The organism is candidate division WOR-3 bacterium (genome assembly GCA_029858255.1).
GTDB lineage: Bacteria > Hydrothermota > Tepidihabitantia > SM23-42 > SM23-42 > SM23-42.
On the sequence record JAOUFJ010000012.1, the window covers coordinates 1 to 57,671 of the forward strand.

Here is a 57,671-nt window from a genome sequence, read left to right on the forward strand (position 1 = left end):
AATGCTTACCGGGTCAGGTGGAAAAAATAGGCCGTGTTTTGTCAGTTCCTTGCCAAGTTGTTCGGTGACTATGCCGGTTTCCACGACGACCATCATGTTGTCCTTGTCGATTTCCAATATTTTCGTCATCTTCTCGAGCGATAATACGATTCCGCCGTGAGCGGGCACCGCGCCCGCCGATAGACACGTGCCTCCGCCTCGCGGAGTTACCGGAATGAGATTCTCGTGTGCTACCTGCATAACCTGAGACACCTGCTCGGTCGAAGCACATCTGACGACGGCTTCGGGCAATGAACTGTAAAGCGGGGTCTCGTCATGTGAGTAATTTTCGAGCGTATCCGGGTCTGTTAGCACGTTCGCGGAACCAACTATTTGCTTCAATCTAATGATTATTTTCTCGTCGACCTTCGCGTATTGCATTAATTCAATTATAAGCAATTTGCACTATTTTTCAAGAATGCTAGTTGATTGTGTTATGGGGTCAGGTCTTGACTATTGACAAAATCTGAGTATAGCGAAGTTCATATAAGGTGCTCTTTTCAGAAAATCTGATGAGAGTAACAGACCTTGGACACTATTGTCAATAGTCAAAACCTGACCCCAGGTCCGCATTTTCAAGTGTATGGCAGGTGCCTGTAATGGTGTCTTCAGGAAAGTGCTTGAGGTGTGATTATGACTACTTAGAGGAAATCTTGTATTTCTTTATCTTGTATCTCAGAACCCGTTCGGAAATACCGAGCTCAGATGCTGCTCTCGATTGATTGCCCCCGGCGTTGTCCAGGGCGGCTGCGATCATTTCTTTTTCGACCCTGGCTATTCTTTCGTTCAGTTGCCCGGAGATCCCGGGCTTGACGTTCTCGGCCATCGAAATAGGTAGTTCATCCTTCGTTATGTAAGCGCTGCGCGTCAGGACTATCGCCCGTTCGATGATATTCTGCAACTCTCTGATGTTGCCGGGGAAGTTGTATCTCAAGAGAACTTTCATTGCGTCATCGGTTATTCCCTTTATTTCTTTTTTTTCTGCTTCTGCATGAGCCCGTATGAAATGGTCCGTGAGAATGGTGATATCTTCACGGCGTTCACGCAGGGGTGGTATGTGGATCCTTATCACGTTGAGGCGGTAGAAGAGGTCCTGGCGGAAAGAACCTTTCTTGATCTCTTCATCGATGATCTTGTTTGTTGCACATACCAGTCTCACGTCAACCTTTATCTCTTCGTTCGAACCGAGCCTGGTGATGATTCTATCCTGCAGCACTCTTAGTAATTTGACCTGGATGCCGGGTGGTAGATCTCCGATCTCATCGAGAAATAGCGTGCCACCGGACGCGAACTCGAACTTCCCGATCCGACGCCGGTCGGCGCCGGTAAATGCACCTTTCTCGTGCCCGAAGAGCTCGGCTTCGATCAGCGTTTCCGGCAGTGCGGCAAGATGCGCCGTAACGAAGTGTTTATCTTTTCTGGGAGAGAGGTGGTGGATAGCACCAGCAACCAGTTCCTTCCCGGTACCACTCTCTCCGGTGACGATTACATTCGCGTCGCTCTTTGCCGCCCGGAAAGCGAGCGACAGGACTTCTTCCATTTTCCCGGATGCGTATATGATCTTCTCATAGCGATATCTTTCCCTGAGGGTATCCTTCAGTTCCTCGTTCTCTCGTTTCAATGCCAGTGTTTCCAGGGCATTCTTCATGGAGAGCAGGAGTTCTTCGATGTCCACGGGTTTGGTGAGATAGTGGAAAGCGCCATTCTTCATCGCGGTCACTGCATCACGGACGTTGGCGAAAGCGGTGACAATTATGACCGGGATCATTGGATTTATCTTCCTGATTTTTGTGAGAACTTCGATGCCGGGTATGTCGGGCAGACGTTGGTCGAGCAAGACGATGTCAAAACTACCCTGCTCAAACTTGGTAACGGCTTCTTCTCCGCTTTCCGCTTCCTGGACCGTATAGTCTTTTCTTTCGAGCGCTCGTCTCAGGAGTATTCGCTGATTCTTTTCGTCTTCAACGATGAGTATGTTTGTGCGGTTCATCATGCGTTCAATACTATTCTGAAACGTGTACGCTCATCGCTTTCAATTGTGATCCGACCGTCGTGCAGCTCGATGATCCGCTTCGTTAGATATAGACCTATGCCGCTTTGACCTTTTTTCGAGAAGAATGGAGTGAAAATGTCATTTTTTATTGAAGGTTCGATTCCCTTGCCGTCGTCGGTGCATACTAAGTGAATTTCCCGACCCTTCCTATTTGCGGTGACTTCGATCTTCTTTGCCCCGGCCTCAATGCTGTTGTTTATTATATTAGAAATGGCGGTTACCAGCAACGAACGATTGCCGTGACAGATGAGTCGTGGTTCGACATCTGCTATGATTTTCACTGAACTTGTTTTGAGCGCGTGATCGAGCAGGGCGATAGATTCTCTTACCAGTTCGCTCACTTCGATCTCCTCTTTCTTGATCTCCCGTGTTCCAAGCAGGCGTAATGAATCCATTATCGATCTCATTCTTGCTGTCTCGTCCAGTAATACACCTTTATTTTCTTTGTCCATGCCGTCGGCCAGCAATGAGAGGGTGTTTAGTGAGTTTCTGAATTCATGGGCGAAGCCAGTTGACAGTGCGCCGACTTCCTTTAGCCGGTTTATTTCCCGTTCCTTCATCAACCTGAAACGCTCGGATTTCGTGTAACTGATAAGCAGAACAGCCTCCAGTAATATGAAGACGAGCACGGTGAGGAGAAGGAAGATGTTATTGGTTCGTTGTATTCTTGTCAGTGATTCCATGTCGAAACCGGCCACGATTCGGTAATCAGAGTCGAAATCTTCGATCTGAAAGATGTTTCCCTCGGGTGTTCCTATTGTATGATATCCCGGTCCTCTGAGCGGAAGGAAATTCTCATAGAGGGTGCTGAAGAGAACAGGTGTGTTTTCTTTATCTAGGATCGCGAAGTAGCGGAGATTGGATGATGTGATGAGTGAATCAAGTATCTGCTCGATCTCGATCCCGTAGATGCCGCTCGCTTCTGCCAACAGGAGAAAATCCGTGGCGCGATCGGTTGTGTTCACCAGGAAGAACGGTTTGTCGTCGAGGAATATAAGCGTGTTCGCATTCTTGCCTTGCAGATTTCTCCGGTAGAAATTGATGATCTCGCTCTCTGTTCCAGTGAACTCAGTCGCGCCGGTAATGCGTTTTCCTTGTATTATCCAAATGCCCTTGATTTCTTCGTCTCTTTGAGTCTGTAGCAGCTGTGTTTGATCAAATCCTGTTTCGATGATCCTGTCACGCAGGTTCTGAATGACAGTTGTTTCGATCTCCTTCTCCTGTTTGAACAGGTAATCGACCATCGACGAAAGGAGATAGAAGGAATTTGTTGAACTTTCCCGAAAAGTTCGTTCGAGACTGCGATTCGTGAACAGTACGGTCAGCAGGGCAAAAATCAACGCGCAGGCAAAAATGAATATGAGAATCAGATTCCTAACCTTCATTCCTGCCTATTATATACAAGGTTGTCAGAAAATCAATTCAAATATCAGCTCGAGGTCATTCTTCACAAAATCGAAGTCATTGACCGTTGATGAGTTAAACAGAGTGCTTGCCTTTACGTAGAAGACGAGTGTGCTGCTCACAAACTTCGTATATTGCAGCGATACATTTACGCCCTCATCTTCTCTGTCCATTCCTTCCATATCGTAGAAACGCTTGCGGAAGAGATGAGCCCGGGTTTCAATGAAAGCTTGTTGTTTTATGAAGGCTTTTGTGGCGTACAGACCGAGTTCATATTTCTCATTGATATTTTCTTCCTCAAAGAATGGATCGTCTACATACTGGATAGGTGTTATGTACTCGGTGTCGGGATACGAAACTTCGTTAAAGGCGAACCAGACGGCGAGCGAGAGATCTATCGTCAGTGGGAAATAAAGTTGTGCCTCGGCAATATAGAACGGGACGGCTTCTTCGCCGTATATCCTGAATCCGCCCTCGAATTTAGGAGTAAAATATGTGTATGGCAAGGGAATTCTGATTGCGGCTTTCAGGCGCGGTTCGTAGTAACTTCTTATGAGGTCCGAATAGAAATATTTGTACCTCACACGTGCATCGGGTGAGAAGAGGAAATTTCCTAAATACACGTTCAGTGAATCTCCACCAATGATATCGACAAGATTGTATAGGGAGTACGAGGGGGCATAGAAGCTGTACAATCCGGCATATAAAGTCGTCTTGTTGCCTACCCCGCGCAGGAGAAGCTTCTTTGCCAACCCGACGTTGTTTGCCATGTAAAAGTTTGTGGGATCGAAGTCTATTAATGAGAAATCGCCGTTGTAGTTGAGGGTGACGAAATCTTCATTCAAAACATAGGGTCTCAGGCTGGCAATCTGCCCGCCACCGCTCAGATCGAACCCGTTGATGTTGTTGGTGAGATTGTAGGCGAACGAAACACCCTCAATGCTATATGAGTAGATAAAAAGAGGGAGGAGCAATAATATTGCTCCTCCCTTGCTGAGGATCTTACTGTCTTCCCTGACCACGACCTATTTGCTCATCCTGACAGCATGGTCTGCCTTGGTCTTTGTGCATACCCTTCAATTTTCCACACCAATCAGGAAATCCCTGGGCATTCCTCAAGGCGATTTCCAGGTTTGTCCTGAGGTTTCTCATCTCTCGTGCCATGATCATCGTCTCGCCTTTATCTTTGACCGTTGAGCCTCTCACTTCGAGCTCGTCACCCACGCGCACCATGCTTCTGAGATACCATTCTGGCGCTAATCGGACTCTGACAAGTTCTCCGTTCTGTGCTTTTACCATCGCTTCCATTGTTTCGGATGTTTCATCGATATAGAGATCAGTGACGTCGCCTTCGACCGTTTCTTCGGTTCGCGGGTCGTAGAGATGGTTCTCCGCTTGTAGTCTTGTTCTCAACCACAGCGGTTGGTAGTCTACGCTGCGGATCTCAGATGTGACGTTGTTACAGATCATCTCACGGACACGGATTTTACTGGCTTCCAGATATCTGCCGCGTACAGTGACTTCATCCCCTACTTCGACGTCGCTTTCAATATACCATTCCGGTCCCAGCTCCAGCATGATCCGTTCCTGGGTTCTTGTCCGTATCTGAGCCTGCAGGATCGTGTAACCCGCGTCTTCATCTGTAACCTCATCGATGTTTATGACTTCTCCGGTAACTTCGATTTCCTGAGCAAAAAGAAATGTGAGACCTGCGAGAAGCACTATAAGAATTTTCGGAAAGTTCCTCATGCATACCTCCTTCATACCCTATTATATTAGCAATACGTATGCCAGTAAAACTCTCTATATTTAATGACTTTTCTTAAGGATTTACGACAATTGTGTAATGTTCGACAAAATTGTCGGAAAACATCTCACCCAATCTGTCATTGACTTTGTTCAAGGCCACATTACAATGTAAGAGCAGAAGGAGGGAATATGCGCTTTAAGTTCATGATAGCTATTGTCATGACTGTCGTTTCTGTAGTTTTATTCGAAAGCCGTTGCCAGGGCGAGAAAGAATTTGTTGTCAAATATTTTCCGGTAGAAGTCGGCAACTGGTGGGAGCATGAGTACAGGTTCTTGGTTGTTGAGTATGATACGGTCACCAATGATACGTTTGAGAATCTCTTCGTTGAAAGCCGACATGATGAAATCACTGGTACCAATACTGTGGCAGGCTGGTCTTGTTATCGGTTCCATGAGACGTTGCACCATACCACACAATGGTTTGCCCATCCAGATAGCGCTCTGTTATGTATCGCCGCGCTGACCGATAATATCCCCGGGTTTGTCGAGGGGTCATCCAGAGATATAATCTATCTTCTTCACGGTGCGATATTTCGGACGGCAAGTGCATTGGCCTCTTACATGAAAAACATGACTTCGGGCCTATCGCGGAATCTTGATGCCGATACTGTGTATTTGATACCACCGCATAAATACTTTGTTTATCCCATGAGCATAGGCACCAGCTGGGTCATGATGACCGAGCCGTGGTATGAAGAACGGGAGGTGGTTGCTGCCGAATCGGTTACGGTCGGTGCCGGCACTTTTTATACGCTCAAGCTGCGTGTAGTTACTGATTTAGGAAGCGAAGATGAACGGTACATCTGGATCGGTGAAGAAGGGATGATTAAAGACAGCATATATTCACGGGGTGTGGCTACAAATGTAGTCGGTGATACTATCGGTTATTTCGATGTTTATACAATGTATGAGTTGTTGTCGTTAAACCTGGAATGACCTTTATTCAGTCGACATGGATCATGCATTTTTACGTTGAAATCATCGCTGTTTTGTATATCATATATATTAATGTAGATACTCATAAAGGATAAAGATCGCAGGATCGTGGAAGTAGCCTAACGGACCGGCGCAGTCCACGGGCACGAAAGGAGTTATGGTATATGAAAAACCGAGCACCGCACAAATGGTTGCTGGTTACCATGCTATTGTTGGCCGCATTTTGTCATGCCGATTGGACGCGAGATACTGTTGGTATCTATACGAGATACTATGAGGTGAAGGTTGGCGATGGCCGGAACGATAATGTGGAGCGTATTTATTGCTGCTGTTACAACGGGCATGTCGTCGAATGGTCGTTTGAAGGAAACGACTGGGTGATGGTGGATTGTGGTTCTGTACCACCAAGCGCTGATTACCGGCTGATAAGTCTGTGTATTGGAGATGGCAGGCGAGACGGGATCAATCGAATCTACAGTGCTTGCGCTGATGGGTATATTTATGAATTCTCGTACGATAGCGGCATGTGGTTCATGGACCGGCTGAGTCCGGCCGGTGTATTCTATGCGGGGCAGGTTATTGGCCAGCCAAGAAACGATGATACGATTCGTGTTTGTGCTGGTGGTTGGAACACTCCGGTTCGTGAATATACCTGGAACGGTTCAGACTGGGAGTCGCTTGATGTAAGCTCGGGTAATAGGTATGTCTGGCCGCTCGACATTGCGCAAGGTAGAAATGATGGAGTCTACCGTATCTATGCTCCCGATTGGTACCTATACTACCTGAGGGAGTATTCCTGGAATGGCAGTGGGTATGACGAGCTGACCATCAGCGCACCCCAACGATTGGTCAAGGCCGTCGTGGGTCATGGCAGAAACGACGGTATGAACCGCGTGTACGCTTCGGGAATGTTGGGACACGTTCATGAATATACCTACGACGCCAATAACTGGCAGAGCGTCGATATCCATCCTACTGCACCTCTACGGTCGCGCTACGGCCTTTGTTTTGGCCAGACAAAGAGCGATGGTGTATTGAGACTGTACTCGGTCGCCCAAGGTGGTGACATCCGTGAACATGCCTGGGATGGTGCTGCGTGGGTCGATACGATCATCGATGCAATCTCGGGTGCAACAGTTGATATAGCGGTCGGCCGAGGCAGAAATGATGATACGATGAGAGTGTACGTGACGAGCGCGACCGGCATCTTGTATGAGTTTACGAATACCTCACCCTATGTCGGCTTGGAGGATCTGAAACAGGAGCAGATCGGTATTTCGCTTAGCTTTCATCCCAATCCCTTCGCCTATCTCTCCACGATCAAATATAGTATTCCGAGAAGCGGCTGGGTCAGTATCACGGTGCATAATAGTCTGGGTGTTGAAGTTTCCAGACTGTTAGATAAATACGACGATGCGGGTAGTCATATTTTGCATTGTGATATGTATGATAAATACGGTATGAGGCTGCCGGCTGGTGTGTACTTCTGCCGGCTGAAAATGGAGGGTGAAGAAATCGTTGAAAAGATCATACGGGTGAATTGAGGTATACTGTTATGATGGCTTCTTTCATATTAGTGACAGTGTTCTTGTTCAATCAGGGCGATTTTCCGATCTGCCAGGCAGGCGATGTTCAAGCTACGCCAGAGGTCGTTTTTGCCGATAGCCTCTTCTATGTTTTCTGGACCGACTTCAGGTACAGCAGCGTTGACACCTATTCTGTATACGTTGCTCGTATTGCTTTGGACGGGACGGTGCTTGACCCGGATGGAAGGGAAATCTTTGCGAACAAGGCGGAAACACGCCCTGCCGCTGCCTTCGACGGGACGAACCTTCTTGTAGCATTGCAGGACAGCTGCTGAACGAGCGGTAATATCATAGGAGTGGGTCTCACTCCTTCGTGTGACATCATACAGACATTTATTATTTCAAACGCAGAAAACATCCAGGAATTGCCAGATATTTGCTATGGTCTTGGTAACTATGTCGTGGTTTGGACTGATTTCCGGGATGGAGTTGACAGAATGGTCAGGGCAGCGCGTGTTACACCTCAGTGGGTGGTGCTGGATACAGGTTATGTAGTATGGTCGAATTCGATCTATCAAATCACACCGGTGATAGCTTTCGATGGTGCAAGATATCTCACCGTTTGGCAAAATCTTGCCGAGCCGTTTGGTATTCATTGCCGTTTCATTGGTGCGGACGGATCGCCCCAAAACCCGGGTATCACGATTTCATCTGCGCCGAGTGCGACCAACCCCAGGATCTGTTACGACGGTGTGAATTACCTGGTAGTGTGGCAAGAGTACACAACGACAAATAACATTATGGGTCAGTTCGTATCACCCGGCGGTTCGCTGATAGGGGAAGCCTTCGTTATCACTTCTGGTCCTGAGAATCACGTATCGCCCGCTCTGTGCCATGACGGCAATCGATTTCTTGTCATCTGGTCCGAGACACAGATATGGGCACAGTTTTTATCCGGCACGGGTAGTTTGATCGGCGCGGCGTTCCCGATCTCAAGCGCGGTTTACGAGCAAGTTGCTCCTGATGTTTATTTCGGGAGTAGCAAATTCCTGGCGATCTGGAGCGAATTCCGTACTGATTATGACATCTATGGCAATTTAGATGCACAGGTCGGCGTAGATAATTCGAATTACCATGTTCCTGCCGGTCAAAAAATCTATCCTGACAGAACGGTCTTTGTTGACAGAGTTAATGTCATTGGTGGCCGTGGCAAGAAGATATCTATTTTCGACATCCTTGGTAAGAAAGTTGCGGAGACCAGGAATGGTATGTGGGAAGCGAGTTTTTTTTCTTCAGGTGTTTATTTCTTGGCAGTAGATGGACAGGTAATGAGAGTAGTAAAGGTGAAGTGATTTTTTGTGAGTTTTGCAATCCGATCATTTCGTCAATAAATACTAGGGAGGAGATACAATGCAAAGTGTTGTATACTTATCGGCAAGATTGAAGTGTGATGTCAACAAGGCTTTTGAGATGTTCACGGAAAACGACAATCTCCAGTCCTGGCTGACAAATATTGCAGATGTCGAACCAAGAGTGGGTGGCAGGTACGAATTGTTCTGGGATCCTAATAATAGAGAGAATAACAGCACAATTGGGTGCAAGGTAACGCTTTTTGAAGAGAACAAGTTGATTGCCTTCGAGTGGAAGGGACCGCCGCAATTCAAAGATTTCATGAATACCGCGGTTCCACTGACACATGTGGTGGTTTTCTTCATACCCTGTGGTTATGCCGTTGCTGGTGTTTGTACGGAAGTGCACCTTATACATGCAGGTTGGGGAGATTCGCCTGAGTGGCAGAAGGCCAAATCATACTTTGACACAGCATGGTCAATTGCTTTCAAAAATCTCGAAGGATTATTCGCAAATAACAAATAATGAAGGATCCCAGATATCATGATTGGTTGCTCGAGAACGGTGGCCCGGTCATTCGGTATCTTACGGCGCTCGAGCAAGAAGGATTCAAAACAGCAAACACGCTGCGTTTACAGCACGACCTGCTGAAATCCGAACAAGTGAAGTACTGGATGAAAAATATTACCGGCCGCACTGGATTCAATGATATCCACGGCAGCCGTGATGCATGTTTTGAGAATGCCATGGGCAAACTCACCCTCTATGGTCTGCGCAAGGGTATGGGTGATTTTGACTCTAGATGTGCTCCCTATCTTGCCTGGCTTCAGAGAAGTATGAATAAGAATAAACCGAACATCATATTTGTTTTCCATCAGACTGTCGTGGCCGCATGGCTCGCTGTTGGTGGGTTTCTCTCTGAGCAACCCGTCTTAGATTTTGTCCTTCGCAGGCTCGGTGCTATCTACGATTTTGTCAAAGACAAAGATTTTTCCATTTATGTCGATAAATCCAGATTCAAACGTGTTCCAGCAGTGTTCGATAGATATCCTCTTATCAATCCAGACTTGTACACTGATGGGAATTTCTTGTTGCCCTGGATTCACGATATCTTCGCCTTCGGCGCACTTCAAGTATATATGAATGATGACGAGGTCAGCGAACGCATAGATTATGTAATATCCTATTTATTGGATAGGCGCTACCAGCAGTTCCATGAGGGATACGGTATTGTACTCAACGAGAATTGTCATTATAATGTCATGGGGTGGGACGTCTGGTTGCCTTGTTATGATGGTCTGCATAAGAATCCTTTCAACAAAGGATGCCTGGTGCAGAGGCTCGAACTTATGTCCCATTTTAAGACCGGACGGTCGAGCAAGTGGTTTGTGGAGAATCTGAAAATGCTTGAGGATTTCGAGAATCATTCCTGCAGGTATGTAATACCGAAGAACTATATCAGTGAGAAGAAAAATTCATATTTCGTTACGGGCGCTCACATGGGGTTGGGTGAAAACCGCCGCCGGAGAGTAGCATTGGAAATCGAATCTAGTTTCTGGATGTTGGGAATAATGAAAAACAAGGTAGAAAAGGATATGACAAAATGAGAATGAATCCCGGGATCTTATTAGTGACTATCCTCTTCTTCTTTACTTTTACCATGCTGGCGGGTGAGTCTGTTGAATTGACGACGGCGGAGATAGAAGTTCAATATAACCGTATGAGAGACCTATCTATTGATGAGTCTAATGTGATAGAAGTCAACGGTTGCTTGATCAACAAGGATGTTGCAGAGTTTGAGTTGAAATCCGGCCATATCTATTTTTTCGCCCCGGTTTTTGATAATGTTGTTGCGGCCTATTTCGAAGGTTCGGGTAATTTTCGCCTGTCTACTGATGACCCGATCGAAAAGCAGCAAGTCTTGCGTTTTACAGGTAAGGAGCATGTTGACCTGGAATTCGAAGAAGCGCTTTTCTTCTTTACCGATGACACCTACGAAAAAATTCGAAGCCTCCAGAAAGTTACGAGTATGAGTATCCCTGATTCGATTCAGAATATTATACACCTGTTCCGGCAAAAAATTCGTGGGCGGTTTCCATGGAATTTTGATGCACGTGTTATCGCCGAGTTTCTCAATGCACGAGAACGGCATTTTTTCGGCGCCTTCCTTGAAGGTATGGACGGTGACGAGTTCTTATATCTCATTGACCCGATGGATGAGGAGGAAGTGACGCTTTTCCGGTATGAAAAGATCAAATTTTCAAAGCGTGCTCAGGTTGAAACATGGTACAGCTCCAGACCCATAATACCGTTTCCACGGGCGAGGCCTACATTTGATGTTGAACAGCTCCAAATGGATGTCGAAATAGAAGGAAATCAAAGGCTCGTGGTAGATGCAAAAATGCGCTTCACATGTTTGCTTGATCAAGCCCGAATCATGCCAGTATACCTGGATGAAGCGCTGCGTGTCGAAACTGCGATCCTCGGGAATCATGATACATGTCTGGTCATCCAGGAAGAGGAAAAGGAGGATGCTCAGCTGTGGATTGTATTTCCTTTTGACCTGCAAAAAGGTGAACGATACGATCTGACCCTGGCGTATGGCGGCGAAGGATTGATCAATGATATTGGCGGTGATAATTTCAGTATTGGCGGACGCATTGCATGGTTTCCCAGTGTCTATACGAATATCTTCGACCCCAGGCATTTCCTGATCACATTCGCCGTTCCTCAAAAAAGGACATTACTCAGCACCGGCAAACTAGTGCGAACGTGGACAGAAGGGAACCTCGTTTATTCAATGTGGGATAGTGAGATCGAATACATGTTAGCCGGGTTCAATTATGGAAAATTTTCGGCGGTAACCCAGCAAAGCTCGCTTTGTGATATTACCTGCTATACCAACGAGAAATCGTCCGATGCATTACTCATTGTCCGAAGAACCCTCGAAGAGAATCGTGATCTACAGGCAGAGTTGATGTTGATGCCTCAAGAGTTGACCACAGATGGGATTGGTAAGAATGCGGCCATTGAGAGCCGTAACGCCTACGAGGTTTTCCATCATTTTTTCGGCGAAATCCCCATTCGTTCTATAAATATATCCCAGCAGCCGCAAGTTTCTTTTGCCGCCAGTTGGCCTGCATTGATCTTTTTGCCGTTCACCGCATTCTTTGATGAATCGGTAAGGCAGCGGTTGTTTGAGCCGGTTATCGGGCTACGTTGGTACGGGGAATGGGAATCGTACCACGAAGGCGTTGCTTCGCACGAAATGGCGCACCAATGGTGGGCGCATTCCGTAATGACCGCCTCATATCATGATACCTGGCTTAACGAGGGTTTTGCCACCTATTCAGAAGCATTACACCTGCTTATGACGAAGGGTACGGATGCCTTCAAGAAATACATGAGGATTTTGCGGCGTCAGGTATACTCTGACATTGGTGGGGGCAAGAGTCTTTCTGAACTCGGTCCAGTGTGGTTGGGTATTCGGTTGAGTTCATTCGATGCCCCGCAAGGATATTATCTCACATATGTTAAAGGTGCGTACATTTTGCACATGCTGAGGATGATGCTCTTTGACTATGATAAGAAAAATGATGAACGATTCATCAAAATGATGAAAGACTACGTTCGTACCTATACAGGCAAGGTTGTCACGACTCTGGATTTCAAGAATATTGTTGAAAAACACTTTGATAGAAACATGGATTGGTTCTTTGATCAATGGGTATATGGCAGCGATATTCCTGTTTACGAATTCAAATACGAAGTTGAGGAAACTGATGGCGAATACTATGTAACGATCTACGTTCAGCAGAGTGGGGTTTCACCATCCTTCGAAATGCTGGTGCCGTTTCTCGTTAACTTCGAAAAGGAACATGCTGTAGTGAAGGTCATTGCCAAAGGTACAGATGTGGTTGCCAAGAAATTCCACTTGCCGCGAAAACCTGTGTCTATCGAGGCGAATCCGCTTAATGCTGTGTTGTGCGTAATCGTTGAATAGGGTGTGAGAAAGACGGTGCGGAGCACGAGATTGACATATCCGAGAGCATGAATAGAATTTTTGAAGGAAAGCAATGAAGATATTTAAGATCGTCTTGATAATACTCGCTGCGGGTATTGTGTTATTGATGGCGCTGTTCGCCATATACCTCCTGCTTAACAGGCAAGGTGTTGTCGAATCCTATGATGTTGGTGAGCCCGAGACAGGTAACCGCCTGCTGATTGTTAGTCAGGGCAGTGAGTTTAAGAATGCTTTGGTCGAAAGCGTGATCACACACCTCGCCGATGAATCTTTGTATGTGTGCGTGATCGATGTCAGCGGCTTGGAGGAGATCAATGAGGATGAGTGGGATGCAATTTTGATATTACATACTACGGAACAATGGAAGCTACAACCTGACGTGAAAAAATATCTCGACCGTGCGCGGAACCTTGACAGGGTGGTTGTCATAACGACATCGGGCTCAGGTGAGTGGAAAAGCGATGAGTATGCGGTTGATGTTATGACATCTGCGTCTAAAAAAGAAGAGTTACGCGCGTTGACCGATAACATTGTACTCAAGCTCAAGGCAATTCTGAAATGAAAACAGTGCTCAAAGTAGCGAATCTGCTTGCCATCATCGGAACGGCATTGATGGGGGTCGTGATAATATTGATACGCGTTTCTCCTACATTCGTGCGTTTGTTCAGTTCGCGCGGGCCGATGTTGACGGTTTTGGCATTAACCGAATTGGTCTTTGCATTCTCTCTTCTGTTCTTCTTTTCGGTTCTGCATCTCTACAATGCCGACAATGGTAGAAAAATGGTGTCGCTTGGTGCAACAGTGGCTGCTTTAATTAGTACATCCTGGATGTCAGTTGTTGCAGTCTTGCACCGGTTCCCTTTCGTATGGCGCTGGGTGGCAACACGCTGGTCCGGGTTGATTGTCTCCACTACCCAAGTCATATTCACAATTCCGTTGTTGGTTTTCTTTGTTCTTTTCAGCACGGCGAACAACCGCCGTGATACCAGTCTAAGACTACGCGTGGCTTCTATCGTTGCGGTTCTTGGGACTTCTTGGTTGCTGCTCGTCTCTGGCGCGCGCATATCACCTGCAGTATGGATTTGGTTGATCGAAAAAGGTGCTGGAAGGATCATGATAATAACCGAGCCGTTTGTTGCGATTTCGTTTCTGATATTTCTTGCAGCATTTTTTGTTGAACCCGATGGTTAGCAAGTATGAAGACCGGTCCAGATATTGTTTGAATTGAGAGAGGAGTAAGCTTGTGACAAGGACGAAACTGAATTTGCCTGATAGGTTCGATTTCTCTACTGAGATGCCTGTGCGTATCGAAAATATAAATTACGGGGGGCATTTGGGGAATGACTCGTTGCTGTCGCTCATTCACGAGGCACGGTTAAGATTTCTGAAGGCAAATGGATTTACCGAGGCGGATATTGGCGGTGTGGGCATTATCATGGTAGACACGGTCGTCATCTACAAATCGGAGAGTTTCCATGGAGACGTTCTCAGATTCGAAGTTGCTGTCGGCAATATAGGCAATACAGGCTGCGATTTTTTCTTTAGGATAACGAACAGTGCAACTAAAAGGGATGTTGCTCATGCTAAGACCGGTGTTGTATTTTTTGACTACCACACTAGAAAGGTTGCACCTGCACCACGTAAATTCGCAGAACAATTTAGGGAGAAACCGTAGCATAACAGCACCGGTCTCTTTGGTGCATGGTTGGAGGTATGAATGAAGGTAGTCTATGTCAATAGTCTTGCCGCCACATTGGATGCGCTCAACGAAGTATTCGTCATGGGTCGATCACTTTCACGGACCGACCGTGCGAAAGCTATAGAGTGGATAGCCGGCAGGCAGGGATTGAAGGGTGCTTACCGTGGCATGTTTGCACCGACTCAGCTTGATTACCGTAGGGGGATCACGGTCTTCACGGGAGAGAGAGTGGTATCAAGCGCTGCTATCGGTCACATCCTTGGTGAAGAAGCGAGCCGCGCGTTGATCATGCTTGATGGTAGTTCAACGATTGTTCAAGAGGCACTGAAAAGATCCAACAGGGGAATGATCAGGGCATTGATGAGTTGCGAGACGCCTGCTCGTGTGAGGGGTTTCTACTGCTGTGGTATCTGCACGGCGTCTTTGTGGCGCCATCTGGCAGTTGGTGGTCTAAGCAAGTCGAAAAGACGGCTTCACGTTGGGCTGAAAGTCCTCCGTAAGTATCGTGATGGTACTGGTAAATGGCGGCGCTTTCCATTCTACTATACGTTGCTGGCCCTCAGTGAGATCGAGCACAAACTAGCACTGGATGAATTGAGGTATGCCGCGCCACTTTGTGAACGCTACATAAAGCGCTATAAGGCCAAGAATAAGATCGCCACACGCCGGCGTCTGTTGATGCAACGCGTCCTGGCAAAGTGCTGATCATAAAGCGTTATCATGTTTCATAAAATACCAGATCAGGTCAAGACAAGGATGGGCTATCTCGAGGATTTGGATAGACAGCACAGGAGTGAAGGCGCACCTTCCAATATCCGGCTCAGGCAGGTGCCGAGGGAGACCGGTAAGTTCCTTGCGATCATGGCATCGCTGGCGCCTGCGGGAACCTATCTCGAGATCGGCACAAGCGGCGGTTATTCGGCTTTGTGGCTGGCTCTTGCGTGCAGGGAACTTGGAAGAAAGTTGATCACCTTCGAGATATTGCCGCAAAAGGTAGACATTGCGCGCGAGACGTTTCGCGCTGCCGAAGTTGAGGATGTGGTAGAACTCATCCCGGGCGATGCTCGTGAGTATCTGGATAATTGCAGCGATATTTCTTTCTGTTTTCTTGATGCTGAAAAGGAAATGTATAGAGAATGTTATGAGAAAATAATCCCGAATATGGTTGAGCATGGAATCCTCATTGCCGATAATGTGATCAGTCACAAGGATGTGCTGAAGGATATGGTCGAACACGCTTTGAGCGATCGACGCGTTGATACGGTGGTCGTTCCAATCGGCAGCGGGCTTCTTTTATGCGTGAAGAGACGACAATGAGTGAGAAATTTATCAGTGAATTAATTGAACCAGTCAGAGGAACGTTCGATACAAAAGCCATGTCCCGTGGCGAGCCGGGATTGCCTTCAAGATTTTTATGGCGTAAATCAGAGTACATAATCGCCGAAGTCGTCCACAAATGGAAGGAAACATCTCCATGCAGGAGCGGGAGCAAAGAGAAATATGTCCGCAAACACTGGTACGAAATAAGAACCACCAGTGATTTGAACATGAAGATATATTTCGAACGTAGATCAATGCCGAAAGGACAGGCGAAAAAGAGGTGGTGGCTCTATTCGGTATTGGGTCAATAGAGGGAGGATTTGCATGAACGGCATTAAGAGTGTATTGTCTTCGGTGAATATCTTTTGTGTTTGGGTGATTTTGCTGAGCACGGGATCATTGGTAAGGGCTCAGTGGGAAAATCCTGTAGTCGATACGATCACCAATACCCAAATCCGAAAAGAAACAACACTGCAGTCACTGTGTGTTGACGACTCGGATTTCGTACATCTCGTCTGGAAACATCAGGTGACAGGGGGCTGGCGCATATTTTACTGCACGAACAGCCCGGCAGGGATGTGGGGCGAGGTGCAAGTGGTTGGTGATTCGATGGAAGTTGCCTTTGACCCGGCAGTGGCATGGTCATCCGGCGTTGGGGTACCATTTGTAGTTTACGAACAGAACTCGGAGATTTACTCTGCATATCCTTCCGGCGGGGCATGGGATATAGTGCCTATTACCATCAACGTACGGTTCGATCGTTCGCCGACGATCGCCGTCGATGCTTGGTTACCGCATGCGGCATGGATCACTGACGATTCGGTCACCGGCGATTACAAGATCGCGTATGCTTCAAGTTACTTTGCAGGACCCTACCTGGGTTGGTTTGTTGAGACCCTGACGGGCAGCTATCTTGGCCCGTATGGCACCGGTGCTTCACCTTTTATCGCGGTCACCCCGGAGGGCGTTGCGCACGTCGTTTACCGCGGCGGCGACTACGGTAATTACCATATACACCACGCTTGGAAGAGCGCGCCGACCGATACCATCTGGAATTACGAGATTTTGTACAGCGGCAATGCCAATGATTTCTCTGCGGCGATGGTGATCGAAGAAGACGGTGATCTCCACCTGGCAGTGAGCGGCAATGATGGATGGGGATTTCCGGGCCGGGTGTACTATTTCTACAAGCCTTATGGTCAGGCATGGCAGCAGTATGAGCTGGCATCGCTGGCCAGCAGTGCGGCCGAACCCTCTCTCGACGTCGATGAGAACGGAAACCCGCACATTGTTTGGATGGAGACGAGTGGTAATTTCTATACTGGTAATATCTACTATTCGGGTAAAGATTCCACCGGCGCCTGGCAGGTTAGCACGGTCATCGGCGGTGATCATTTTGTTCCTTCGTTTCAGATCGATCAACAGGGATACGGACACGTTGCCTGCCACACAGGAGGTAATACGAGTATCTATGATATCTATCATGTGAAAAGCAGCAGTGTGTTGACGTGCGTCGAGGAATTCGAAGATCCGGCGGGCAAAAGTGCTTCCGGATATATACTAAGTAGTGTTCCGAATCCTGTTCGAACCCGTGCTGAAATATCCTACTGTATCACTGAACCGGGTCATGTGACGATCAAAGTCTACAATAGTATTGGAGAAGAAATCGCTGAGCTGGTGAACGAATCTCGAGCATGTGGCAACCACAGTGTTGTCTGGCATCCGGAGGACCTGAGCGCAGGCATATATTTCTTTCATCTGGTAACCGGCAGATCTGAGCAAACCGGTAAATGTGTTCTGCTTCCTTAATAATCAAAAGGATAAATGGTTCTTATACTAAAGGGGGTGAGAATGATTGAATATCTGAATCATATTATGACGGCCTGCCTTGTTGTTGTATGTATGTTTAGTTTTTGCCGGGCAGATGACGCAAAGATTATGGATCTGCCAAAGCCAAGAACTACAGGTGGGCGGCCACTCATGGAAGTACTGCGAGACAGAAAATCTACTCGAGAATTCAGCAAGAAGGAGATACCGCTTCAGGTGCTTTCGGACATGCTCTGGGCTGCATGGGGAGTGAACAGGCCGGAATCTGGCAAACGTACTGCGCCATCAGCCGTGAACTGGCAGGAGATCGACATATACGTGGCATCGGCAAAAGGTCTTTATATTTATGATGCATCTGCTCATTCACTGACACAGGTGCTTTCCGAAGATATACGCGGCGTGACCGGCACCCAGGCTTTCGTGAAGGAGGCGCCGGTCAATCTCATTTTTGTAGCGGATTATTCACGCATGGGTAAGGGGCCACAGAAGGATAAGGATTTCTACTCGGCTACGGATGCCGCGTTCATAAGCCAGAATGTCTATCTGTTCTGTGCTTCTGAGGGATTGGCAACGGTCGTACGCGGTGCCTTGAACCGCGACCGGTTAGCGAAGAAAATGAAGTTATCTTCCGAGCAGAAGATAATCCTGGCGCAGAGTGTTGGCTATCCGCTTGAATAATAGAATATTCGCGGGAATGATCTTCTTTTGACGAAGCACTACAGGACATTTCTTTTTGACCTGGACGGAACATTGACCGATCCGCAGGTCGGAATAACGAATTCTATTCAGTACGCGTTGGCGCGTTTCGGCATCATGGAAAGGGATAGGAAAGGTCTCATAAAGTTCATCGGTCCACCTTTGTTGGAGTCTTTCCGCAAATGGTATGGCTTCGACGATACACGGGGGAGAAAAGCAATCGCCTTTTATCGGGAATACTACGCCGAACAAGGTATCTACGAGAACACGATGTATGAAGGGATCGATGATTTGTTATCCGAACTACACTCACGAGGATGCATGATCGCTCTAGCAACCTCAAAAGCCACCATATACGCGCAGAAGATACTCGAACACTTCGGAATAGCCCAATACTTTGACCGTGTAGAAGGGAGCAATTTTGATCTGACACGGGCGGCAAAATTCGAGATCATCGCGGATATACTTGCGGAGACATCAGCCCGTGACCGTGATGAGTATCTTATGGTCGGCGATCACGTGGATGATATCAGAGGCGCGCGTGAAAATGGTATTGATTCGGTCGCTGCTACTTATGGTTACGGTCTGGAAAGAGACCTGGTAGAAGCCGGACCGACACACATCGTACATACGGTACAGGAGCTGCGTACTTTGTTGCTCAAATCTTCCCAGGGGTAGGTGTTGATGCGTTTTGCGTCCGCTCAGACTCTGGCTGCAATTAAGCGGTTTTATGGGGTCAGGTCTTGACTATTGACAATAGTTGCTCAGTGCCTGTCATCCTCATCAGATTTCCTGAATATGACACCTTGGGTAAACGCCCGCTACAATCAGATTTTGTCAATAGTCAAGACCTGACCCCACAGCTGCTCCATCCGAATAGCCGGCAAATGTTCTTGACAACCCTCACTCTTCGGTTATAATTATGTATGTCAAAAAGAAAACGTAATAGCATAAAAGGACATAAAAAAATACAGGCCAGGTTCTCGACTGTCATTTACACCTTGTTCGGAGCATTCATCGTCCCGCGCGGTGGACAGGTTCACGTGGCCAGTCTGATAAGACTCGTTTTTCCGCTCGGATTTTCGCCAAACGCGATAAGACTCGGTCTTTCGAGGATGACCAGACACGGTGTGTTCGATGTCAAAAGATCTGGTCGCCGCAGTTACTATTCGTTGAATACGAAAGGCATGAAATGGATGGAGCAGGGCAGGGTGCGCGCGTTCGAGGTAAAGCGAAGGAAATGGGATGGGAAATGGCGGTTAGTCGTCTATAGTATCCCCGAAACAATGCGTGACGCGAGGGACAAGCTTCGATACAAACTACAAAGCTTGGGATTTGCCAATCTGAGTGCCTCCTTCTGGATCTCACCTTACGACTTGCACTCGGAGTTGCTCCGATACATGAAAGAAAGAAATATATTCGATTACGTTGAAACGTTCACTGCCGATTATACGGGCCAGCGAGGGCATAAGGAATTGACAGCTACGATCTGGAACATCGCTGAACTAACCAGGCAATACGGGAATTTTGTCAGGAAATATGAAAAGCTTCTTTCATTTTATGAAAGACCGGCAAGAAGTGGAAAACCAATAGGCCTTGCCGAGTGTTTTGCCCGAAGGTTTTGTATGACCGCGGAATATGTTGCGCTTAGATTGGAAGACCCGATGCTCCCGTCCGAGCTTCTGCCCGAGGATTGGGTTGGAATACGCGCCGAGAGGATCTATGATGATCTCTTGAGTTTGCTCAAACCGCAAGCAGATGCATTTGTAGATTCGGTATTGAGTGAATAATGGAGGTGTAATGAGAGTATTTTTTCTGTTCATTGTATTGCTGCACAGTGTCTCGGCAGGTGCGGGTGATGGAGCATTAAGGTTTGTTGTGCTCGGCGCTCGAACCAGTGAACCAGTGGACGGTGTTTTCAGCGATATTATCGATCAGGCATCACTGCTTAGCCCTGATTTCGTGATAAATGTGGGTAACCTCGTCGAGGCGCAAGGTGACGATACTGCATCGACCAGAGCACGTTGGGATGACGTTACGAGCATTATGAGTGTTCTTAACTGCGAATTCTATTTTGTGCCAGGTAGCAGTGACATAATCGATGAAGAAACCCGTAAGATCTATGAACAAGAAACCGGTTGTAGTAGATACTACTCATTCGACTACGGTAACTGCCATTTCATCGTTCTCGATAATTCGATCACAGGGTGGAATTCACTGCAGGAAGCCGATCCAGAACAGTATAGTTGGTTTGTCAGTGATCTGGAAGAGAACAATGGCGCAGGGCATATATTCGTTCTCTTTCATATTCCATATTATCTAAATGCATTGTCCAGCGGTCAGCCGAGTCCATTTGTGGAACAATGCTTGAAATACAGGGTACGCGCCGTCTTCAACGGTGGATTGGGTAGTTACATGTATCTCAATGAGGACGGCATCGACTATATCATGGTCGGCAGCTCGGGTGCCGTCATGCAAGACAACGATGGGGGTAAGGGAAATTTCTATCATTTTCTCTACGTTACTGTCAAAGGCGATGCATACAATGTTGCCGTGATCAAACACGGGGGCGTTCGCTACCGTAATGTTTTCACCGGCAGTGATTATTACTCTGTTCAAAGGGCACAGCAGGAAGTCGTATCTTTTGCCGGCTCCATGGTCAGGGAAGGTGAGAAAAATGTTTCCAGCCGCTGCCAGATGACGGTAAGCAATACCAGTACAGATTCGGTGACAGGGTCGCTCGTGTGGGAATTTGATCCTGCGCGCTTCGTGGTTAACCCTGAAGCGATACCGCTGGCGCTCGGTCCCGAAGAATCGGAAGTATGTGAGATCGAAGTTCAGATATCGGATGGTTCCCAATTGTATCCGCTGCCAAGATGTGTCCTGGAGTATCCATACACGTTTGGCAAGGTATGTACATTGAATAGTGTATTGAGCATCAGGCGGGTCAAAACGGTTGAGTATGTGGATTCGCCTCCTGATATCGATGGCAACTTGAATGATGCCGCCTGGCGGAAATTGTTGCCGATAACCCATCTTGGAGATGATGGCGGCGACCTCTCTTCGACGGAAAAGACTGAGTTGTACTTGGGGTATGACGAGGATAATGTCTATGTGGCGGTGCGTTGTTCTGAGAGTGATACTAGTAACATCAGAGTGTCAGTTCAGGAACATGACGGCCCGACCTACCGCGACGACAACGTCTGGTTTTTCTTCGATGTGAATCATGACCAAGAAACATACTACCAGTTGATCGTTAATCCCGACGGCATGACGTTTGACCGGGCGTGTAGTTTTACAGATGGAAGGGTCAATTCTGAATTGGAATGGAACGGTCCTTGGGAAATAATATCCGGCCGCGAGCAGAATGCCTGGAATCTCGAAATCAAAATACCTAAAAACGAGTTTGCTGAGTGCAGTGACGAACGATGGGGATTCAATTTCCGCAGGCTGCAGACGAGCACCGTTAGTGCCGCGTACTGGACTTTGCCGTTCGGGCATACACCCGGTAACTTTGGCGTCATCGAATTTGAATAGATGAAAAAGAAAATAACACGTCCTGGTTCATGGCGTTCTCCGATTACGTCCGACATCGTCGCCCGGCAGAGCGTCAGATTTGGTGAAATCGTTGTTGACGGCAAAGACATATACTGGGTTGAGAGCCGTCCTGCGGAAAACGGTCGTAGTGTCATTGTACGTTATGATTCCAGGAAAAGAATTTCAGACGTAATCGCTGCACCGTACAGCGCGCGCAGTCGCGTCCATGAATATGGTGGCGCTGCGTTCACGGTTCATGAGGGGGCAATATTCTTCACGAATTTTGCGGACCAGCGGGTATACCGACAAGGACCCGACCTGATTCCCGTTCCTTTGACTCCGGACATGGACAAGCGCTACGCTGACCTTCAACTAGATGCGCGACGTGGTAGAATGGTCTGCATACAAGAAGACCACACTCGGAAGGGAGAACCTATAAATGCCATTGTTGATATCGATATCAATGGTAGTGGGAAATCGCGAATTCTTGTTTCGGGTAATGATTTCTATGCGTCGCCCCGTCTCAGCCCTGACGGTTCGAGGATCGCCTGGTTGACGTGGAATCATCCGAACATGCCGTGGGATGGCACTGAACTATGGGTTGCCGAAGTTGATAACCAGGGAGCTCTGGTGAATTCCCGAAGAATAGCCGGAGGCGTTTCAGAATCGATCTTTCAGCCCGAGTGGTCTCCTGACGGAATACTTTACTTTGTTTCGGACAGGAACGGCTGGTGGAATATATACAGGTTTATTGATGGAAAGGCCGAATGCGTGACTGAACTGGATGTAGAATTCGGCGTACCTCTGTGGAATTTCGGACTGACAACCTACGGTTTTCTCAGTGAAGATCGGATTGCCTGTACCTATAATCAAAAGGGGATTTGTTATTTGGCGACCGTTGATCTCAGGACGAAAAAACTCAGTCAAATAGAGAGTCAATTCACCGATATCACACATCTGAAAACTACTGGTGATTGTCTTGTGTTCCAGGGAGGTTCACCGACCTCCGCGTTAACGGTTGTCAGGTACTACACAAAAAAACCGGAAGAAACAATAATCAAAGCATCAGTTGATACTCGTGTCGGCCCCGGATACATTTCAGAGCCCGAGGCCATTGAGTTCAAGACTAAGGATGATCTGAAGTCTTATGGTTTTCACTATCCACCAAAGAATCGAGATTGTGTTATTGCATCTGGCGAGTTACCGCCGTTGATTGTTGTTACACATGGCGGACCGACTTCGTGTAGTTACGCTTCACTCGATTTGAGGATTCAATTCTGGACGAGTCGGGGTTTTGCCGTGCTCGACGTGAATTATGGAGGCAGTACCGGTTTTGGCCGGCCTTTTCGTGAACGCCTGAAGGGTCGCTGGGGCATAGTCGACGTCGATGATTGCGTCAACGGTGCCAAGTACCTTGTCGACAAGAGCCTTGTCGACGGCAATCGTGTCATTATCCGCGGTGGCAGCGCTGGTGGTTATACTACACTTTGCGCGCTGACATTCCGCGATTTTTTCAAAGCCGGCGCAAGTTACTACGGCGTGAGTGACCTCGAAGCACTGGCAAGGGACACACATAAATTCGAATCGCGTTACCTGGATAGCCTTGTCGGTCCGTATCCAGAGGCCAGCGAGACATATCGTGAACGGTCACCCTTGTATCATGCTGAGCGTTTATCCGCGCCGGTCATATTCTTTCAAGGATTGGAGGATAAGGTCGTGCCGCCTGACCAGGCGGAAAAGTTGGTGACTGCCCTGCGCGAGAAAGGCATACCGGTCGCATATCTGGCCTTTGAAGGAGAACAACATGGCTTTCGCAGGGCGGAGAATATCAAACGAGCCCTGGAAGCCGAACTTTATTTCTATTCGCGCATATTCGGTTTTGAATTGCGTGAGGACGTAGAACCCATAAACATTGAAAACATATAACCCTGCCGAACAAAAGTAAACAAATCCAACCAGGTTGGTTTTGTCAACTATCACTGCAGTCGTATTTGTTATCTCCGAAATCAATGGGCGTAGCCCAAAAGTGCATGCCTGTTCCCAGGGGTTGCTTGACTTTGCGGCACAAGTGATTAGAATATTACCTGTGTATTTTGCGATGTTGATTCGAGGAGGAAATTCATGAGATATTTTCGTGGCATTTTGATGTTTGCCCTCACTACGGTTATTTTTCTCAGCGGTTGTCAATCAAAAAAGACTCGATTCGTGACGATCGGTACCGGCGGCGTAACCGGATTGTACTACCCCACAGGAGGTGCGATCAGCCGGATGCTGAACAAGAAATTCAAACAGTTCAAGATCAAGGCGACGGTTGAATCGACCAGCGGGTCGGTCTTCAATATCAATGCGGTGATAAAGGGTGACATGGAATTCGGAATCGCTCAATCAGACAGACAGTATCAGGCATACAAGGGCCTTGCGGAGTGGGAAGAAGCAGGTGCTCAAAAAGAACTGAGGTCTGTATTTTCGCTTCATGCCGAACCCATTACCCTGGTTGTCTCAGAGCAAAGCGGCATCAGAAAAATTACGGACCTCGGGGGCAAGAGGATCAACCTGGGCAATCCCGGTTCCGGGCAGCTCCAGAATTCGAAAGACGTGCTGTCGGCCGCGGGTCTTTCTGAACAGGATATACTTGCCGAGTATGTTAAGGCGGTTGAGGCACCCGGTCTTTTGCAGGATGAGCGTCTCGACGGCTTTTTCTATACGGTTGGACACCCGAACGGCAATATTAAAGAGGCAACGTCTGGCCGGATCAGAGTATATTTGGTTGACATCAAAGGTGATAATGTAGATAAGATGGTTGATGACTATCCGTACTACGCAAAGGCAATCATTCCGCACCAATTCTACGAGCGTGCCCTCAACACAGAAGATATCGAGACGGTCGGGGTCAAGGCAACGTTCGTGACCTCGGCAAATGTCGCCGAAGACCTGGTGTATGCCCTGGCAAAAATGGTCTTTGAGAATCTCGAAGAATTCAAAGCACTACATCCGGCATATGCATCGCTTACGCCGGAGAATATGCTTCAGGGACTCACCGCACCAGTACACCATGGTGCCATGAAATACTACAGAGAGGCGGGTCTTGATGGATTTATCAACGAGAAACTAATTCCGGAGCAGGATCTTTAGTGATGTTCTACTGATATGCAGAAGCCGGTTGTTCTAATAACAGGTGGGATTTCATTGCCCACCTGTTTTATCATTTTGTAACCAGCCATGCGTAAGAGTCAGGAATATAAGAGAGCCGAGGAGATCCTGAGAGAAGAGACAGGACGTGTAAGAAACAAGAGGCCGACCGATAGAATTATTGTTTCATCGGTTGCGGTATGCTGGGCTCTTTTTCAACTTGCGCTGCCCCGATTCATCATACTGGACAGCGTGACAATAAGGGCTGTCCATCTGGCATTTGCGGTTGTCCTTGTGTTCCTCACGATTCCGATGTTTAAACGCAAGACCAGAATCAAATCATTGAGCACGACAAAATACATCCCAACAATTGACTTTGTTTTCGCGGCGGTCGCGTGCCTGGCAGTATTGTATATTGTCATCGACTGGACCGGGATAGCGATGCGCGCCGGCGTGCCCAGTTCGAGAGATATTGTGATGAGCATAGGTTTGATCCTCGTTGTTTTCGAGGCTTCAAGGCGGGTCATTGGGCTGCCTCTGGTCGTGATCGCTATTCTGTTCACGCTCTATTCTTTCTTTGCTCCGTACATGCCTTCGGTTTTTGCCTTGCGGGGCGTGTCGCTGGAGAAATATCTGAGTCAGGTTGCCCTGTCAACCGAGGGCATTTACGGGATCCCTCTTGATGTCTCTGCCAATACCGTGTTTCTATTCGTGCTCTTGGGAGCCATGCTCGAACGCGCCGGTGCGGTCCGCTTTTTCAATGATCTTGCGATCTCGCTACTCGGCAAATTCAAAGGCGGTCCGGCAAAGGCCGCGTTCGTGGCGAGCGGGTTCACCGGTTTGGTATCAGGTTCGAGTATCGCCAACGTGGTAACAACCGGCACATTCACGATACCGTTGATGAAAAAGGTTGGGTATCCAGGCAAGATCGCGGCAGCAACCGAAGTCGCCGCAAGCACGAACGGCCAGCTCATGCCGCCGATCATGGGCGCCGCGGCATTCATCATTGCGGAATACCTGAGTGTGCCATATCTTGCGGTCGTAAAGGCGGCGGCAATACCGGCATTCGTATCTTATTTTGCCTTATTCTACTTGACGCATCTGGAGGCTTCGAAACTGGGGATGAAGGGATTGCCGAAATCTGACATCCCGCGTTTTGGCGCGGTAATGAAGAGCGGTTTTTACTATCTGATCCCGTTGTTTCTTTTGATATACGAATTGATGGTTGTGCGCCACACGCCAAAGCTCGCGGCATTCAACGCGATCGTGGTGCTGGTGATCATCATAGTCATACGAGAGGTGAGCAAGGCCCGAATGAAGCGAAGCAATGTAGCACGGTCATTGCTAAAGGCAGTGAAGACAATCGGTAATGGGCTGATTGCCGGCTCGCGTAATATGCTCACGGTCGCTCTGGCCACGGCATGTGCCGGAATAGTCGTAGGTATCGTTACCATGGGTATTGGGAGCATGATCGTGCAGGTTGTCGAAATACTCTCGGCCGGTAATCTTTTCCTGTTACTTGTAATCACTGCTATTGCCAGTTTGCTAATCGGCATGGGCCTGCCGACTACGGCAACCTATATTGTCATGGCATCGATCACAGTACCGGTGATAATAAAGTTGAGCGCACGGGGTGTGGTCGATTTTGTGCCGGCAATGGCGGCTCATTTGTTCTGCTTCTATTTCGGGATACTTGCCGATGACACGCCACCAGTCGGTCTGGCTGCTTACAGCGCCGCGGCCATTGCAAAATCTGACCCGATACAGACCGGCATAAAGGGGTTCATGTATGACCTGAGGACCGCGGTGATACCGTTCATGTTTGTCTTCAATGCCGAACTCATACTCTTTGGAGTCCATAATCTTGCTCAGGCGATGTTGATCTTTGTGATGGCGATTTTTGGCGCATTTGCTTTTGCCAACGCAGTCCAGGGTTGGTTCATCACCAAGAACAGGATATATGAAATGCCGTTATTCCTCGTCGCATCCGTGATATTCTTCTATCCGGCTCTGCTTACGAACCTGTTCAATCTAAGCCATGATTTGAGATACTACATGTATTTTGTGGGGTTTGCGATCTACGGTTTTGCATACTTGATACAGAGATCGAGGAGAAAGGAAGTATGATGTCTGACCTTACGCATTACACAGTCGACCTTAAGGAGGTCCCTCGATTTACCTATGGTAAACTCGGGACACTGAATTTCACAATCAAATCGGAGATTTGAGTGAAATTCGTGGGAGGTATTATATGCCAAAAAAATTAAAGGTGGGGGATAAGGCACCGGAATTCTGTCTGCCGGATGCCAATAATAAAAAAGTCTGTATTGATGAATTTAGAGGCAGGTGGCTCGTCCTTTATTTTTACCCAAGGGACAATACGAGCGGCTGCACCAAGGAAGCGGTTGATTTCACAGCCAATGTCAAGGATTTCAAGAAGATGAACGCAGCCGTTGTTGGTGTTAGCCCGGACTCGGTTACCAGTCACATGAATTTCATTAGTAAACACGATCTTGAGGTAATACTGCTGAGCGATCCCGAACATAAGGTCTTAGAAGAATACGGTGTCTGGCAGAAGAAAAGCATGTACGGCAGGGAATACTACGGTGTGGTCCGCACGACATTTGTCATAGATCCAAAGGGAAAGATAAAACAGAAATGGGAAAAGGTCAAGGTCGCCGGCCATGCCGACGCGGTCAAGGATTTTGTCGGCGTGAGCTGCCAGAGACCCATGAAAAAGTAGCACCACTTTGAGGAGAAGAGTTTGGAAGTAATAGAAAAATCATGGAATGAATTCTGGGCATATTACTGGCGCGTTGAAGACCGCCATCGTATTCCGGGTATCTTTGAATGGGATGAAAAAATCGTCAAATTCATCGAGCATGTTTGTCAGCTGAAACCACCGGCACGTATTCTGGACCTGGCATGTGGTGGTGGTGATCAGGCAAAGGTTTTTGCCCAGAAAGGTTATGAAGTGGTAGGTGTCGATATCGCGCCGTCGCTTATCGAATTTGCACAGCAGCAATTCTCGAAGGATAAACTGAAAGGCGATTTCATTGTCGGCGACATGCGTGATATTGAATACGATGCTGAATTCGATGCCTGTGTCATCCTGAGCGGTTCATTTGGGTTTTTTGGCGATGTTGAGGACCAGAAATTACTGTGTTCGATAAATAAAGCGCTGAAGAAGGGCGGTAAGGTCTTCATCATGTTCATATCGGCGAGCCAGCAAGTGGATCACAAGAGAACATGGATAGAACTTGATGATCATTGGGAGCTCGAGGAAACCTGGTTCGACGCAGAAACATGCACTCATTGCGGCACGAGTGTCATCATTCGAAAAGATGGTACGGTGATCGTACCCAAAGAGGAGTCAGGATATAACGCAAATGAACGAATACGCTGCTACACGCTACCCGAGATGCGTGCGATGTTTTCCAACGCCGGGCTTGAATACTCGGCTTCGTATTCCAGCCGGCATCTCGACGTACCGCCAAAACCGTTGCCAAGGGGTGCAATACATAATATCGTGGTTGGTGAACGGAAGATTTGAAAGATGCAAAAGGAGGAGTGTTATGGGTAATAGTATTGAAGAAATAAAGAAGGAAGTGTGGGCATATTTCAAGGATATGCAGGTCATTTACCTGGCAACGGTGGAGGGTGATATGCCCAGGGTGAGACCGGTCACGCTTATCCATTATGACAAGAAAATGTGGGTAACTACTGGTTCCGGTGATAACAAGATAAAACAAATAGAGGAAAACGATAACATTGAGTTCTGTCTATTGGTGAGTGCAGGCGAGAATAGTGGATACGTGCGTTGTAAGGGCACAGCAGAGATCGTTAAGGATACCGATACCCGGAAACTGCTCGCTGATAATACACCATTTTTCAAACAGTTCTGGAAGGACACAGATGATCCCGGATATGCTCTGCTCCGGATACATACCCGCGACATTGAGTATCTCAAACCAGGCAGCTTGAAAACTGAGCATTTCTCTGTAGTATGAGTATTATGCTCAAGGCGTAGTGATCGCAAGCAGATGAAAATGAAGAAGGTATGTTTGTTCCACAGGCATCGAGAAGAGGTCGAACAGATAATCCCTGAACTGAATAAGGCAGGCTATCTTATTGAGCATTCCGATGTAAGTCCTGCTGCTCTACGAAGATTAAAGGAAAATCCCCCGGCCGCTGTGATTATCGACCTGACACACGCGCCGTCTGGAGGTCGGGACGTCGGCATTTATGTACGCCATTATAGGGCGACGCGCCTTGTGCCCATTATTTTTGCAGGCGGCACGCCAGAAAAGGTTGCAAAGGTCAAGGAACACATACCCGACGCGGTGTACACAGAATGGAGGACGGTCAGGCGTGATTTGAAACATGCCATCTTGCATCCACCGGTTGCACCGGTGGCGCCTGATTCGCTGCTTGCCGGATATTCGGGTATTCCGCTGGTTAAAAAACTGGGTATCAAGCCGAACACAATCGTTACTCTTATTGACGCGCCCCATGATTTTGATAGATTATTACTTTCGATGCCGGCCGGGGTAATACTACGGAAGCGGTTCAGTAAGCAAAATGACCTGATCATCTGGTTCGTGAAGTCACGGAAAGTTTTGCAGAAGCGTGTGGGGGATATTTCCAAACGCGTCGGAAATGCTGGATTATGGATCGTCTGGCCAAAGAAGAGTTCGCATATTCCTTCTGATCTGTCGCAGAGATTGGTGCGTGAAGCGGGGCTCAATGCTGGTCTCGTTGACTACAAGGTTTGTGCGATTGACAGAACGTGGGCAGGATTGAAATTCTCGGTTCGGAAAACCAGGTAGCAGATCCTTTCTTGATGCTGCAAGAGGGAGGTTGAATGAAACATTGGACAGAAAAATTCTTTGTCAGAAAACCTGAGTTGTGGCTGCATTTTCTCGACAGAGGCTGGCAGCGTAATAAACTTACCGTACGAGCGATAGCAAAGATCTTAAGAAAACATGGTATCGCCAGAGGGCGTCTGCTTGATATCGCTTGCGGCAATGGCCGGATATGTATTCCAATGGCGAAAAAAGGTTACAGCATCACCGGCATAGACATCAGTTCTCTTTATATTGCTGATGCGAAGAAAAGGGCCGTCAGAAGCCGGGTGAAAATCGAATTTATCTGCGGCGATATGAGAAAACTCCCTCGTTTAGTGCGCGGCAAATTTGATGCAGTCTTCAGTGTGTGGACATCGATCGGCTATTATGATAAAAAAGCGGACGAAGGGCTGTTTAGAACGGTCGCACGGCGTATGAAGAAGGGGGCTTTGTTCTTGGTTTTCAATACGATGTCGCAAGAGTATTTGCTGCAGCACTATTGTACTCATATGTTCAATGAAACCGACAAGTATGTAGTATTGCACAAGGACAATAGATTTGACCGCTACCGTTCCGAAAACATAGAGACCTGGGTATTCTATGAAAAAACCGGGAATGATTTGATATACGTTGACGAATTGAAGCTCAAATTGAGGATATACTCGCTCTCTGAACTGGTCGAAATGGCCGACAAGGCAGGTTTTGAATTCGTTGACGCCTATGATAGCCTGAAGGATTTGACACCGGCAAGACCGGATAGCACGATTAACGCGGTTTTTCGAAAGAGATAGGTTCAAATGAGGAGGATTTTGGATGAATAAGGACAAAATACCATCGCATCACGGATACAAGGAGAAAAAGAAAGGGCGTTTTCCCAATGCGACCATGAAATTGCTTGTGCAAAGGGCGAGCTGCCGTAACTTTGCCAATAAGAAAATACCGAAGAGCGTATTGGATATGATCCTGGAAACAGGTACACACGCTGCAACCGGCGGCAATCTACAGCCGTATTCGATCATAAAGATCGAGACGAAGGAAAAAAGGGAAAAACTCGCAAAGATGTGCTATCAGAATTTCATCGCAAAGGCACCGGTGAGTTTGATTTTCTGTATTGACTGGCGCCGACTCCAGAGATGGGCAGAGATTGAGAAGGCGCCCTTTACAGCTACCAGTAGTTTCCGGCACTTCTGGATCTCATTCCAGGATACGATCATATGCGCACAGAACATCTGTACTGCTGCTGACTCATTTGGTCTGGGTTCAGTATATATCGGTACGATAATGGACTTGATGCGTGAGGTGCGCGAGATGTTTGAACTTCCAAAGGGTGTATTACCTGTTGTTTTATTATGCCTTGGATATCCGAAATCCAAACCATTGGTAAGAAGAAAATTGGGAAGGGAAGTAATTGTCCACGATGAAAAATATCATGAGATGAGCAATGGGGCATTGAAGAATGCATACGGTGAGAAGTATCATCATGCAAAGATAGAGACTACGGATGAACGGCTTAAGAGAATGCGTGAAGTCTGTCAAAAGGTCCACGGCAAATCTTTTGCAGATAAGTGTCTGTATCGCATAAAGCAGAATGGTTTCATCAACGTAGCCCAGCGTTATTTTGGCCTTCATTATGCAGCAGATATCATGCCCGATGGCAACGAGGATTTCATAAAAACAATGAAGGAATTCGGATTCGATTGGTTTGAGAGATTCAAGCCGAAAAGGTATCCGAACCGATATAAAATCAAGGAGGAAAAATGAAGGAAAAGAAGGCGAACGACCAGGAAAGTTACGAGCGAGCTAAGAAACGTGTAGAAGAATTGAAATCCTTCTACTCTCATCTATTTGTGTACCTGGCAGTAAATGCGGGTTTGTTTCTTCTGAATATCTTGACATCACCGAGTCACCTGTGGTTCTACTGGCCGCTCATTGGTTGGGGTATCGGCTTGGCTATTCACGGGTTGAGTGTTTTCGGCACACAAAAGATGCTTGGTAAGGATTGGGAAGAAAGGAAAATACAAGAGCTGATGGAAAAGGAGAAGAAGTGAACGAGAATGCCATAATTGCGTACGAGACGAAAAGTGGTGTGACTGGTGAATCGGCGGAGATCATCGCTGGCGTGTTGCGTGGGAAATACGGGTTTGAGGTGGATGTCGTGAATCTGAAGGACAATCCAAAACCTGATCTGACCCAGTATAAGAATATTTTCATCGGCAGTGGCATTCGCGTGGGCAGGTGGTACGGACGGGCGAAGAAGCTCCTCAATGGTGATTTCGGAGGCAAGAATGTCGTTGTGTTCGTTTCGGCATGCTCGGCAGGTGATCCCAAAACCCATGATGAGGCAGTTGGTAAGTATCTGAAAGATGTCCTGGCGAAATACCCGAAGGTAAAGCCGGTAGCGGCTGCGGCCTTTGGCGGACGCATGAAGATGCTCGGTAAGGTCCAGTCAGATACCTGTGATCCAGAGAAGGTTCGTGTATGGGCCGAGGAGGTCGGTGCAAAGTTAGGAAAATGATGATTTCTTTAGAATCCGTCGTGATATATCTTATTGCAGTCTGTTCATTTCCGGAGGTCTCATGAATATTGACTCGAGAGTTTTTTCTGTGATACAGGCGATGTTATCGCCCGCGGTAATGATATCATGCTCAGGCCTGTTGCTCCTTGCCTTGACTCCCAAACTGGGCAGGGTCATAGATAGGATCCGTCTCCTGAACCAGGAGAAGACGAGTATTGCCAAAAAAACAACGCTGGCCGATATTGATACCGAACGTCTCCAAAGCATTGAACATCAGACCGAAATGCTGGTGTCCAGGGCGCAGCTACTGAAACGATCGAGCGGTGCAACACTTCTGGCCATTCTGTTCTTTGTAGTTACGTCCGCGTTCATCGGTTTATCATACGTATCGGGGCTGCATCTGGTTACACTGACGCTCATTGCGTTTATGGTGGGAATGTTTTTTGTTTTTGCTGGGGTAGGTTTTGCCTATTGGGAAATCCGCATTTCCCACAACACGATAAAAGAGGAGATTGAGGTATCGAGGACAATTGTCAGCCGTCTACTTCATAAATAACCTGTTTCTTTAATTGTTGGGTCTGGTTTTTTAGCCGCCGAGTATCCTCGCAGGCAGCATGATTATTGCCCTGAAGACCGATAGTACACCGTTCACTGCTATGCCGAACAACCTGAATGGCAGCAGGATAAGCCAGATAACAGGGTATAGTAGCAGAACCATTATTGCCAACGGCCAGCAGAGAACAAAAAGTATTAACCAAAGCAGAATCCTTATCAAGAAGTATCTCCTTTAGTAGAATTCTATTCCCTTTTCACAAAATGTCAACACTTTTTGTTTGTCGACACTCGTTGTAGTATTGAAAGATTATTCAGCAGCGGGTGAAGAGTGGCTGGATTTCTCTATACGTCGACCTCGAGTCTGGTAAACTTCCTTCAATTATGTATAATAATGTATCCATCGAATATGAATAATAAGAAGAAATTGCTTCTTGCTTCGAAATCGCCCCGTAGGCTACATCTTCTTGGTAGTATTGTGCCTGAAGACAGGATCGTGGTTATTGAGAGTAATATCGAGGAGAGATACGAACCGGGTGAGAACGCGGAGACTTTCTGCGAAAGAGTAGCCCGGAAAAAAGCGGCAGCGGTGTGGCGAAAATATGAAGGTGTCCAGGAGGATATTGCCGCCGTGATCGGTGCCGACACCGTAATATGGTACGGAAAGCATATTATTGGACAGCCGAAGGATGCAATTGACGCAATGCACATACTCAGGGAACTGAGTGGGAACTGTCATGAAGTCATCACCGGCGTTGCCGTATTCATTCCTTCTTGCGCGCGTTTTATCACTTTTGTTGTGCGAAGTAAAGTATGGATGCGGAAAGTTGATGAAAAGACGATAGAGGAATACGCGGCCACCGGTGAACCAATGGATAAAGCTGGTGCTTACGCGATACAGGGAAAAGGAAGAGTTTTGGTGGCGAAATACGAAGGGAGTTATTCCAACATCGTCGGGCTGCCGATCGAAGAGTTAAAAAAAGTCCTGGAAGGTGTAATCTCGTGAACGAACCGCGTGTGATCGTTATAGGCGGTGGTCCTTCCGGCATGATGGCTGCCGGCAGGGCAGCCGAGACTGGCTGTGAACTGATACTTGTCGAAAAAATGCAGCGCCTCGGCTCAAAACTGGCGATAACCGGCAAAGGACGCTGCAACCTTACAAACATGGGGGATGTTGAATCGTTCATTGAACACTATGGCAAGAACGGGAAATTCCTGCGCAATTGCTTCGCGCGATTTTTTAACCACGATGTGATCAATTTTTTTGAGACGAGGGGGGTCGGAACCGTGGTCGAAAGAGGACAGCGGGTCTTCCCGAGTTCTAATAACGCAGAAGACATAGTAGAATGCTTGTCTGCATTTGTGCAGACGAATGGAGTAGATATCAGAACAGGATTCGAAGTCGATGCGATAGTCGCAAAGGACAACCGTGTGACCGGCGTGCAGGGAAACGGTGTTGAGATACCTTGCTTTGCTGTAGTATTGGCTACGGGCGGACTTTCCTATCCGCTTACTGGCTCGACGGGTGCCGGATACAGGTTTGCCATGGACTTGGGGCATCGGGTGCGAAAGCCCGAACCAAACCTTGTGCCCCTTGAAATTGAAGAAGACTTTGTACGCGAGATGCAGGGTTTGAGTCTTAAGAACGTTGAGGTTAGTGCTTATGCGAGCGGTAAGAGGTTTGCTTGTCTTTTTGGTGAGATGTTGTTTACACATTTCGGCATTTCAGGCCCGATAATATTGACGATGAGCCGGGTGATAGTGCAAGAGCTTTATAGACACAAGGTTATCTTATCCGTTAATTTCAAACCGGCGCTTACAGCAGGGCAATTAGAACAGCGGCTTCTGCGCGAGTTTGATCAGTATGGCAAGATGAAATGCAGGAATGTTCTCAAGCATTTACTGCCCATTGCGGCGATCGATGTGTTCCTCAATCGGGCGCGCATACCAGCCGAGAAACATGCCTGTGAAATAACTCGTGAGGAACGCGAGAGATTGCTTCAGCATCTCATTGATTTCAGATTTACCGTGAGGGGGCCGCGTCCCATTGCCGAGGCAATTATTACTGATGGCGGAGTTGCACTGGATGAGATTGACCCTTATACGATGGAGTCTAAATTAATACGTGGTCTATTCTTCTGCGGTGAGGTGATCGACATCGCAGGGGATACCGGTGGGTACAACCTGCAAGCAGCTTTTTCGACAGGATACCTTGCCGGCGAGAGTGCGTGTAGCATGTGCAGAGCAGCAGAGAGTAATAACAGCAAATAGATGTAACAATATGGGAAGTACAACTATTGACCATGATGTCATTATTATTATAATCCACGAAAGGAGGTAAAATGCGTAAGCTATTATTTTTGTCTCTTGTTTTATTCGGTGTTCCTTCACTAATGCATGCAGATGTGTACACCACGATGAAGGGTATTATGGATGATATGACTGAATATGTCTATTTTCTTGAGGATAGTCTAAATCAAGAGATCGTTCATGTTCAGGCGGACATAATTACCAACAGTGGAGCGACATTCAGCAGAACACTGCATGAGGGATGGATATACGGTATAGCAGCCTTCGGAGACTGGCGTATCAAAGACCTGGATATTACGGTCTATATGGATGTTGAGGGCGAGTGGGTCGAAGTTATATCTGATGATGAGTCGGACAATCACCCGGTCGTCACAGTTGAACCCTATGAAACCAATAAGTATATGGTTGAGTTAACTGTATATAAATGGGAAGAGGATTTTAGTGCCGCACATTATGGTATGCTGATATACCATGAAATCGACTAAGTCGGACTGAGACTATTATGAAAAAAGACGAAAGTGTCTTTGAAAGGCTCACCGATGCCCTCGATAGCCTGCCCAACGGCTTTCCCAGGACACCTTCAAGAGTAGAGATCCTCATTCTGAAGAAGATCTTTTCCGAGGAAGAAGCCCTTCTCGCAAGCCAGCTCACTGCGACCTATGAACCGATCGCCGAGCTTGCCGAAAGGTTCGGTTCGGCAGAGGATGACCTGAAAACGCGTCTCGTTGACATGTCAAAGCGAGGACTCGTGTGGATGTCAAGAAAAGACGCGAAGCTCGTCTTTCGCCTCGCGCCGTTCGTGGTCGGTATCTACGAGTCGCAATTGGAAAATATGGACCATGAATTCGCGCATTTGTTCGAGGAATATATGGATAGTGGCGGTGCTGCAGGCATAATGAAACCGCAGCCCGCCTTGCATAGAGTTGTTCCAGCCCAGGATGCGGTCAAGTCTGAATGGATCCTCCCGTACGATGACATTAAGTTGATGTTGGAAAATTCTAAAAATTTCCGGGTGCGCGATTGTATCTGCCGGGTGCAGCAGGATGCGCTAAATGGCCGCAAGTGTGATTTTCCCGTAAAGAATTGTATCACATTTTCGCCTGTCGAACGTCCAAAGCATCCGAATGATATTACGAAAGAAGAAGCCATTGCTTTGCTGGATGAATCCGAAGAAATTGGGCTTGTTCACACCGTTAGTAATGTGATCAAGGACGTGTATTACGTATGCAATTGCTGCGGCTGTTGTTGTGCTATTCTGAGAGGAATTACTGATTGGGGCATTGAACAATCCGTTGCGCGTGCAAACTACTATGCTGTGATAGACGCGGATGCATGTAATTCATGTGGTATCTGTGTTGAGCGGTGCCAGGTGAAGGCGATCGTCGAAAAGGACGACGCGGTGGTTGTGCAATTGGATAAATGTATAGGCTGTGGTCTTTGTGTGACTGGTTGTCCGGTCCAAGCAGCCATGCTCGTGCGTAAGCCCGATAAAGAACTAATAGACCCTCCTGACGATTTTAACGCCTGGGAAAAAAAGCGTGTGGAAAACCGCGGTTTGCACGAAAAAATGTGAAGCTGACACGACGCGGCAGTAGTATATGAATCTGGATGATTACCGCGCCATCATCTTCGATCTATTTCATACCTTGACGTCAGCCGATATCATGCGATTACCGGGTAAGGGCACTAGCGAGCTTCTCGGCGTCTCGCGAGAAGATTGGAATAGGCAGTTGCTCGTCCACTCCGAGGAACGTTTGCGTGGAAAGATGACCGATCCATTCGGAATAATCGAGAAAATGGCCCATGCGATAGACCCCGGAATCAAGAACGAAACGATCAAAGGGGCAGTCACAAACCGTATAACGCGCTTCAAACAAGCCTTGGTCCATATCGAGGAGAATACTCTTACTACACTCGTTGCACTTAAGAAGAAGGACAAATTACTCGGTCTGATAAGCAACGCCGACGTAAATGAAATCCTCGGATGGCATGACTCGCCATTACGCAACTATTTCGATAGCGTTATCTTCTCTTGTAAGGTCGGTTACATAAAACCCGAAAAAGAAATCTATATGAAATGTCTTGAAGAACTCGGTGTTCTGCCAGAAGAAGCATTGTATATCGGCGATGGAGGCAGTGATGAACTAAAAGGAGCAAAAGAGGTCGGCATGACGACGGTCATGACGATTCATGTGATCAAGCATTTCTGGCCAGAGCGTATAGCCAAAGCGCGTGAATATGCTGATTTTGAAATTGACGGATTGGCAGAAGTCTTATCATTGAACAATTGAAGGAGGTTTTGTGTTAAAGGAATTCAAGGAATTTGCCATGCGCGGCAATGTAGTCGACATGGCAGTGGGTATTATTATCGGTGCGGCATTTGGCACCATCGTGAAATCACTGGTGTCAGATGTCATCATGCCGCCGATAGGTTTGCTTCTGGGCAATGTCGATTTTTCCAATCTCTTTGTAGTGCTCAAACAGGGTGCGGCTGCCGGTCCTTATGCTTCGCTCGCTGAAGCACAGGCCGCGGGCGCTGTTTCGATAAACTACGGCGCTTTCATTAATACGCTCGTCAGCTTTATCATCGTAGCTTTTGCTGTTTTTCTCGTGATCCGCGGCATCAACAAAATGAAAAGACAAAAGGAAGAACCTGCCGCCGAACCAATGACAAAAGCATGCCCATTCTGTCAGTCCACGATTCCGATCAAGGCAACCAGGTGTCCGTTCTGCACGTCTCAATTGAAAGAAACCTGATCGATCTACTACCGGGTTGTTCTAAGCCCTGGCACCGTTTGAGGTTCTGTATTACCTGTTTTTGCCTGTAGCCAAGGGTGATCTGACTTTTCAGGAGGGCTACCGCTATAGTCCGTTTGTTGTATTTCCTTGCTATTCGTGACATACTTGAGTAGTCACGAAAAATCTGCCAGCCTTTACGATATCTTTGACCAGAAACCTTGCGTGAGGCTGGTTTTCAAGTGGTGCGTGAATATGGCCGGTATGATTTCTCTGATTACGAGAAGGGTGGCGAGTTACTCATCATCGAAGCTGTAAAAAAAAGCAGTCACAGAGAAACCCATTGAGTTAGCGCAATTTATCCGTATAATGTAAGCGGTGAAGAGCGGAAAACACAAGGTTCGCGATAGATTGGAAGCGAAAAGCACGCGCGAAGCAATAGTGCGCGATTTGAAAAAACACGCCGAGCACCGTTACCGTAAGGGTGCAGAGGTGTATTTCAAGGAGGGTATTGTCTTGTATGGGGTCAGGTCGAATATCGTGCGTAAGATTGCAGCGGATTTCTTTCGCAAGATCAAGAAAGAAAATAAGAAAACAGTATTCTTGTTATGCGAGGAGTTATTAAACTCCAAATACAGCGAGGTAAAAACTATTGCTTTTGCATGGGCGTACGGTTTACATAAACAATATATTCCCGAGGATTTTCAAATCTTTGAATCATGGCTTAAAAAATATGTTTCCAACTGGGGTTCCTGTGATGATTTCTGCCGACACGCGTTCGGGGTATTCATCTATAGATATCCCAAGTTCCTGCCCAGCGTTTTTGCCTGGACGAATGCAAAAAACAGATGGCTGAGGCGGGCTGCCTCGGTGATTACGATATATTCCCTGCGTAAAGGCGCGCATTTGGATTTTGCGTTCAAGATAGCCGACGCCCTCATGCTAGATGAAGATTACTTGGTTCAGAATGGCTGCGGTTGGATGTTGAAGGATGCTAGCATAGTCTTTCCTTCACAAGTGCTGAGTTACGTGACCCGACACAAAGACGAAATGTCCAGAAGGGCATTGAGATATGCTATAGAAAGGTTCACCTCTGAGCAGAGGCGCGAGGTGATGGCAACCGGATAATCGATATGCAGAACAAAAGCCCGATCACCGATCACGATATTTACCTTTTCAAGGAAGGAAACCATTTTAGAATATATGAGAAACTGGGTGCTCATCTAGTTAAGAAAGGGAAGAAAGAAGGTACATATTTCGCAGTATGGGCTCCGAGTGCTGATGCGGTTTCTGTGATTGGAGACTTCAATGCCTGGAAACCAGGGGCGACTCCTCTTGGCGTGAGGTGGGATGGTTCTGGTATCTGGGAGGGTTTTGTACCCGATGTTCTTCATGGAACGTTATACAAATATCATATTGTATCGAAGCGCTACAATTATGAAGTTAACAAAGGAGATCCCTTTGCTTCATACTGGGAACAACCGCCAAGAACAGCAAGCATCGTATGGGATCTGGAATACGAGTGGCGCGATGATGAATGGATGAGTAAAAGGCATGAACACAACTCGTTGGATAGACCAATATCAATTTACGAGGTGCATCTTGGTTCATGGTTACGCGAGAACGACGGCGGTCAGTTCATGAACTACCGGGAACTTGCCCGGAAACTAGTAGTATACGTGAAAGAAATGGGCTTTACGCATGTCGAATTACTGCCGGTAATGGAGCATCCTTTCTACGGCTCCTGGGGTTATCAGGTATTAGGATACTTCGCGCCATCGAGCAGATATGGTTCGCCTCAGGATTTTATGTTCATGATCGAATATCTGCATAAAAACGGTGTCGGTGTAATACTGGACTGGGTACCATCGCATTTTCCTAATGACGAATATGGACTTGCGTATTTTGATGGTACTCATTTGTACGAGCATGCCGATCCGAGAAAAGGTTTGCATCCCGATTGGGATAGCTGTATTTTCAATTACGGGCGCAATGAGGTTAGGAATTTTCTCGTGAGCAGTGCTCTTTTTTGGCTTGACAAGTATCATGTAGACGGGCTTCGCGTCGATGCAGTGGCATCAATGTTATATCTCGATTATTCACGCAAAGACGGCGATTGGATTCCGAATCGTTATGGAGGTAGGGAAAATCTTGAAGCGATAGATTTCCTGCGAAAACTCAATGAGAGTGTTTACAGGGACTATCCGGATGTACAGACTGTTGCCGAAGAATCTACTGCGTGGCCAATGGTATCTCGTCCTGTATATGTCGGCGGCCTGGGTTTCGGTATGAAATGGAATATGGGCTGGATGCATGATACGCTGGAATACTTTGGCAGAGACCCGATTCATCGAAAATATCATCATGAGCAGTTGACTTTCAGTATTTGGTATGCTTTTTATGAAAATTTCGTTCTATCTCTCTCGCATGATGAAATGACCCATGGAAAGGGTTCATTGCTTTCCAAGATGCCTGGTGATGATTGGCAGAAGTTTGCCAATCTACGTCTTCTACTTGGGTACATGTACGCACATCCAGGAAAAAAACTGTTGTTTATGGGGAGTGAATTTGCCCAGTGGCGCGAGTGGGACCATGAGAAGGTCCTTGATTGGAACCTTCTCGAACAGACGCCTCACAGAGGCATTCAGAATTGGGTTCGCGAGCTCAACCGCATATACCGGGAGGAACCAGCGCTGCACGCAAGGGATTTTGAAGAGTCCGGGTTCGAGTGGATAGACTGCGGCAACTGGCAGGAGAGCGTTCTAATATTCCTCCGCAAGGCGAAGCACAAGACAGACAACATTGTGGTCGCCGGCAATTTCACGCCGATCCCCAGATACGACTACCGAATCGGTGTCTCCGGTTTGGGATTCTGGCGAGAGTTGTTGAATAGCGATGCAGAGGACTACGGCGGCAGCGGATTGGGCAATCTCGGCGGGGTAGAGGCTCAGCGTGAACCATGCCGCGGCAGAAAATATTCAATGGTGGTGACCTTGCCGCCGCTGTCAGTAGTTTTTTTCAAAAAGACAAAGAATCCCGATGAGCCGAAAAGATAATAGCCAACGAGGTCTTTTTAGTCATAGGAGTAGCGGTGTATTGCTGCATATTACCTGCCTGCCTTCGGGTTTCGGGATTGGAGACTTGGGTCCTGGGGCTCACAATTTCGCTGATTTCCTTTGCAGTTCGGGAATGCGTAGTTGGCAGATCTTGCCTCTGACTCCGGTGAATTACAGACGTGAATATTCACCCTACAACTGCATGTCGGCATTTGCTGGCAATAAATATCTGATCAGCCCGGAGATGATGGTTCGTGCCGGATACTTAACGAAGCGCGACTTGAGGAATACGCCCGTCTTTCCGAAAAGCAAAGTTGATTATGCCCGTGCGATTCGTTTCAAGGATCACCTTTTTGACAAGGCATATGAGCGTTTTAGTCAAGCAAAAGAGAAACGTAAGAGGTATTTGCGATTTTGCAGACGCAACGGTTACTGGTTGGCTGATTTTGCACTCTTTGTTGTTTTGAAAGATCGCATTGCCGGCAGAAGCTGGGCAGACTGGCCGGATCCCTTGAAAAAGAGGGGGCAAAAAGCGCTGAGCTTTCTCGAACAGAAGTTCCAAAAGGAGCTCGAGCGTGAAAAATTTTTGCAGTTCGTTTTCGATGAGCAATGGCAGGATTTGAAATCCTATTGTGCTGATAGAAAAATCCAGATCATAGGCGATATGCCCATATATGTTGATTTTGACAGCGTTGAAGTCTGGTCACATCCCCATATATTCAAGCTGGGCAAAGACATGAGACCGCTTTTCGTGTCAGGGGTGCCGCCTGATTATTTTAGTAATACGGGCCAGTTATGGGGAAATCCTGTATACGATTGGCATGCCATCCGGAGGGATGGATATCGATGGTGGGTACTACGCTTGGCACACAGTTTCCGTCTTTTCGATTGTATCAGGCTGGATCATTTCAGGGGTTTTGTTGCCTACTGGCAAGTATCTTCCCGTGCCAAAACCGCGAAGAACGGAAAATGGGTAAAGGCGCCTGCCCAAGATTTCTTGAAAACACTATATCATTCATTCTCGAATCTGCCTCTGATAGCGGAGGATCTTGGTACAATCACGCCTGACGTACGGGAGGTTATTCAACAATTCAGGTTGCCAGGCATGAAGGTTTTACTGTTTGCGTTTGGGGATGGTGCTGCGGAGAACCCCTACTTATTGCATAACCATGTTAAAAACTGCGTCGTCTATACTGGCACCCACGATAACAACACAGTAAGGGGTTGGTTCGAAAACGAGGCTTCAGAACGTGAAAAACAAAGACTATTCGCTTATCTCGGCAGAAAAGTTACTGCCCGGCAAGTGCATACAGAATTCCTTCGTCTTGCCATGATGTCGACGGCAAACACAGCAATTATTCCAATACAGGATATATTGGGTTTGGACAGCAGTTCCCGCATGAACCGTCCCGCAAGCATCAAAGGCAATTGGCGCTGGCGGTTATCGCCGCGGTATCTAACATCTTCTCTGGCCAGAAGGCTACGCACAATAAACGCATTGTATGGACGTACGTGATACACCGAGAGCAGACTATCGATGCCAAGCCGAAATCATCACGGTCAAATTCATTTTTGACTTGACATTTTGAGATATTCTTCTATACTTTCCTAAATTCAAGGTAAGGGAGGCGGTATGAAGAATCAAAATATGCTGTTTTGCAGTGGAAGACAGGTCTACACTTTATTTTATTGCGCATTGATACTTTCATTATTCATTCCATATTCTCTAAACGCTGCAACTTTTGTCGTCAACAGGACCATTCCGGACGATAACAACCCCGGCAGCCTGAGGTGGAGTATGAACGGCGCCAACATGAACCCAGGACCGGACACTATCGTGTTCAATATAGGTGGAACAGGTCCTTATGTCATAGCACCCATAATGCAGTTACCCGTGCTCACCGACCAGGCAGGAGTGCTCATTGATGGACTTTCGCAGCCTGGAACTTGGGCAGGAGCGAACCCGCCCACGACGGCCAATCTATTGATCGTGCTCGACGGCGCTAATGCCGGTGCGGCTCATGGTATTCACATATGGTCGTCCAATAACACTGTTCAGGGGCTCGTGGTGCAGAATTTCCAGCAGGACGGGATAAGGGTTCAGGCAAGGCCTGATGTGGCGCAGAATAACATTATATACTGCAACTTTGTTGGCACTGACCAGACCGGCACGCTTGATATCGGCAATGGATGGAACCTTCAGGGATTGTGGGCAGGCATATATATAATATGCACGCCAGGGACCCTTGGAGTGGCTATCAATAACATAGTGCAGGGTAACCTGGCATCCGGTAATTATGCCGAGGGCATTGGTATTGCAAGCTGCCCTCCGGGTGATGTCGGTTTCAACGCGGTGCTCTTCAACTACATAGGTACTGATATTGCGGGCGCAGTCGATCTGGGGAATGATCACGACGGTGTATATATTGGTGAGGGTGCCCATGACAATATTGTGGATAACAATCTCATCTCAGGAAATGATTTTGAAGGCGTCTGCATAATCGGTTATGCAGAAGCCGTGCCGCCGATCTACACCTATGCCAACACAGTAGCCAATAACACAATAGGGTTGAACATTGCCCAGGCACCCTTGCCGAACACGCGCGACGGGGTGAGCATCGGTGTATACGGTACATGGTATCAGGGTGGTTTTGCGACCGACAATATCATCGCTATGAATACCATCGCGCATAATGGGCGTAATGGTGTGCTTGTATGGGAAAGCGATTCGAACACGATAAATGCCGACCGTAATGCTATCAACCAGAATTCGATCTACAACAACAATTTACTGGGGATAGATCTTGATGATGACGGGGTCACACCTAATGATGGAGGTGACCCTGATTTTGGTGCCAACGAAGATCTCAATTTCCCGGTCATAACGAGCGCCGTATACAGTAACGGTCAAACAGCGATCACGGGTACGTTAGACATAGATACCGATCCTACTCAGGCTACAATTGAGATATTCAAGGCTAATCCCGATCCATCGGGATACGGTGAGGGGCAGATTTTCATCAATCTTACGAATCCTGTGGCAGGGGGGAATTGGTCTGCTGTTGTCACCGGGCTCGCTGTTGGAGATACGATCACCGCGACCACGACCGATATGAATTTCAACACTTCGGAATTCTGCCAGAACTACATCGTCGTGACCGGCATCGAAGAGAACAAAGAAGCATACGTTCCCGACCGATTTGAATTTGCCCAGAGCCGACCGAACCCGTTCACACACACGACTTCTATCAATTACGCGTTACCCGAAGAGAGCAATGTTGGTCTGCGTATCTTTGATATTTCTGGCAGGTTGATAAGAACGCTGGTGAACGGCGTGCGCATGCCCGGATCATACACCGTGCACTGGGATGGCACGGATGTCGAAGGACGGCGGGTCAGTCCTGGTGTTTATATTTGCATCCTTGATGCCGGTGAGTTCAGTGCAATGAGAAAGGTGATTTTCACGAGGTAACTACCTTACTATTTCTTGATAACAAAAAAGGGGCAGCATGGCTGCCCCTTTATTATTTGTGTATTACTACGCCAGTGCTTTCCAGATCATCTGCTGTAGTCCCATCACGTTGATCTTACCTTCGCCCTTGTCGGCCGCCGCGGTCGCTGCGGTTTTCAGTACTTGCTCACACGTGGCGCATGCCGTAACTATCGTATCGACTTTGGTTTTGAGAGCTTCCTCGATCCGGTTCGCTGCGATTCGGGAAGATAGCGGATTGTCGGAAACGAGAATCCCGCCGCCGCCGCCGCAGCATCTCGATGTGTTCTCTTTGAACTTCATTTCGACGAGTTCGAGACCGATCTGCTTGATGATTTCTCTTGGTTCTTTGATGACCTTGGCACCGCGTGATAGGTCGCACGGGTCATGGTATGTAACCTTGCCGCTCAGTTTCTTTAACTGTGCTCCTGGCAATTTCTCTGCGATGACCTGCATGGCATGTTTTGCTTTGATTTTGTAGGCCTCATTCAGGTATACCGTGCATGTGGGGCAGAGGGTTATCGCGTTGTCAAATGGAAAAAGTTCCTTGAATTTTTTCTGATGCGCTTCAAAATCCTTGACAAAACCCAGCGCTTCCATGGGATAGCCACAGCATACTTCTTTTATTACTTTTGGTTTGATACCAATTTTTTCGAAGAGCTTCAGGTACATTTTCGTTTGATTCGGACGTGCGAGGAACTGGCAGCCTACAAAGACAGGCGTTTCGCCGTCGCGTAGCGGAGCCATTACTTCAGTATCGGCGAAGATGTTCCCTGTTTTCTTGATATTTTCGATAAACGCCTTGTGGCTATCATAGGCGAAACCCGCTTCAACGAGGTCGGCGCGCGCAGCACGAACGATGTCGGGCACCTTCACCTTGGACGGACAGCGGCGGTTACAGTCACGGCACAACGTGCACTGGTACAGAGCACTGGCAACTGAATCGTCAACTTCGAGTTCTTTTTCGAGCATTCCGTATGACAGCACTATGCGTCCCCGGCTCGAAGGCGGGTCCCACATGAGATCGACAAAAGTGGGGCAGACGTTCTTGCAATAACCACACATCGTGCATGTCATCATTTCCTGCTCCAGTGCCGCGAGATGCCCTTCGAGTTTTCTTTCCGGGTTTGTTGGATAGCGGAGTTCATGCAGGAAATCGTCTTCCCACTGCCAGATCTTGTGAGGGTTCATTATGTTATTGGGATCGAGTGCCTCTTTGATGGCCTTCATCATCGGGATGGCGGTTTTTCGTTCACGGATGAAATCCTGTGCCTTTGTTATGCCGATGCCGTGTTCACCGGATGTCGTCCCGCCGAGCGCGTGGATCAATTCATAGATTTCCTTGACCGCGCTTTTTGCCTGTTTCCAGTGTTCCGGATTCGCTGCATTCATCAGTACTTTGGTGTGCATGTTGCCGTCGCCAACGTGTCCGTATGGCGGTATGATCAGATCGTATTTGTTTGAGATCTCCCAGATACCGGCGACCGCTTTTGGTATTTGCGATACTGGTACGGCCATATCATCCGCGAGCATTGTCGTTGTGTATTCCTCCTTCAACAGACTGAGTGAGGGTAACATTTGTTTGCGTGCTTTCCAGAGGTCTGCTATTCTCTTTTCATCTTCGGTGAAATCAACCGTAACCGCACCTGTCTGCTTGCAGATATCCGCCACGGTTTCTATGTCCCTCTTAATCACCTCGGGCTCGCCGTCCAACTTGATCAGCAACATACCGGCAACTTCGGGCAATCCCATGTTAGTGGCTTTGTTTACAGCTTTGATGCAGGGCTCAGACATTATCTCCAGTTCAGCGGGAATGAGTGGCCTGGCAATGATGTTTGCAACACATTGGCCGGCTTTTTCGAGATCATCAAATGCTGCAACGCAGGCGGCGACCTTGGCCGGCTTGGGCGCAATACGGATATTGGCTTCCGTGATAATACCCAGCGTACCTTCAGATCCGACGATCAGCCTCTCCAATTGATAACCACTTGAATGTTTGATAGTATTTGCACCAATTCGTACGATTTCACCAGTTGGGGTAACTACTTCAAGCCCCATCACGTAATCACGTGTTGCGCCGTATTTCACCGCTTGACCGCCCGAGGCATTCAGCGCGATCATGCCGCCTAGGGTGGCAACTTCGCTCGATGCCGGGCCTGGTATAAAGAACTTGTTCTTTGATATGGCTGCATTGAAGTCGTCACACACAACTCCAGGCTCTACTACACAGTATAGGTCGTTTATTCTGATGTCGCGTATTTTGTTCATGCGCTGCATATCGACGACAATCCCACCGTCAATCGGTACGGCCATGCCGCACAGACCCGAACCACCGCCGCGAGGCACAATCGGTATTTTGTGCTTGTTTGCCAGCATGATGACATCCTGTACCTGCTTTGCATTCTGTGGCTGAACGACTACGTCCGGTTTTTTACGGTGGATACCACCATCGAACGCGTAGACATATAGCTCAGCATTGTTTGTACGGCAATGTTCATTGCCAACGATATCCTGCAACTGCTTTATGATTTCTTTTTTCACTGACATTTAGCCCCCTTAATATAAGGTTTGCTTATCTAAATCCCTTCTGCAGGAGAAAATATTTTGTCTTTCTATGCTCTACTGCGGAAATTTCGAGAAAATATATCTAAAGGCTGACTAGATTTTTATTACTCACCACCCCGGCTTACTTTATCGACATGGTCCTGAATGAATTTTGTGAGTGAATCCGCGCCATTAGCCAGTTGTTTTAATTCCTCATCTAGATTTGATGGTTTGATTCTCACTATCCATCCGGCTCCGTATGGATCTTTATTGATCAGGCGACAGTCGTTCTCCAGTTCGCTATTCACTTCGACTATTTCTCCGGATATCGGTGATACGAATTTGCCGACCCACTTTGAAGATTGAATCTTGCCGCATGTCTCACCTTGACTCACTGAATCACCCTCAAATGGCAGGTCGACGTATGTTGTATCGCCTGCTTGTTTCTGATAGAAATCATCCATACCTACCCGCACGTTCCCGTCGTCCTCGACTTTCACCCACGTATTCTCATTATGATAATACAAATCCTCGGGTACGTTGTATCCCTGGATTTCCATCATATCCTCCTTTTTTGACCCTTGGTTGTGCAAAACCAGGAGCCGACCGTAATGCTATTATCATTGAATTTCTCGAAGAAGACCATTTGGTTTTTAGAGTTTAGAACCCTACGTTTAATGTTTGTATTATACTGAGATTTCCGGCGACGTCAATATACTTGGCTGAAGATCATATCTCAGCGCAAATATAGGCGAGGGGGTTGGGTTTCTTACTACCGTCTTTTGACTTGGGAAATTGCGATAGGGGCACGTCTGCACCCCACCTGCTTGCGTGTATGAATTTTCTGGGTCGATACACAAGCAGCTTCCTGCGTTTAGGTACGCTCAGGCTTGCATTCATCAGAAAAAGGATTCTTTCTTCACCCTTTTGCGCTACCGCATCGTCAATTGCTTGCTGCAGGCTGCGAAAAGGTTTTATGAAGATGCTGTTCATCAGGTCATCTTCAAGGCTGGTAACTGCCCACATCTGTGCCCAGCGTGCAATTTCGGCCATCTTGGCTGCCTTGTGGTACCCGAGTTTGAATTCTTTGTCTATCTTGTCCAGAGTATCTTGTGGCGTATGACAACTGCTCAGGAGTTTAACGAAGGTATCGCTACCAACACCCATACGGCATTTCGACACGAGAATGAGGATACCGTTGTCGTTGAGGGCAAGCTTACCGTTATCCAATGCTTTTTGCGACTGGTAAAGGTCGATGTCCATAGGGTATGGTGCAACAGCGACCACTATGTCTGCTTTGTCTTTGATTTCGACGGAGAAGACGCGATGAGCCTTATCGATTGCGGCTTTCAATGATTCGGTTATGTCGCCTGCGGTCGCTGCGTAGATCCTCTCATAGCGATCGAGAACGGTCATGATAGCGAAGATTTCTTTGTCTTTGATGGTTGTTATGGCATCCTCCATATCCTCGTGGACTGGGTTACCTTCAAGGCTTAGTGCCCTGGCGCTTGACTTCAATGCCAACTTGTGATTTTGCTCAATTGTTTTATATGAAGCAACGCCAGGGAGGAAGGATTTTCTGCCTCCGGTATAGCCAGCAAAATAATGAGGTTCTACCGAACCGATGATGACGATCTTATGCGCTTCTACAGCCATTTTGTTGACGTACATCTCTGTTCCGTTCTTCGATGTTCCAAGATAAACCATGTCCTCATCTTTCTTGGAATCGTGAGCGAATATTTTATCATGCAATTCAACGCGCAGCTCGCCAAATATCTCCTGGTATTCATCCTCGGTAGGCGCCCGGTGCATGCCGGTTGCAATGAGAAAACGCACATCTCTGTTCTTTATCAGGGGGTAGAGGATTTTAAGAACTTTCGCTGTGGGTGTTGGCCGGGTTGCGTCGTTTATGAGAAAAAGGATGTCTTTTGCATCGCCAATGAACTTCTCGAATGTGCTCGATTGAATTGGATTTTGCAGTGCTCGTACCAACGTTTTCTCTTCGTCCGTGGTTTCCACATCGTTTGGATAGATGATTTCGCCAACATTACGTTCGTCGACGTGCACATATATGTTCTCTCGTCCGTACGGAACCCCGATTTTCAACTTCATAGTGCTATTGCAGCCCGGCAAAAAAATACTGCACTCTATATGACGCCGGATGCCTCCAGTTTCTCGATTACCGCTTTTACCGCCGATGCGGATGTATGGAGAGCGTCTAACTCCTCGGGGATTAGTTCGAGTTCGATGATTTTTTCTACGCCGTGTTTGCCCAGCATAACGGGTACGCCGACGAAAATCCCGTCGATACCATACTCACCCCTCAAATAGGCTGAACAAGGAAGGATGCGTCTCTTGTCACGGATGATACATTCTACCATTTTTGCGACCGAAGCCGCAGGCGCATAGTAAGCACTTCCCGTTTTGAGATATGATACGATCTCTGCACCGCCCTTGCGGGTTCTTTCGATCAACTTATCGATATCATCTTTGGACATCAGTTCGGTAATGGGTATGCCGGCGACCGTTGAGTATCTAGGCAGAGGCACCATCGAATCACCATGCCCGCCGAGTACCATTGCGGTCGTATCGATGACCGAAACACCAAGCTTCTGTGACACAAAATAGCGGAATCTTATCGAGTCAAGGACGCCAGCCATGCCAATGACCTTCTTGAGTGCAAAACCCGTTGTTTTTAACGCCAAATAGGTCATCACATCAAGCGGGTTGGTTACCATTATGATTATAGAATTGGGAGCGAATTCGGCAGCTTTTTCGGAAACCGATTTGATGATTTTTGCGTTCGTGTTGAGCAGGTCATCGCGAGACATGCCCGGTTGCCGGGCGATTCCTGCAGTGATAACGACTATTTCCGAATCAACCATGCACGAGAAATCTGTACAACCACGCAGTTCGACATCATAACGTCGTATTGGCGCTGCCTCTTCAGCGTCGAGTGCTTTTCCTTCGGCAAGTCCTTCGACCACGTCGATTAGATAAACGTCTGCGATTTTGTGCTCGGCCAAGTATAATGCTACAGAACTGCCAACATTCCCGGCACCGATGATACTAACCTTTTTCATTTTTCAATCCTCCTCTTAGAGTTCCAGAGTATCTACCGCGTTTTTGATGACTGTAACTGATTCCTCGAACTGGCGGCGTTCTTCGATTGTCAAAGTGAGTTCTAGGACCTTTTCCACTCCGCCTGCGCCAATGATTGCGGGTACACCGAGGCAAAGGTCTTTCACGTCATATTCACCCTGTAGACAGGCCGATACGCAGAGGACTCGTTTGGCGTCCTTGATTATTGCTTCACATATTTCAGCAATCGCTGCAGCAGGTGCATAATGAGCAGTTGCGGTTTTTAGACGGGCGAGGATTTCGCTGCCGGCGCTTCTTGTACGTTTGATCAGGTTTTCAATTCTTTCCTGGGGTAATAGTTGAGTGATCGGGATGCCTTCTACGCTGGCATATCTGGGGATTATCACCATGAAATCGTGATGACCACCGATCACTACTGCTGTCGTGTTGGCCGTAGAAACCTGGAGTTCCTTGGAGATGAATTCACGCAGTCTTGTCGTATCCAGTACGCCGGTCATACCGATGACCTTTTTGGGATCGAATCCGCCCTTCTTCCATAAGTAACACGTAAGGGCATCAACCGGTTCTGTGATATTAATGATTATTGCCTCAGGTGCATACTGCTTTATCTGGGGAATGATTGGATCGAGTACCTTGGCGTTTGTTTCCAGTAGGTCAAGACGGGACATCTGGGGTTTCCTTACGTGCCCAGCAGTAATGACGACGACTTTTGAACCCGCGATCTCTTCAATGTTGTCAGAGCCATCGATCTTCGCATCGTAATATCTAACCGGTGCCGCTTCCATCAAGTCGAGTGCTTTGCCTTTTGCCCTGCCTTCCACAATATCGACCAGCATGACATCAGCGAAATTCTTCTCTCCTATGTAGAAAGCGGTGTTTGCGCCGACATTGCCAGCACCGATAATGCTTACCTTTTTCATAGACTATGCCTCCTCTTTATTGTAAGCCCACGCATCGGGTGGATTCTCCTAAATTGTTTCATCTAAGTAGCGTTTCTTATTCATTATAGTTAATATGCCTCAGATTCCGACGATTTCTGTCTGAACCCGCAAGGTACTTTGTTAGTCGGGTATATTATATCGATTCGCCAATAAAAGTCAATATTGGTGGAATTTAGACAATCTCCGGGACAGTCATACTACCGTTCAACAGAAACAGAACGCTTCGCTCTCGTCCTTTCAGCCCGATGGCATTATCCAGTGCAATCTGCAGCGTTTGAAATTTGGATATGCTCGCAGTTCGTAGAGTACTCTCGTCGATGTCAGTCACTGCCCAGATCTCGGCCTGGTTGCGCAGCGTCATTAGATTATATGCGTTGTGGTCGCCGAGTCGGTAGTTCGATTTCGCCTGATGAGCCGCCGCATCGATGCTGTCTACCGTTTCGAATAACCGTGCGAAGCTTTTGGGCCCCAGACCCTGCGGGCATGGCGAGACAACGATCAGTATGCCTCCCTGGGCAAGGGCCTGACGGCCGTGCTCGATCGCCTTGAGCGTTTGGTAGAGGTCGATGTCAAATGGATGTTGAGCAACTGTGACAACGATTTCTGCTTTTGTTCTGATCTTTGCCACGAATAATTGCCTGATTGCATCGGTGGCGATCTCCAATGTCCTGACGATGGGTCCGGTATATGCCAAGTGAACGTTCTGGCGTTCATCCAGGATCATCTGGATTGAATATAGTCTCTCTGCACCGACAGCCGCCGTGCGATCGAGCATTTCCTCATGAACTGGATTTCCATCGAGTTTGAGAGGTCTCGCATTTGCATCCAGCGCGAGTTTGTGATTTTTTTCAATTGTGCGGTAGCCCGCGACACCTGGCAAGAGCGCTTTTCTATCCCCGGTATAGCCGGCGAAGTAATGCGGTTCGACAGAACCTATGATCAACGTTTTGTCATTTCTCGCAATCATTCTATGCAACCATATATCATTACCGTATCTTGTTTTCCCGATGTGGTCGAGCAGGCTGTCATCCCCGGCGTCGTGAATCGTAATCTTTTCTTTGTATGCATCATACTGCTTGCCGAAAATCTTCATCAATTCTTGTTTGCTCGGTGCACGGTGCGCGCCTGTTGCGACCAAGAAATCGATGTCTCGGTCCTCGATGAATTCATGTATGACAGAAAGTACCAAACCCGTCCTGGTTGGCCTTGCCGTATCATTGACTATTATGTTTACCCTGCCCGCGTTGCCAATGAAATCGAGTAATGATTTTCCTTCCAGTGGATTTTTTATGGCATCTATCAGGGTTTTCTCTGCACTCCCAGAGGGAGACCCGTGCATGCTGATGACATCGAGTATGTATTTATCATCAACTTCGATCTGCAGTGTTTTGTCGCCGTACGGCAATCCAAGTCTCTTCATATTGTATATCGATACCCGTTGTTTAGCAGGAGCAATATCCACATTAATGAATCATTTCCGGATGTGAGCGTGGATGAAAATATCATAATTGTGTAATCAATCATATCTGTTATAGAAGGGAAGTCAATATCGTTTTACCTCGGTAACTTGACAATTCACTGAAAATACTTATAATAGATTGAATGTTGTGTCTCTTTTTTTTGCTAATAAATTACGATCCGCAAACACTCACGGTACCTCCATTCAAACACACCCTGGGTTTTCATCGAGCATCGAGATATTATCTGCAGCTCTTTCTGGGCCCGACTTATGATTATGATGATCCCCAGGGCGTGGTTGCCGTTAAGCTGAAAGAACTCGATAATCCCAAAACGCGCAGGGATGATGATGAGTTGACTATCTTCGCGGTCAATGCCGGGGTGGGGCATGTATTGTACAATACAGGTCTGTCCTCTGTTAAAGTGTATGGTGATGATCGAATGTTTTCAGAACCCAAGGGCATCACCGCGAACGAGGACGGTCTTGTCGTGTTGGCTGACTATGGCAACCGGAGGATCGTGAAACTCCAGTACCGAGGAGGCAATCTCGAGCAGATAGGGGAGATTTCTACGCCCGGGCGTCCTTTCGGAGTATGCCTTGACTCTGAAAATAACCTGTATGTGACGGATTTTGACAGTTCGAAGATATACATTTTTTCCCCCGCCGATTCCCTATTGTTATCATTTGGCATACCCGGACGGGCTTATGGAGAGATCTATCAGCCAATGGGTATCGCGGTTATCGATGCCCGTGCTCCTGATAACTTGCACAATGATGATTACATCGTTGTGACCGATAATTATGGTACAAGGGTCTCCAAGTTCACCCGCCAGGGAAGGTTTCTTGGCTCTGTTCACGATTTCGAATTGGGTCTTGCAGACGTCTACATGCACTATGTTGCGCTGGATTCGTACGGTAGTATATACGTAACGGATGAGGTCAATGACCAAATCCACAAATTTGACCATGATCTCAAATATATAATCTCGGTTGGCAGAACCGGCGCCGGGAAAGGCGAATTTATCTCACCCCGGGGTATTACGATATGGCGTAGGTATGGGCAGGTTTTCGTTTCCGAAAAACAAGGTGGTCAGTATTTATGGTTGGCTGTCGACGGTTTTGTGGTCGGTTGCTTCCCGGGAGAGTTCTCGGCTATCAGGCCCGGTACGACGCTGGCAATATACCTCACAGATGAGGCGCGTGTTTTCATAACGGTCGTTAACCAGCGAGGTGAGAAGATACGTGATTTCATTGAGGGGATAAGGCGACTGCCGGGTGAATATCTGGTAGTTTGGGATGGACTGGATAATGACAATAGATTAGTACCACCCGGTGAATATTTGTTCCAGATCAGACTGCAAGGTCTGCAGGGACATGGTAGAAGGATAAATAAGACAATGCAGGCAGGTGTTAAATGTGTCGTATCATAACTTTAGTAATGATCCCCATCTTGCTGTTGGGGACAAAGTATGCAGGAGAGTTTCAGGAATTGCAGGTCGGTGCGCGTGCGAGCGCTATGGGCGGTACCGGCATTGCGCAATTCGGCGATCCGACGGTGTTATATTTCAATCCAGCTGGTACTTTTTTCATCTCACGTAGCGCGCACTTGATGCACGCCGAAAATTTTGCCGGTGTCGTAAAGAATGATTTCGGAGCGATTGTTCTGCCCCGCGGTAACATGAGTTTGGGTTTTGGCGTCCAGTACGTGCACACGAGTGGCATAAAACTTACAACATTGCCCGATACTACTTTGGACCCTGGAAGTGGTAATGTGCCCATCCCTTACGATACCGTGGGCACGGCGGATTTTCTTTTTTACATAAACGGATCCAAGGGCAATGACCGGTTCTCTGTGGGCGCAAACATAAAAGTGTTCTACCGCGATCTGAATGCGATAACCGGTTACGGTGGCGGTTTAGATCTTGGCGTGGCTTATAAAGTCGAGTATCTGAGGGTTGGTCTGGCAGTGCGTGACTTTGTATTGTCTCCTCTTATCTGGAGCAGTGGGACGAAGGAGACGATATTACCGAAAATAGCGTTGGGCGTTGCCCCGGTCTTGCTCCTTAGAGCAATTAACTCGACCGTAACGCTTGAAGCAGATATTGTGAAGACGATCGATGTGGTAGGTTTTGATGTCAACCTGGGTCTCGAATACGGTTACCGTGATCTACTTTTCGGGAGAATGGGTATTTATCGGGGTAATTATACTCTGGGCATAGGTCTTCAATATAAGAAATTCAGCCTTGATTATGCTTTCATGGCGCATCCTGATCTGAATAATTCAAACAAATTGTCTGCGGGGATAAGATTCTAATAAAAGCGGAAGTATTTAGAAAACTGCTCAATCTGTGGGCAATCTTTATCCCCATAACCTATCAGTTATCTCCAGAACCGCGTGGACGAATGCTTCTTGCCATGGTATGTTTTGCTGTCGGCATCGTAGATTTTCTACGTCTTCATATTAATGGTATCAAGGAAGCTTTCATATTGTTCTTTGGTTCATTCTTGCGCCGGCATGAAATCAGACGACTGAGTGGTGCTTCATATCTGCTGCTTGGATGTTTCATAACCTCATTGCTTTATGGCAAGCCGATCGTTGTAGCTGCGTGTTCTTACATAATCGTTGGTGATACATTCGCGGCGATTTTTGGCCAGAACATAAAAAGCCCCAGAATATTCCAGAACAAGACAGTACTGGGTACTTTGGCTTTTCTCGTTGCATCTATGATCAGTGCTTATTTACTGTATATTCTCACGGGATCATTGCCTCTTTGGCATCTGATCGTCGGAGCCATTGCCGCTTCGGTTTTCGAATCGCTTCCATTGCCGTTGGATGACAATTTTTCAGTACCGATCATAACCGGGTTCATAATGAGTCTTCTGTAAGAAAAAAGGCCCCGTGAGGGGCCTTTTTTGTTTACCACTGTATTCTAAATAGCCTGGGCTTCAGTCTTTTCTTCCTCCAGGGTTATTTCCTGATAACGCCTGAGACCCGTACCGGCGGGGATGATCCTTCCCACGATGACGTTCTCTTTTAGTCCTTCGAGACGATCCACCTTGCCTTCTACCGCGGCATCGGCCAGCACTTTGGTCGTTTCCTGGAAACTGGAGGCTGAAAAGAACGATTCGGTGGAGAGGGCTGCTCTTGTTATGCCCAGCAGTATTGGACGGTAGGTGGCTGGTTTCTTTCCTTCGACCAGTGCTTGCTGATTTACCTCGATTACGCGGCGTTTGTCCACAATCTCACCGCCCACAAAAGGTGTATTACCCGGTTCTTCGATCTTCACTTTCTGCAACATTTGACGCACGATAACTTCGATATGTTTATCATCTATTTTCACATCCTGTATCCGGTAGACTTCGAGTATTTCATTGACAAGAAAACGCTGCGTTTCCATGGGTCCCTTGATCCGCAATATATCGTGTGGATCAATTGCACCCTCACAGAGGGGGTCACCTGCACGTACAAATTCACCGGAGTGTACTTTCAAATATCTTGTTGTCGGTATCTTGTAGGATCTGACGTCACCGACTTCCGGCGTTACGGTGATTTTCCAGAATCCCTTCTCTTCATCGACATCGCAGACACCATCGATTTCCGTAACCACCGCCGGATTCTTGACGATCTTCGCTTCGAATAGCTCCTCGACACGGGGTAGACCACCGGTAATGTCTTTGCTCTTGCCGATTTCCTTGGGTATTCTTGCGATTAGGGTACCCGGCGTTATTTTGTCTCCATCTTTCACCAGTAGATATGTGCCAGCCGGGATAGAGAAGGTTTTGAGTACTTTGGTTTTCTTCTCGACGATGTTGATCTTCGGGTGATGGTTGCGGAGCCTGTCCTCCACAATAACGAATTGCTTGCCGCCGGACCTTTCATCCACCCAGTTTTCCTGCATAGTCACACCGGGAATGATGTCTTGGTACTTGACGATACCACCTAATGGATTCACGATTGGTATCGAATATGGATCCCATTCGAACAGAATATCACCTACGTTTATGGTACTCTTAGCTTTCGGATAGATGATTGCGCCTATTGGTATGTTGTAGCTGATCTTTCGCGTACTGCCTTTAATGACCATGCGACCCTTATCATTCAGACTGACCAGCAATCCATCTTCGCGCTCGGCAGCAGACAGGTTCTCAAAACTGACCTTACCCGAGAATTCGGCATTACGCGAAGCACTCTCGGCGATACGCAGAGCGACTCCACCGGTGTGGAAGGTACGGAGTGTCAGCTGCGTTCCCGGTTCACCAATGCACTGTGCGGCAAGGACTCCAACGGCCTCTCCGATCTCGACCATTCGACCGGTGGCGAGATTCCTCCCATAGCACTTTGCGCAAAGCCCTACCGGTGCCTCGCAGGTTAGGATGGAACGGACCTTTACCTTCTCGATGCCACTCTTTTCGATCTTCATAGAGTCTTCGTTCGAGATCTCTTCACCTGCATTGACGATTGTCTCATTTGACAGCGGGTCGATAACGTCGACGAGGGCAACCCTGCCCACGATACGTTCGCTCAGTGGCTCAACAATTTTTTCTCCTTCTTTGAGCGCACTGATCTCCTGCCCCATGATGGTTCCGCAGTCCTCCACTGTCGTCGTTACGTTCTGGGCTACATCAACGAGGCGCCGCGTCAGATACCCTGCATCAGCAGTTTTCAGCGCAGTATCGGCTAATCCTTTTCGCGCGCCGTGAGTTGAAATGAAGTACTCCAAAACTGTGAGTCCATCCTTACATGATGATTTTATGGGTGTTTCAATGATC

56 protein-coding genes (1 of these 56 running past the window's edge) are annotated in these 57,671 nt (G+C 47.5%); 43 read left to right on the top strand and 13 right to left on the bottom strand.

The annotated features are described in order from the left end of the window. The 5 genes from OEV79_06640 to OEV79_06660 all read right to left on the bottom strand — a co-directional run. Window positions 1-420: FAD-binding oxidoreductase (locus tag OEV79_06640; GenBank protein MDH4211110.1), on the bottom strand; the 420-nt coding region annotated here is incomplete at its 3' end. Window positions 421-676: 256 nt separating this feature from the next. Further along, a complete protein-coding gene (locus tag OEV79_06645; GenBank protein MDH4211111.1) occupies window positions 677-2,029 on the bottom strand; it encodes a sigma-54 dependent transcriptional regulator in 1,353 nt (450 codons plus the stop codon). Continuing rightward, entirely contained in the window at window positions 2,029-3,477 is a 1,449-nt protein-coding gene (locus tag OEV79_06650) for an ATP-binding protein (GenBank protein MDH4211112.1), read from the bottom strand. The genes OEV79_06645 and OEV79_06650 overlap by 1 nt, the downstream gene beginning before the upstream one ends. A 24-nt stretch (window positions 3,478-3,501) precedes the next feature. Continuing rightward, window positions 3,502-4,518 carry a hypothetical protein gene (locus tag OEV79_06655; protein ID MDH4211113.1) on the bottom strand — a complete coding sequence of 339 codons (1,017 nt, stop codon included), beginning with the start codon at window positions 4,516-4,518 and terminating at the stop codon, window positions 3,502-3,504. After that, entirely contained in the window at window positions 4,499-5,245 is a 747-nt protein-coding gene (locus OEV79_06660; protein MDH4211114.1) for a hypothetical protein, read from the bottom strand. The genes OEV79_06655 and OEV79_06660 overlap by 20 nt, the downstream gene beginning before the upstream one ends. A 189-nt stretch (window positions 5,246-5,434) precedes the next feature. On the opposite strand from OEV79_06660, the gene OEV79_06665 reads away from it, so the two are divergent. The 30 genes from OEV79_06665 (at window position 5,435) to OEV79_06810 (ending at window position 33,267) form a co-directional block, all read left to right on the top strand. Continuing rightward, window positions 5,435-6,241, top strand: coding sequence for a hypothetical protein (locus tag OEV79_06665; protein ID MDH4211115.1), 807 nt, complete (start codon window positions 5,435-5,437; stop codon window positions 6,239-6,241). Between the two features lie 164 nt (window positions 6,242-6,405). Continuing rightward, the gene (locus tag OEV79_06670; GenBank protein ID MDH4211116.1) at window positions 6,406-7,785 is read left to right on the top strand and encodes a T9SS type A sorting domain-containing protein; all 1,380 of its coding nucleotides are present in this window, start codon (window positions 6,406-6,408) and stop codon (window positions 7,783-7,785) included. An 11-nt stretch (window positions 7,786-7,796) separates the two neighbouring features. After that, entirely contained in the window at window positions 7,797-8,102 is a 306-nt protein-coding gene (locus OEV79_06675; GenBank protein ID MDH4211117.1) for a hypothetical protein, read from the top strand. A gap of 90 nt (window positions 8,103-8,192) precedes the next feature. Then, a complete protein-coding gene (locus tag OEV79_06680) occupies window positions 8,193-9,119 on the top strand; it encodes a T9SS type A sorting domain-containing protein (GenBank protein MDH4211118.1) in 927 nt (308 codons plus the stop codon). A 58-nt stretch (window positions 9,120-9,177) separates the two neighbouring features. Next, a complete protein-coding gene (locus OEV79_06685; GenBank protein MDH4211119.1) occupies window positions 9,178-9,642 on the top strand; it encodes an SRPBCC domain-containing protein in 465 nt (154 codons plus the stop codon). Then, window positions 9,642-10,724 carry a hypothetical protein gene (locus OEV79_06690; protein ID MDH4211120.1) on the top strand — a complete coding sequence of 361 codons (1,083 nt, stop codon included), beginning with the start codon at window positions 9,642-9,644 and terminating at the stop codon, window positions 10,722-10,724. Before OEV79_06685 ends, OEV79_06690 begins: the two co-directional genes overlap by 1 nt. Further along, the gene (locus tag OEV79_06695; protein MDH4211121.1) at window positions 10,721-13,120 is read left to right on the top strand and encodes a M1 family aminopeptidase; all 2,400 of its coding nucleotides are present in this window, start codon (window positions 10,721-10,723) and stop codon (window positions 13,118-13,120) included. Before OEV79_06690 ends, OEV79_06695 begins: the two co-directional genes overlap by 4 nt. 73 nt (window positions 13,121-13,193) lie before the next feature. Further along, window positions 13,194-13,703, top strand: coding sequence for a hypothetical protein (locus OEV79_06700; GenBank protein ID MDH4211122.1), 510 nt, complete (start codon window positions 13,194-13,196; stop codon window positions 13,701-13,703). Beyond that, window positions 13,700-14,332, top strand: coding sequence for a hypothetical protein (locus OEV79_06705; protein ID MDH4211123.1), 633 nt, complete (start codon window positions 13,700-13,702; stop codon window positions 14,330-14,332). The genes OEV79_06700 and OEV79_06705 overlap by 4 nt, the downstream gene beginning before the upstream one ends. Window positions 14,333-14,384: 52 nt before the next feature. Beyond that, window positions 14,385-14,816 carry a thioesterase family protein gene (locus tag OEV79_06710; protein ID MDH4211124.1) on the top strand — a complete coding sequence of 144 codons (432 nt, stop codon included), beginning with the start codon at window positions 14,385-14,387 and terminating at the stop codon, window positions 14,814-14,816. 42 nt (window positions 14,817-14,858) lie between these two features. Next, window positions 14,859-15,545, top strand: coding sequence for a hypothetical protein (locus OEV79_06715; protein MDH4211125.1), 687 nt, complete (start codon window positions 14,859-14,861; stop codon window positions 15,543-15,545). Between the two features lie 15 nt (window positions 15,546-15,560). After that, window positions 15,561-16,157: an O-methyltransferase gene (locus OEV79_06720; protein MDH4211126.1), complete on the top strand. Its 597-nt coding sequence runs from the start codon at window positions 15,561-15,563 to the stop codon at window positions 16,155-16,157. After that, window positions 16,154-16,471: a DUF6504 family protein gene (locus OEV79_06725; GenBank protein ID MDH4211127.1), complete on the top strand. Its 318-nt coding sequence runs from the start codon at window positions 16,154-16,156 to the stop codon at window positions 16,469-16,471. The genes OEV79_06720 and OEV79_06725 overlap by 4 nt, the downstream gene beginning before the upstream one ends. A 13-nt stretch (window positions 16,472-16,484) precedes the next feature. Continuing rightward, on the top strand, window positions 16,485-17,969 hold the full coding sequence (locus OEV79_06730; GenBank protein ID MDH4211128.1) for a T9SS type A sorting domain-containing protein: 1,485 nt from the start codon (window positions 16,485-16,487) through the stop codon (window positions 17,967-17,969). Between the two features lie 42 nt (window positions 17,970-18,011). Next, window positions 18,012-18,665 carry a SagB/ThcOx family dehydrogenase gene (locus OEV79_06735; GenBank protein MDH4211129.1) on the top strand — a complete coding sequence of 218 codons (654 nt, stop codon included), beginning with the start codon at window positions 18,012-18,014 and terminating at the stop codon, window positions 18,663-18,665. Window positions 18,666-18,692: 27 nt separating this feature from the next. Further along, the gene (locus OEV79_06740) at window positions 18,693-19,361 is read left to right on the top strand and encodes an HAD hydrolase-like protein (protein MDH4211130.1); all 669 of its coding nucleotides are present in this window, start codon (window positions 18,693-18,695) and stop codon (window positions 19,359-19,361) included. Between the two features lie 248 nt (window positions 19,362-19,609). Continuing rightward, the gene (locus OEV79_06745) at window positions 19,610-20,473 is read left to right on the top strand and encodes a hypothetical protein (protein ID MDH4211131.1); all 864 of its coding nucleotides are present in this window, start codon (window positions 19,610-19,612) and stop codon (window positions 20,471-20,473) included. A gap of 10 nt (window positions 20,474-20,483) precedes the next feature. Then, on the top strand, window positions 20,484-22,220 hold the full coding sequence (locus OEV79_06750; protein ID MDH4211132.1) for a metallophosphoesterase: 1,737 nt from the start codon (window positions 20,484-20,486) through the stop codon (window positions 22,218-22,220). Next, the gene (locus tag OEV79_06755) at window positions 22,221-24,146 is read left to right on the top strand and encodes a S9 family peptidase (protein MDH4211133.1); all 1,926 of its coding nucleotides are present in this window, start codon (window positions 22,221-22,223) and stop codon (window positions 24,144-24,146) included. It abuts the gene before it with no gap. A gap of 219 nt (window positions 24,147-24,365) precedes the next feature. After that, on the top strand, window positions 24,366-25,352 hold the full coding sequence (locus OEV79_06760; protein MDH4211134.1) for a TAXI family TRAP transporter solute-binding subunit: 987 nt from the start codon (window positions 24,366-24,368) through the stop codon (window positions 25,350-25,352). Between the two features lie 87 nt (window positions 25,353-25,439). Beyond that, window positions 25,440-27,476: a TRAP transporter permease gene (locus OEV79_06765; GenBank protein MDH4211135.1), complete on the top strand. Its 2,037-nt coding sequence runs from the start codon at window positions 25,440-25,442 to the stop codon at window positions 27,474-27,476. A 124-nt stretch (window positions 27,477-27,600) separates the two neighbouring features. Next, window positions 27,601-28,092: a thioredoxin-dependent thiol peroxidase gene (bcp, locus tag OEV79_06770; protein MDH4211136.1), complete on the top strand. Its 492-nt coding sequence runs from the start codon at window positions 27,601-27,603 to the stop codon at window positions 28,090-28,092. 21 nt (window positions 28,093-28,113) lie between these two features. Next, window positions 28,114-28,902, top strand: a complete 789-nt coding sequence (locus OEV79_06775) for a class I SAM-dependent methyltransferase (protein ID MDH4211137.1) — start codon at window positions 28,114-28,116, stop codon at window positions 28,900-28,902. Window positions 28,903-28,924: 22 nt separating this feature from the next. Next, window positions 28,925-29,359 carry a pyridoxamine 5'-phosphate oxidase family protein gene (locus OEV79_06780; protein MDH4211138.1) on the top strand — a complete coding sequence of 145 codons (435 nt, stop codon included), beginning with the start codon at window positions 28,925-28,927 and terminating at the stop codon, window positions 29,357-29,359. A gap of 39 nt (window positions 29,360-29,398) precedes the next feature. Then, entirely contained in the window at window positions 29,399-30,178 is a 780-nt protein-coding gene (locus OEV79_06785; GenBank protein MDH4211139.1) for a DUF3052 domain-containing protein, read from the top strand. A 35-nt stretch (window positions 30,179-30,213) separates the two neighbouring features. After that, a complete protein-coding gene (locus OEV79_06790; protein ID MDH4211140.1) occupies window positions 30,214-30,987 on the top strand; it encodes a methyltransferase domain-containing protein in 774 nt (257 codons plus the stop codon). Window positions 30,988-31,009: 22 nt separating this feature from the next. After that, entirely contained in the window at window positions 31,010-31,957 is a 948-nt protein-coding gene (locus tag OEV79_06795) for a nitroreductase family protein (GenBank protein MDH4211141.1), read from the top strand. Beyond that, complete coding sequence (locus OEV79_06800; protein ID MDH4211142.1) at window positions 31,954-32,244, top strand: 2TM domain-containing protein; 291 nt, start codon at window positions 31,954-31,956, stop codon at window positions 32,242-32,244. The genes OEV79_06795 and OEV79_06800 overlap by 4 nt, the downstream gene beginning before the upstream one ends. Beyond that, window positions 32,241-32,711, top strand: coding sequence for a hypothetical protein (locus OEV79_06805; GenBank protein MDH4211143.1), 471 nt, complete (start codon window positions 32,241-32,243; stop codon window positions 32,709-32,711). Before OEV79_06800 ends, OEV79_06805 begins: the two co-directional genes overlap by 4 nt. A 61-nt stretch (window positions 32,712-32,772) precedes the next feature. Further along, entirely contained in the window at window positions 32,773-33,267 is a 495-nt protein-coding gene (locus OEV79_06810; protein ID MDH4211144.1) for a DUF2721 domain-containing protein, read from the top strand. A 30-nt stretch (window positions 33,268-33,297) separates the two neighbouring features. On the opposite strand, the gene OEV79_06815 is transcribed toward OEV79_06810, so the two are convergent. Next, window positions 33,298-33,486 carry a hypothetical protein gene (locus OEV79_06815; protein MDH4211145.1) on the bottom strand — a complete coding sequence of 63 codons (189 nt, stop codon included), beginning with the start codon at window positions 33,484-33,486 and terminating at the stop codon, window positions 33,298-33,300. 186 nt (window positions 33,487-33,672) lie between these two features. Between OEV79_06815 and OEV79_06820 the strand changes: the two genes are divergently transcribed. From OEV79_06820 to OEV79_06865, 10 genes are all read left to right on the top strand, one after another. Beyond that, the gene (locus OEV79_06820) at window positions 33,673-34,269 is read left to right on the top strand and encodes a Maf family protein (protein ID MDH4211146.1); all 597 of its coding nucleotides are present in this window, start codon (window positions 33,673-33,675) and stop codon (window positions 34,267-34,269) included. Beyond that, entirely contained in the window at window positions 34,266-35,534 is a 1,269-nt protein-coding gene (locus tag OEV79_06825; GenBank protein ID MDH4211147.1) for an NAD(P)/FAD-dependent oxidoreductase, read from the top strand. Before OEV79_06820 ends, OEV79_06825 begins: the two co-directional genes overlap by 4 nt. A 71-nt stretch (window positions 35,535-35,605) precedes the next feature. Then, window positions 35,606-36,058: a hypothetical protein gene (locus OEV79_06830; protein ID MDH4211148.1), complete on the top strand. Its 453-nt coding sequence runs from the start codon at window positions 35,606-35,608 to the stop codon at window positions 36,056-36,058. Between the two features lie 17 nt (window positions 36,059-36,075). Continuing rightward, a complete protein-coding gene (locus tag OEV79_06835) occupies window positions 36,076-37,146 on the top strand; it encodes a 4Fe-4S binding protein (protein ID MDH4211149.1) in 1,071 nt (356 codons plus the stop codon). 25 nt (window positions 37,147-37,171) lie between these two features. Then, window positions 37,172-37,864 carry an HAD family hydrolase gene (locus tag OEV79_06840; GenBank protein MDH4211150.1) on the top strand — a complete coding sequence of 231 codons (693 nt, stop codon included), beginning with the start codon at window positions 37,172-37,174 and terminating at the stop codon, window positions 37,862-37,864. A 10-nt stretch (window positions 37,865-37,874) separates the two neighbouring features. Beyond that, window positions 37,875-38,330, top strand: a complete 456-nt coding sequence (mscL, locus tag OEV79_06845; GenBank protein MDH4211151.1) for a large conductance mechanosensitive channel protein MscL — start codon at window positions 37,875-37,877, stop codon at window positions 38,328-38,330. Window positions 38,331-38,687: 357 nt separating this feature from the next. Next, window positions 38,688-39,437: a DNA alkylation repair protein gene (locus OEV79_06850; protein MDH4211152.1), complete on the top strand. Its 750-nt coding sequence runs from the start codon at window positions 38,688-38,690 to the stop codon at window positions 39,435-39,437. Between the two features lie 5 nt (window positions 39,438-39,442). Then, window positions 39,443-41,365, top strand: a complete 1,923-nt coding sequence (glgB, locus tag OEV79_06855) for a 1,4-alpha-glucan branching protein GlgB (GenBank protein ID MDH4211153.1) — start codon at window positions 39,443-39,445, stop codon at window positions 41,363-41,365. Next, window positions 41,349-42,881: a 4-alpha-glucanotransferase gene (malQ, locus tag OEV79_06860; protein MDH4211154.1), complete on the top strand. Its 1,533-nt coding sequence runs from the start codon at window positions 41,349-41,351 to the stop codon at window positions 42,879-42,881. Before glgB ends, malQ begins: the two co-directional genes overlap by 17 nt. A 117-nt stretch (window positions 42,882-42,998) precedes the next feature. After that, window positions 42,999-44,837 (top strand): T9SS type A sorting domain-containing protein, encoded by a 1,839-nt coding sequence (locus OEV79_06865; GenBank protein ID MDH4211155.1) that lies wholly within the window; start codon window positions 42,999-43,001, stop codon window positions 44,835-44,837. 66 nt (window positions 44,838-44,903) lie between these two features. Here OEV79_06865 and OEV79_06870 read toward each other — a convergent pair whose 3' ends face one another. The 6 genes from OEV79_06870 to larA (OEV79_06895) all read right to left on the bottom strand — a co-directional run bounded on the left by OEV79_06870 (window position 44,904) and on the right by larA (OEV79_06895) (window position 52,862). Further along, a complete protein-coding gene (locus tag OEV79_06870) occupies window positions 44,904-47,402 on the bottom strand; it encodes an FAD-binding oxidoreductase (protein MDH4211156.1) in 2,499 nt (832 codons plus the stop codon). Between the two features lie 122 nt (window positions 47,403-47,524). After that, a complete protein-coding gene (gcvH, locus tag OEV79_06875) occupies window positions 47,525-47,962 on the bottom strand; it encodes a glycine cleavage system protein GcvH (GenBank protein ID MDH4211157.1) in 438 nt (145 codons plus the stop codon). Window positions 47,963-48,128: 166 nt separating this feature from the next. Then, window positions 48,129-49,505 carry a nickel-dependent lactate racemase gene (gene larA / locus OEV79_06880; GenBank protein MDH4211158.1) on the bottom strand — a complete coding sequence of 459 codons (1,377 nt, stop codon included), beginning with the start codon at window positions 49,503-49,505 and terminating at the stop codon, window positions 48,129-48,131. Window positions 49,506-49,546: 41 nt separating this feature from the next. Then, complete coding sequence (mdh, locus tag OEV79_06885) at window positions 49,547-50,482, bottom strand: malate dehydrogenase (GenBank protein ID MDH4211159.1); 936 nt, start codon at window positions 50,480-50,482, stop codon at window positions 49,547-49,549. Between the two features lie 15 nt (window positions 50,483-50,497). Further along, window positions 50,498-51,421, bottom strand: a complete 924-nt coding sequence (gene mdh, locus OEV79_06890; protein MDH4211160.1) for a malate dehydrogenase — start codon at window positions 51,419-51,421, stop codon at window positions 50,498-50,500. 193 nt (window positions 51,422-51,614) lie between these two features. Then, window positions 51,615-52,862, bottom strand: coding sequence for a nickel-dependent lactate racemase (larA, locus tag OEV79_06895; protein ID MDH4211161.1), 1,248 nt, complete (start codon window positions 52,860-52,862; stop codon window positions 51,615-51,617). 182 nt (window positions 52,863-53,044) lie between these two features. Between larA (OEV79_06895) and OEV79_06900 the strand changes: the two genes are divergently transcribed. From OEV79_06900 to OEV79_06910, 3 genes are all read left to right on the top strand, one after another. Further along, window positions 53,045-54,331, top strand: a complete 1,287-nt coding sequence (locus tag OEV79_06900; protein ID MDH4211162.1) for an NHL repeat-containing protein — start codon at window positions 53,045-53,047, stop codon at window positions 54,329-54,331. Further along, on the top strand, window positions 54,316-55,215 hold the full coding sequence (locus OEV79_06905) for a hypothetical protein (GenBank protein MDH4211163.1): 900 nt from the start codon (window positions 54,316-54,318) through the stop codon (window positions 55,213-55,215). Before OEV79_06900 ends, OEV79_06905 begins: the two co-directional genes overlap by 16 nt. An 89-nt stretch (window positions 55,216-55,304) precedes the next feature. Then, window positions 55,305-55,787: a hypothetical protein gene (locus tag OEV79_06910; GenBank protein MDH4211164.1), complete on the top strand. Its 483-nt coding sequence runs from the start codon at window positions 55,305-55,307 to the stop codon at window positions 55,785-55,787. 44 nt (window positions 55,788-55,831) lie between these two features. Here the strand turns inward: OEV79_06910 and rpoC are convergent, their stop codons facing one another. Next, window positions 55,832-57,671, bottom strand: the final stretch of a protein-coding gene (rpoC, locus tag OEV79_06915; GenBank protein ID MDH4211165.1) for a DNA-directed RNA polymerase subunit beta'. The gene runs 2,186 nt beyond the window's last position; the window shows 1,840 of its 4,026 coding nt (coding positions 2,187-4,026); its start codon lies beyond the right edge, outside the window; it ends in the stop codon at window positions 55,832-55,834.

Coding starts and splice junctions, on each gene's coding strand:
- OEV79_06645 (MDH4211111.1), bottom strand. CDS start 2,029: ATGAACCGCACAAACATACTCATCGTTGAAGACGAAAAGAATCAGCGA.
- OEV79_06650 (MDH4211112.1), bottom strand. CDS start 3,477: ATGAAGGTTAGGAATCTGATTCTCATATTCATTTTTGCCTGCGCGTTG.
- OEV79_06660 (MDH4211114.1), bottom strand. CDS start 5,245: ATGAGGAACTTTCCGAAAATTCTTATAGTGCTTCTCGCAGGTCTCACA.
- OEV79_06665 (MDH4211115.1), top strand. CDS start 5,435: ATGCGCTTTAAGTTCATGATAGCTATTGTCATGACTGTCGTTTCTGTA.
- OEV79_06670 (MDH4211116.1), top strand. CDS start 6,406: ATGAAAAACCGAGCACCGCACAAATGGTTGCTGGTTACCATGCTATTG.
- OEV79_06675 (MDH4211117.1), top strand. CDS start 7,797: ATGATGGCTTCTTTCATATTAGTGACAGTGTTCTTGTTCAATCAGGGC.
- OEV79_06685 (MDH4211119.1), top strand. CDS start 9,178: ATGCAAAGTGTTGTATACTTATCGGCAAGATTGAAGTGTGATGTCAAC.
- OEV79_06690 (MDH4211120.1), top strand. CDS start 9,642: ATGAAGGATCCCAGATATCATGATTGGTTGCTCGAGAACGGTGGCCCG.
- OEV79_06695 (MDH4211121.1), top strand. CDS start 10,721: ATGAGAATGAATCCCGGGATCTTATTAGTGACTATCCTCTTCTTCTTT.
- OEV79_06700 (MDH4211122.1), top strand. CDS start 13,194: ATGAAGATATTTAAGATCGTCTTGATAATACTCGCTGCGGGTATTGTG.
- OEV79_06705 (MDH4211123.1), top strand. CDS start 13,700: ATGAAAACAGTGCTCAAAGTAGCGAATCTGCTTGCCATCATCGGAACG.
- OEV79_06715 (MDH4211125.1), top strand. CDS start 14,859: ATGAAGGTAGTCTATGTCAATAGTCTTGCCGCCACATTGGATGCGCTC.
- OEV79_06720 (MDH4211126.1), top strand. CDS start 15,561: ATGTTTCATAAAATACCAGATCAGGTCAAGACAAGGATGGGCTATCTC.
- OEV79_06725 (MDH4211127.1), top strand. CDS start 16,154: ATGAGTGAGAAATTTATCAGTGAATTAATTGAACCAGTCAGAGGAACG.
- OEV79_06730 (MDH4211128.1), top strand. CDS start 16,485: ATGAACGGCATTAAGAGTGTATTGTCTTCGGTGAATATCTTTTGTGTT.
- OEV79_06735 (MDH4211129.1), top strand. CDS start 18,012: ATGATTGAATATCTGAATCATATTATGACGGCCTGCCTTGTTGTTGTA.
- OEV79_06745 (MDH4211131.1), top strand. CDS start 19,610: ATGTCAAAAAGAAAACGTAATAGCATAAAAGGACATAAAAAAATACAG.
- OEV79_06750 (MDH4211132.1), top strand. CDS start 20,484: ATGAGAGTATTTTTTCTGTTCATTGTATTGCTGCACAGTGTCTCGGCA.
- OEV79_06755 (MDH4211133.1), top strand. CDS start 22,221: ATGAAAAAGAAAATAACACGTCCTGGTTCATGGCGTTCTCCGATTACG.
- OEV79_06760 (MDH4211134.1), top strand. CDS start 24,366: ATGTTTGCCCTCACTACGGTTATTTTTCTCAGCGGTTGTCAATCAAAA.
- OEV79_06765 (MDH4211135.1), top strand. CDS start 25,440: ATGCGTAAGAGTCAGGAATATAAGAGAGCCGAGGAGATCCTGAGAGAA.
- bcp (MDH4211136.1), top strand. CDS start 27,601: ATGCCAAAAAAATTAAAGGTGGGGGATAAGGCACCGGAATTCTGTCTG.
- OEV79_06780 (MDH4211138.1), top strand. CDS start 28,925: ATGGGTAATAGTATTGAAGAAATAAAGAAGGAAGTGTGGGCATATTTC.
- OEV79_06785 (MDH4211139.1), top strand. CDS start 29,399: ATGAAGAAGGTATGTTTGTTCCACAGGCATCGAGAAGAGGTCGAACAG.
- OEV79_06790 (MDH4211140.1), top strand. CDS start 30,214: ATGAAACATTGGACAGAAAAATTCTTTGTCAGAAAACCTGAGTTGTGG.
- OEV79_06795 (MDH4211141.1), top strand. CDS start 31,010: ATGAATAAGGACAAAATACCATCGCATCACGGATACAAGGAGAAAAAG.
- OEV79_06800 (MDH4211142.1), top strand. CDS start 31,954: ATGAAGGAAAAGAAGGCGAACGACCAGGAAAGTTACGAGCGAGCTAAG.
- OEV79_06810 (MDH4211144.1), top strand. CDS start 32,773: ATGAATATTGACTCGAGAGTTTTTTCTGTGATACAGGCGATGTTATCG.
- OEV79_06820 (MDH4211146.1), top strand. CDS start 33,673: ATGAATAATAAGAAGAAATTGCTTCTTGCTTCGAAATCGCCCCGTAGG.
- OEV79_06830 (MDH4211148.1), top strand. CDS start 35,606: ATGCGTAAGCTATTATTTTTGTCTCTTGTTTTATTCGGTGTTCCTTCA.
- OEV79_06835 (MDH4211149.1), top strand. CDS start 36,076: ATGAAAAAAGACGAAAGTGTCTTTGAAAGGCTCACCGATGCCCTCGAT.
- OEV79_06840 (MDH4211150.1), top strand. CDS start 37,172: ATGAATCTGGATGATTACCGCGCCATCATCTTCGATCTATTTCATACC.
- glgB (MDH4211153.1), top strand. CDS start 39,443: ATGCAGAACAAAAGCCCGATCACCGATCACGATATTTACCTTTTCAAG.
- malQ (MDH4211154.1), top strand. CDS start 41,349: ATGAGCCGAAAAGATAATAGCCAACGAGGTCTTTTTAGTCATAGGAGT.
- OEV79_06865 (MDH4211155.1), top strand. CDS start 42,999: ATGAAGAATCAAAATATGCTGTTTTGCAGTGGAAGACAGGTCTACACT.
- OEV79_06870 (MDH4211156.1), bottom strand. CDS start 47,402: ATGTCAGTGAAAAAAGAAATCATAAAGCAGTTGCAGGATATCGTTGGC.
- gcvH (MDH4211157.1), bottom strand. CDS start 47,962: ATGATGGAAATCCAGGGATACAACGTACCCGAGGATTTGTATTATCAT.
- mdh (MDH4211159.1), bottom strand. CDS start 50,482: ATGAAAAAGGTTAGTATCATCGGTGCCGGGAATGTTGGCAGTTCTGTA.
- mdh (MDH4211160.1), bottom strand. CDS start 51,421: ATGAAAAAGGTAAGCATTATCGGTGCTGGCAATGTCGGCGCAAACACC.
- larA (MDH4211161.1), bottom strand. CDS start 52,862: ATGAAGAGACTTGGATTGCCGTACGGCGACAAAACACTGCAGATCGAA.
- OEV79_06900 (MDH4211162.1), top strand. CDS start 53,045: ATGTTGTGTCTCTTTTTTTTGCTAATAAATTACGATCCGCAAACACTC.
- OEV79_06905 (MDH4211163.1), top strand. CDS start 54,316: ATGTGTCGTATCATAACTTTAGTAATGATCCCCATCTTGCTGTTGGGG.
- OEV79_06910 (MDH4211164.1), top strand. CDS start 55,305: ATGCTTCTTGCCATGGTATGTTTTGCTGTCGGCATCGTAGATTTTCTA.